Source organism: Neglectibacter sp. CSJ-5 (assembly GCF_032490475.1).
In the GTDB taxonomy this organism is placed as follows: Bacteria; Bacillota; Clostridia; order Oscillospirales; family Acutalibacteraceae; genus Hominenteromicrobium; species Hominenteromicrobium mulieris.
This window is the reverse complement of record NZ_JAVYJC010000004.1, coordinates 1-57,671: the sequence shown is the minus strand read 5'-3', so window position 1 is coordinate 57,671 and position 57,671 is coordinate 1. Positions and strand designations below refer to the sequence as shown.

The following is a 57,671-nucleotide window of genomic DNA, read 5'->3' as shown; positions in this document are numbered from 1 at the left end:
AGCACCGAACATAGCAAAGGAAAAGCATACCCCAGCATAGCTTTAGGGAAAGACCATTGCAAATACAATGCCATAATGGTATTCAAAACAAAAATGGTCGGTACAGACATTGAGAGATGGTGTAGCAGCTTTACTCGAAAGAGGCACTTTGCCGCAATGGGTAAGGATTTCAGTATTTCAATCTGTTTTCCCTCGATGGAAATGCTGACATAGGTTGTGCAGGATATTGTTGTCAAGATAGAAAAAGCATATATGAACAGCACATCATAATCAGCAAAAGGCACCTGAAAATATTCGGCCAACTGATAAATGTATGGCGTGATCTTATCCGACATTAAAACAACCAGCAGAACAAAGACCGCAGCAAAAAGCAATCCGCAGGCAGTATTGGTTAGATATACTGGAAGCGAAAAATAACGTGTGCGCTCTCTTTCTAAAAGAGCAGATACCGGGCTGTGCTGTTTCGTGGTTTGTTTGTTCCAATCGACGGGCTGACTTTTTGAGCCTTGTATCGCGTCATTGCTATACCAGTTACGAAATATTTTGATTAGACCATAGAGCAGAGTAACGCCTATCAGGAATACCCCACCGAAGTATATGCCTATCAACAGATAGTCCCCGTTAAGCAATCGGTGAATATACTGGCCTGCATAAAGTGTAAAAGTCGAGGTAGAAATAACATCCCCAAAATTTCCGGCAGCTATATCTGGGAATTTGCAGAACATGAAGATCATAAACGCAAACAAAATCAGGATAGCCGCCGCTGCCTTTAGTCGGGCAATACGAGCAGAGGAATTTTTCAAGATGCGGTAAATCTGTGTTCCGAACATTGTTCCCAAAAGGACGGGAATGACAGGAAAGAGAATTGTTATTCCAAGCACAATTAGATAAAACGGAAATCCCATACCTGCGGTTAGGCCAAACAGCACCATCATAGGAAGCAGCAGCGCCACAGTAAGAGCGACTTCTACCATAAACAGGACAGTCAATTTGGAGAGTATCAATGTACGCAGCGGAATTGGAAGTGCAAGCACACTGTCAATATTAGTATCACTAAGGAGCAGACCACTTCCCCAAAAAATACTAATCGCAATATTAAGGATCACGCAGATCAGAACCATAGGAACAACAAGTTCTGTCACTACTTCCTCCAACGACCACGCAATAGAATAAATGATTTTCAAGGAGTAAATCAGGTATGCAAGCAATCCCATTAGGATCATGGCTATAAGCATATACAAAGTGATCGTTTTTGTGCGGTTCTTTGTATCTGCATATCGAAGCTGATTGGCATGAGATAGCTGCAAAAGATTATTCCTTAGTAGGGGTAACAGAAATTTCATCGCCATTCATCTCCATAAATACTTCTTCCAAACCCTTTGTCCCAACGATTTCTGTCGTCCTGCCGGAATACAGTAATTGTCCATGCTTAATAACGGACACTTTATTGCACACCTTTTCTACCACATCAAGAATATGGCTTGAAAACAGAACGGAATTTCCACTTGCACAGAGTTCTTTCATCTGCTCTTTCAGGATCACAAATGCTTCCGGGTCTAATCCAACGAAAGGTTCATCCAATATCAGCAGTTTAGGCGTGTGCGAAAAGGCGGCAATCAGCGCAAGTTTCTGTTTCATGCCGTGGGAGTAAGAGGAAATCAAGTTATTCAAATGCGGCCCCATCTGAAAAGCTGAGGCCAATTTCTCGAAGTTTTGTTTCCGCATCTTGGACGGTACTTCGTAAATATCACAGATAAAGTTGAGATACTGCAATCCAGTCATATACTCGTCAAGCTGGGGATTATCTGGCACATACGCCATCTTCCGCTTACAAGCCATCGGTTCTTTGAGGACAGAAGTTCCATCCAAAAGGATTTCTCCCTCGTCGATGCCGATGATACCTAAACAGGCTTTCAATGTTGTGGTTTTGCCAGCTCCATTCTTTCCGATGAAGCCCATTATGTCGCCATCTTCCACGACAAAACTAAGGTTGCTTATAGCCTTTTTCGCACCGTAGCTTTTGGATAAGTTCTTGATTTGTAACATAGCATTCCTTGCCTTTATTTAGAAAAATTTCAAAATGACATTCAAAAAAATAACCGTTCCGCCACCAAAGTTCTTGTTGGGGCAATTCACTTCATCCCCAAATAGATCATGATGCCCGTTGCTACGAATGCAACAATAGCCATGATATAGTACATATACGGCTTTGCATTCTCTTTCTGGCTGACGGTAAAGCCAGAAATGAGGTTCAGCAGGACACAGGCCACGGGAACGCCGAACACTACAACATTGCGGGGCCAGAAAGAATTTGCTACTCCGGCAGAATCAAAATGGATGGGGATAGACTCCGGCAGGCGATTATAGAAAGCGAGAAAGACTACCAGCGTCAACGCACACAAAACGGTGCTGATAACAATATGCTTCGTTGCAGATTTCATAAGTATTACCTCCTTTAGTTGCTTTGTTTCCTCTTAAAAAAGAGGACAAGTGAATAGACCAACGGGACAACGCCAACCAGAAAAATGATTAGCGGAACGGTTACAAAAATAAGATTGTGCAGCGGATGCAGAATGCTGACAATACCAGCCAGTATCCATGTATAACTGCCCAGCCGATGCGTCTTGTACCAGCCTTCTTCATCATTGAATAGCCACGGAAACTTTAGTCCGACATAGGGATTGATGTGGTTTTTGGGAAAATAATTGCCACTGACAATAAACAAAATACCAATAAAAACATACCAATAAGTATCTTGCATGGTCTTGGCAGGAAACAGTACGGAATATACCTGCGGGATCAAATATACAACTCCCGCAATCGGCATAATCCATTTGCCCAAAGACACTAACGCCTTGGCTCCGTTTGTCGAAGCAATTTTGATATTAAGCGCAAGGTTCAGAACAATATTCAGCAAAACGGCAATCACATAGAGCAGAATAGAGTTTTCGTTACTGGCCCCGCCCATGTGGGACAGAGCGAATGCTACGATGGACAAAATAATGCAAATTGTACTTGTCAGAAACAAGGTTCGTTTATTTTTGGGGTTCATCTTTATCCTCCTGAAATTGCATAAGCCACATAACAACACTTTCAAATACCGATGTATTGATTTCATAATAGATGTATTTCTGATAGCGCGTTTCAAAAATCAAATCAGCCTTTTTTAGAGTAGAAAGGTGGTATGAAATAGTGGCATTAGTCAAGTCAAATTCTGCGGCAATTTCACCGGCTGACATCTTCCGTTTTTGTTTTAGTTTCAGCAATATCTCCCGTCGGACGGGATCGCTTAATGCTTTGAAAATATTAGGTAAACTCACAGTGCTTTCACCTTTGCCTCTGTTATTTTGAAAAATCTCTAAATGATATTTTCATTGTAGCACAATAGGAAAAAAAGTCAACATTCATTTTGAAAATTCTCTAAATGGCTTTTGGGGATCATAGATAGCCCTGTAAGCAAGGATGATGTATTAGGGCTTTTTTAGAATATAGCAGTGCCACAAACGATGTGCTGAATGCGAGAGCTGAAAAGCCTCTTATGTATTGCCATAATCAAATAGATATGAATTATAAAGTTTAATCTAACTGCATATAACAACATTCCACGGGCAGAGTATGAATTATACAATGTAAATGGGTGATGTTATATGGCTAAAGTTGAAGATTGCCCCGGCTTTGAAACCTTCGGCGCAGATGTCAAAGCTGCACGAGAGGCAAAGCGTCTGGCACGAAAAACATTGGCGGAAATGGTTGGGATTGAATGGCGGTATCTTGCCAACATTGAGAATCAAGGTGCAATTCCGAGCCTGCCTGTGATGATCCAATTGATTAAGATCTGCGGACTTCCCGTGGAACGGTATTTTAACCCGGAGATCATGCGGGAAGAAAGCGAACAGCGGCAACGGGTCAGCCACAAGCTGAAACTCTGCCCTGAAGAATACCTGCCGATTATCGAAGGTGCCATAGACGGGGCGCTCAAAATGGAACAGACTGCGAAGCAGAAGGAGGACGCATAATCGCGGCCTCCTTCTGGCATTTCTATATCAAGGTTCCCGGCACTTTTCCAAAAGTTCCCGACACCTCTGCTGGATTTCTCCGGTTTCTGTCACAGTCAGGTCACGGTCATTTCCGGTAATCTTATCTTCCAGAAAGTTGGCGTATGTACCCAACAAAGCGTTCCGTAAATCCTCCGGGGTTTTCTGTATATCAGCGCTGTACCAGTCATTCCGGTGGGGTTCCCATGCCATCAATGTATAACCGTGGCTGGTCTGAACCACCTCATACAGTGGATCATCATCCAGATATACCTGAAACACTTTCAAAATCTTTTCAAAGGTCAGCATTTCCCGCACCTCCCATTCAGCTGCAAATCAGTTCCCTGATTAAAATTTCCTCAATCTGTGCCGTTAATGTGTTCATCAGCCCCACCCAGCGCATAGGGTCACAGGCTTTCAGTTCCTCGGTGACGCCCGCTGCCTCCATCATGTGAGGCAACAAGGTGTCCACACGCTCCTGCGCTGTCCGGTCAATCTCTATCAGGTGCGGATACAGCTTCTCGCTCATCAGTAGTTGGTTGTAGAGAATGGGGCGATGTTCCTTTAGGTAGGATTTTCGCATTCTGCCGTACTTGCCAATAGAAGTTTCCGGCTGTTCAGAAAGTTTTAGGTTGGGTATATCATAATCTCCACAACGAATGTAAGTCAACTTACTCATATTCATTCTCCTTTGCTTCGTGATGATTAGACTGCTGCGCTGGCTGCCATGCTGCCTTTGCGCGGTTCTTCTTTCGGCAGCTGTCCGACAGTAGAAAAAACACCTTTTTTCATATCCTCAGCCCGGATCAGGGCTTTCTTAGCGTCCATTTCCGCTTTTTTCTGCGCCTTGATTTTGTCCTCATACCGTTTCTGTGCGCCGCTGGATTTTCGTTCCAAATAGTTCTGATGGAGCCTGTCCTTGCGTTCTTCTTTTTTTCGCAATTCTTCCTGTTCCTCCGGTGTTAAAGGAACCGGCTGTAAGGATGGTGGGATATAGCGCCCTAAAAAATTGAAGTAGATTTCAATTTCCTGCGTGGTGTCCTGACTACCTTTTCGGGCGCGTTCATGGACAAGGATTTTCTCTACAAACTCGTTGAGCATGGTGTTTGTCATAGTGTCAAAATTCTCGTACTTATCAATCAGGGCTATAAATTTCTCCGCTGATTTCTGGCTTTGCTCGTAGCCGGTAACAGCCTTTTCCAGCTCCGCAATTTCAATCTCAAGTGCGCCCTGCTCTTTGGCATACTGTGCATCAAGCGCCCTATATCGTGCATCCGGCAGCTTGCCGAGAGCATTGTCCTCATAGATTTTGCAAATCAGTTTTTCCAGTTCTCCGGCTCTCTTTTGGGCAGCAGCCAGACGCCTGCGCTTTTTCGATATATCGGCACTCTGTTGAGCAACCTGCGTCTCCTGAACAGTGTGAATAAATTCCGTCCGGTCATTTCTCGAATATTCAGCGATAGCCCGGAGCGTGTCGGAAACCAATGTCAGAACAGCACTCTCATTGATACGGTGTTGTGTAGGGCATAGTGTCCCACACGGAACTTTGGTATAATTGGAACAGGTATATTGAGAAATCCTCTTGCCATTGTTGGTGCGGTGGACATACATCTTGCCGCCGCAATCGGCACAATAGAGCAATCCTGTGAGGGGAGCCGCTTCGCCCCAGCCGTTTGGATAACGCCGTACATTGCTACGGATTTTCTGCACCAGATCAAAGGTCTGCTGGTCGATAATGGCTTCATGGGTATTCTCAAAGATCGTCCATTCGTCCTCAGAAACATAGTGGCTTTTCTTGTCCTTAAAGTGCTTGCGGGTCTTGAAATTGATGGTATGCCCTAAATACTCTCGTTTTTTCAAAATGTTCACGATGGTAGATGATCCCCATCCATAGGGGTCTTTGACCGGCTTTGAACGGTTCACACCCTCGTTGAAGCGGGCAAGGTGTACGACAGGAATTTCAATCCGGTCTGTGGATAATTTGCAGGCGATCTGGTAAGGCCCATATCCCTCCAGCGTGAGGGAGAATATACGGCGTACCACTTCGGCAGCTTCCTCATCTACCAGCCAATGCTCCCGTTTTTCGTCCCATAAGTAGCCGTAAATCACAGTGCCGGTCAGGTGCTTGCCACTCATGCCTTTTGACTTAAACACAGAGCGGATTTTCCGGCTGGTATCACGGGCGTAAAATTCATTCATAATGTTGCGGAACGGGGTAAAATCGTCATCACCTTTCAGACTGTCCACACCGTCGTTGATGGCAATCAGCCGAACTCCGCGCTGCCGCAAAACCTCCATGACCTGACCGACCTTTAGATAGTCGCGCCCCAACCGGCTCATGTCCTTGATGACGATTGCCTCTACACGCCCTGCCTCCACTTCCTCCATCATCGCCAAAAATCCGGGGCGGTCAAAACGAGTGCCTGAGATACCATCATCGGTAAAGTGCGTAGGGTTGGGCAGCCCGTTCCGGAGGGCAAAATCCTCTAACATCTGCTTTTGGTTGGATATGGAATTGCTCTCGCCCTGTAACTCATCGTCCCGGCTCAGGCGCTCGTACAGTGGGGTAATTTTTTCATTTCTCATGGCTGTACCTCCTGAAACAAAAATGCTCTAAGTGATTGTTTCACTAACCATGACAAAATCATGATTAAGAAGTCACTTAGAGCATATATCACCCGCCGCCATCTTGAATTTGCGGTACTGCTTGACGGCGAAGTGGTCCGGCTCCCGTTCCTCCAACTGAGAAAAGAGAAGGTCCACCGGGCTTTGATAGGTCTCGTCGTCCTCTCTGGCTTCACTGGCATTGATAAGGTCCAGAAGCGTGATGAAGTTCTTTTCTTCCTCCGTGGCCTCGTACCAGATGTAGCCGATCAGTGCGGAATAATAGAGGCGTTCCGCTTTGACCCAGAAATCTTCCGAAGATTTTTCGCCTTCGCCCTTCGTGTTCATAATCAGGGCGTTCACCAGCTTTAAGATATCCTTCTCTGACCGAATGTAGGCCAGCGGGTTGTATTTCATGGATTTTCGGAAGTTTATCAGGTTGAGGCACTTAATACGGTATTTCTTCCGTTCCAGGAAAGTGCCGATCTCCGGCAGCAAGGTCCCTTTCGGATCGGTGCAGACATAGGACGAATGAGCTTGCAGCAGCGACGGCTTACAGAAGAACCTCGTCTTGCCGCTGCCGGAACCGCCGATCACCAGAATGTTTTTGTTTCTGGCATACTTCGGCTGCTTTGGGCGGCTCGCCATCGTGATCCGCTCCGTCTGCGTCATGGGGATATTCTGGAAAAAGTCCTTGTCCATGTAGGGAGCGATATCTGCCGCCGTACCCCAGCGAGCAGAACCATACTCGATTCCGTGGCGGTATTTCTTTGCGTTCTTGCCTTTCAGGTAGACCGCCATACGAAGGACAACCGCACCGGCTATGCCGATCAGCAGGTCCGTGGGATGGAAACTGAGCCACGGGTAGGAAAGTGCTGCCGTGAAGCCGTCCCCGATAGAAAGCAGCTTGCCGGAGAGGTCAGCGCCGGGCGCAAGCCGGAAAGCCTGTGCCAGCTTATCGAAGGGATACACAAACAGAAGATACGGAAGGTTCAGCAAAAACATTTTTTTCATATTCATCTCTGCACGCTCCGATCTTTGACCTTTACTTTCTCCCGGTCAATGGTGCGGTGTTCCGCTTTCTCTGCCGCCTGTTCCTTCGCCTGGGTCAGCCGCTCCCGGATGGAGGGCTTTTCCTCACGGCTCATTTTCCGGCTGGCAAACTCCTGAAATGCCGCTGTGATGGCATCCGCGTCCCGGCTTTTGAAAAAGACCAGGTAACGGGGCTGCTCTGCAACGGTGTCCTTCTTCAAGGCAAAATCCACATGGTATTTCTTCGCCACACGGGAGAAAGCCTTGATATTCTTGTCACTGATCTCGATATTGGCAAGACCGGCGTTCTGGCTGGCAAGCTGTTTAAGGCTCTGCCTGCCGCGGTAGATTTTGGGCTTCTGGCTTTTCTGGATTTCCTCCAGGAACTTTTTGACGGCCTTTTCAAAGACCTGCTCACTTAGCTTGGCTCCGTCAACAATGAGCGTTACGGCGCCCCGCGTTACTTCCTCCTGCATTTAGCCTCGCCCCCTTTGCCCGTCCCCGTACATATCGTGCTGCACCAGGGAAGAATAATAGCTGTTGATGGTGGTCGGGGCGTTATACAGCGCCGCCAGAAGATATTTCTTGATATTGCGGACATAGGTGGTGTTGTCCTTCATGCAGTCCATGACATACTGAACATGAGAACTGTCCAGCTTCATAAACCGGGACTTTACCACCTCCGCCGGATAATCATCTCCGGCAATGCGGATCACTTTGCGGGCAGAACATACGGTATCCACGATCAGGTCAACGATCTCGTCAAGCTGCTCACGGTCGATATGGCTGTCCTGCACCAGATAGCTGTACTCGATGTTGTCCAAAATCACTTCACGATAACATTCTCTGGCTCCCATCCGATCCATTCCCATCCTTGCCCCTGCGGGGGTAGGGGGATTTGATTGGATAGGATTTGATATCTCCGTACTTGATAAATCAGTCTTTGTTTGATTAGTATTTAATTGTGCGTGGTTTTCCGTACACGGTTCCGCCGTATCCGGGATACCCATATCCGGGTTTTCCGTATATGGCTTTGCCGTACCCGGTAAAGGCGTACCTGGGCTTGACGGCGGCTCGCACTGAGGCATTTCGTAAATGACATACTCAGTATCCGTGATCTTGCCTTTTTCGTCCCGAAGCTGGGTGCGCCGGATATACCCGTGGTTTTCCAGCTCCTTCAATGCCGCACCAATGCTGTCCACACCTTCCCGGCAGATCGCCGCAAGACCTCTGGTGGTGTAATTCCACTCGTCAGGGAGCGACAACATCATGGACAGCAGCCCTTTGGATTTCAGGGTCAGCGTTCGATCTTTCAAGTGATGGTTCGACATGACCGTATAATCACGGGTCTTTTCAATACGAAAAACAGCCATCTTCGCACCTCCTTCCTGTGAAAATAAAAAGTGTTGATTTTGAGCGGTTTACCCGTCTGTATGCCTCCGTTACCTTCCGCATGGGAAAACATCCACGCCCTGTTCAGAACGCAAGCCACAGAGGAAGAAACAGAAGATATCCCACTGATTTTGATACATTTTGGGGGTGGCTACCTCTCACGGTCTTTATGGTCATAGTGGAGTTCGCCGGAAAGCACCTTCGCATGGTTACGGATTTTGATGTGCCCCTTTTCCTGATTTTCCAAAGCCTTGTTGTATCCGGCATCCGTCAGGAACAGGCGCATTTTCTCACCCTTCCAGCCAACAGGCGAGTCATGGGTAAGAACATCAAAGACGATCATGTGTCTGGTCGCCGGGTCGAAACGCTCCAAAGCCATAATGTCATGGCCGGATAACTTCTGCGCCCCGGATCGCTGCCTGGCCTCTGCCAGCATCTCCCCGATGGTGCGGGCTTTCTCCGGCAGACGGTATTCGGCCTGCACCTTGCGGATCAAATCCATGCACTCCTGATCCGACAGTGGGCGGAGCTTGTCCAGAAGGCTTTCCGCCGTTTCTTTTACTGCCTGGTTCGGCGCATAGCGCCATGTCATGTAAATCTCATTCAGAGCAGCGTTCTGATTGGTACTTTCAATCTGAAACACCATCCTCATTTCTGCTTCTGTCAGTTTCATTGCCAGCCTCCTTCAAAATGGGTATAAAAAAACGCCATAGGTTTTTTGAGCCTACGGCGTTTCTTGCGATATTCACAGTTCTAAACTTTCCAGCCACTCGTCAAAAGATTTCTTGGAAACGCGGATCGCATTGCCTATGCGGACGATCCTGAACTCCTCCTGCTTGACGAGCTGATATGCGGTTGTGCGGCCAATGTTGAGCATGGCCGCAATCTGTTCCACGGTATATGTGCGCGGTTCCGGCAGTGACTTTTTCTCTTTCTTGTCCATAGTAACCTCCATGTATTTGCCTTGTCATTTTGACTAAGGGAGTGAAGAATGGCAGTAGCAATCAGCTTTGGCGGGATATCCTCTTGCTAAGAATTTGCTAATAGGACCACCCAACGGACACATAAAACTGCGTCAGAATAGGTGTTTTGCACCATAAAGTTCGTTTACTACAAGTCATTCTGCGTAAGGGATGATATTGGAAGTTACATCCGAACCGTGTATCACATGGTAAGCCATACTCCTAAGGGTTAGTTGTGAGTTCGATTCTCGCAGGGGGTGCCAAAAGCACAGCCGAAAAGCCTAGTAAAATCGGGCTTTTCGGCTTTTTTTTATTTTAGTTCAAAGACAATGAAACTGAAAAATGCAGAAAACCTCATTAGCAAATTCTCCGTCAGCTAATGGAAATTAGGACTAATGTCGTCCGCCTTTCAGGTGGACTGCTTGCTAATAAAAATCAGCAGGGTTTTCGCAATTTTGCTAATGAAAATACCCTCTCTGCTCCGATGAAGAATACAGGAGAGTGTTGCAATCACTTATCCGTTTGAAGAACGGTCTGACAGCACAAGGCAGACACACCGATGGGGTTGATGATGTTCTCTGCAAGGTGATTTCAGCCAAGAAAAGAAAGCTCAAAATCAAATATATCTAAACACGAAAAAAGACCGCCTATCGATGTAAGCGGCCTTTGATTGTTTAGATGTATTCGACAAACGGTGAATTATCCGTCATTTATTCGTAGTCAATTCTCTCGATTTTGAAAATCACAGGTCTTGTACCGTCCGAACAGCAGGTAATCATTTCATTTTCGTTTTTCATCCAGCCCTTCATAATAGAACCACCCTGTAAACCGGTATATATGTATCGAGAAACGGCATCCCACGCTTCGGAACAAAACGGCATTTTCGGTCCTCCGGCTACAGCATCTGCATCTCCATCTGTTTTTGTCAGAGTATTCAGTCCCATATGCCAGAAGTCATCACGCTCATCATCACGATAGAAAATGAACTCATCGCCAACATTGTAGCAAGGACAGGCACCTGAATCCGGAGCGGCACAATATTTCTGCTGTAATTCCGGATACAACTTCTTGTCCAAAACAGTCACTTTTACTTTATGTTTCATTTTATATACCCCCAAAAAATCTTTTTTATATTATACACCCAAAATATGAATAATTCTACCGCCGTCTGTTGACCTCAAGATGAGGAAAATAGGCGGTATTTTCTATTTCTAAAAACACCCCCAAAAACGCCCTCCCGGTTCAAACAAGTGAAGGGGTTAATTCCGAACCACGAAAATGGAAGCCTTTCATTTGTATTTTGTGTATTTTGAAAACTGAATACAGATATCTCTATTGCTTATTTAAGTTAAATTTTATTTATACTAATATAAAAAGAACAAAAAATTCAACTGTGAATTAGCACTCGTAACGAGTATCCTATTAACTTAATGATGTTCCCAAAAAATCTTTGCGTTTGCTAATACCTTGCTAAAACGAATGGAAAAACGGCATAATATTAGCAGATTTCAAAAAAGAAATGATTAACACTATAATTTCGGAAAAGCCTAGTAAAATCAGGTTTTTCGGCTTTTTTCATTTCCTGCTGTGTTTGGCTGCTTGCTAATTGCTAATCACAGGTTTGGCATTTTGTGTTCAAGACCAATCACTTTTTCTGTATTTTCACAGTTAGCACTTTGCTAATACGCACTGCATTATCGACGTATTTTCATTCGGTTTTCAGTCCGTTTGCTAATTTGCGCTTCACTAATAAAATCAGGTGTTATTGCAAGCAGGACAGACTCCAAAGCTTTTTCGAGCAATACGGGATTGCTGGCAAGCAGGCTCGCAAGTGCTTTTGCGTCAAGCGCGGGTGTGGTGCCGAAAGCCCTTTGCGTGCGCCGTTTCGCGCTCTACCGTTTCGCCTGTGGGGATCCCGTTCTCATCTACAATATCTAAATATTCCGCCATACTATGTCTCCGTTTTTTCCGCTTTGATTTGTCTTTGTTTTCAGTATAGCACGCTGCATGGCTTTTTTTCACGCGTGTACAAAAGAAACTGCAAGACAAATTCGGTTCCGTATGCTATAATAAGACACACAAAAAATTCTCAAAGGAGGAAGCACGGCTGCGCAATTTTTTTCGTCGGCAGCCGTGCAGAAAAGACATGAACAATATCGAATGGTTTCGCGAAGCGAAATACGGCATGATGGTCCACTTCGGACTCTATTCCATGCTCGCCGGTGAGTACAGAGGGCGCCGTACGCCCTACGACTACGGTGAATGGATCCAGTCCGCCTTTGCCATCCCGAACCGCGAAATGGAACAGCTTGCGGGTGCGTTCAACCCTGTTTATTTTAATGCAGAGGAGTGGGTAAAGCTTGCAAAAGAATGCGGCATGACCTACTTTGTGGTTACCTCTAAGCACCACGAGGGCTTTGCGCTGTTTGATTCCGACTGCGATGCATACAACATCAAAAAAGCAACGCCGTTTGGCAGAGACCTCATCGCAGAGTTGGCGGAAGCCTGCTACAAGCACGGTTTAAAGCTGGGACTTTACTATTCGCAGGAGCTTGACTGGCATCACCCGCACGGCGGCGGCTACGACAAAACCACCGGCTGCGCAGGCACGGCGTGGTATAACAACTGGGATTTCCCCGGTGCAGACAACAAAGACTACTCCATCTGCTTTAACGAGAAGATCAAGCCGCAGGTGAAGGAGATCATGACAAAATACGGCGACATCTGCCTGATCTGGTTCGATACCCCGGGCGTGATGACAAAGGCGCAGAGTCAGGAGCTTTACGACCTTGTGAAGCAGTATCAGCCGGACTGCCTTGTGAACTCTCGCCTCGGCAACGGCGTGTATGATTACGTTTCTCTCGGCGATAACGAGATTCCGGCAGAGCGTCCGGCAGAAATCTCGAAAGAACGCGCAGGGGACATGCAGTCCATGAACGATCTGTTCGGCTTCAAGTATTCGCCGTATAACCTGTATGAGACCGCGGCCACGCTGAACGACACATGGGGCTTCAAATACTACGACCATAACTGGAAAACACCCGAGCAGATCCTTGCAAACAAGCAGAAGCTCAACGGTATGGGTGTAAACTACCTTTTGAACGTCGGTCCCGATGCGCTCGGCCGTATTCCGTCCTATTCCGTCGATATTCTTCGCCGCGTTCGCGAGCTGGAAACTCAACTGTTACGGTGAGTATCTGACGTATAAGACTTCTGCGAAAACAGCACGGAGCTGCTGGTCGGCGCAGGTGAGAGCGGCGTTTGTCTGCCGTTCATGTCGCACAAAGCACAACGGCATGTGTGCTGACACAGGCTGCAGGATAGAAAGCGTGCAGGAAGCAAACTGCTTTGAGGTTTGCATTCACAAATTCTGTTTGGTAGCAATCTGGCAAAAGTGCAACAATTTATCCCTTGCAAATTCAAATGCAAGAGATTTGCGTTGCACTTTTTCTCTACCTGCTGTCTACAAATTATTCTTCGCTCAAGTCCGCTTTGGGGCTTGGCTTTTTATTTGCAGCCTTATGAAACCGTGTGAGCAACAGAACGCCGATCAAAATAAGTGCCGGGAAAACCGCGGAAAACAGCATGCCGCTCTTTAAACCGAGTTGGTCCGCAGTGAGATTCGGGAAAGATGCGGCGATTTTTGCATTGCCGGAAACCGCGCCGCTCACTGCGCCCATCAATGCCGGACCCACAGAGCAGCCCACGTCGCCCAACACCGCCAAAATGCCGAACATCGCCGTACCGCCCTTCGGGTACGCAGCGGAGGTCAGCGAGAACGTGCCCGGCCACATGAGGCTTACGGAAAAGCCGCACAGCGCGCACGAAAGCAGAGAAAGCCACGGGTTTTCAAATAAAGCCGTACCGAGATAGCACAAAATACACAGTGCGGCGCAGAATACCATCGCGCCCGTTAAATGGATTTTCTCGCCCCACACGCCGTAGATTGTTCTGCCGATGCCCATAAACACCGCAAACAGGCACGGCCCTAAAAGATCGCCGATGACCTTCGTCACGCCGAGCGCACGCTCCGCAAACAGCGAGCTCCACTGGCTCATGGCAAGCTCGCTCGCGCCCGCGCAAAGCATCAAAAGCAGTGCCACGAGGAAAATTTTCGAGGTAAACAGCGTTTTGAGCGGTGTTTTCTCTTCCTCCGGCACGGTGGGCATCAGCGGCACCTTGAGGAAACGGAATAAATTATAAAGCGGCAGCAAAGACCACAAAATCGGGATGATAAACCACAAATTCTCGCCGATCAAGCGCAGCAAAAGCGTCGTGATGAGCACCACGCCCACCTGTCCCCAGCAGTAAAACGAATGTAAAAGGCTCATTGCGGCGGCCTTCGCGTCTCCCGGGCAGGAATCGACAATCGGACTGATGATAACTTCAATCAGGCCGCCGCCTACGCCGTTCACAATCGTCGCAAGGACAAGGCCCACATACGGCGCAGGCAGCACATTCGGCAGCGTGCCCTGCATCACAAGGCCTAAAAACGCCAGCGCGTGTGCGATGACCGCTGATTTTCGGTAGCCGATGCGGTCTACGTATTTAACGGAAAGCATATCCGTGATGACCTGCGTCACAAAGTTGCACAGAATAAGTGCCGAAATCAGCGAATACGAAATGCCGAATTTGTTTTGGAACAGCACGAAAAACAGGGGAGAGAGATTGTTCACAATGCCCTGCGTGATATACCCGCGGTAGCAGGCAAACACGGTGTTTTTAAAGTTTTGGGTCTTCTCCATTCAACTATACCGCCTTTAATAAAATGCTAACTTTCATTATAGAGGAAGGCCCGGCGAAATTCTACCGTGAATTTGACGGAAAACCACAAAAATTCAATACATCTGCCGAAAGGCATTCCAAAAAAATGCGGCGTAAAAGCCAAATCCATGTTGATTTTACCAAGGAAATATAGTACAATAAAACCAAACAGGGTTTTCTCTTTCAGAAAAAGCCCCAATTCAACCTGTTATTCTTTTGATTTATTCAATTAGAAGGAGTGTTTTAACATGAAGTTAGGCGTACTTACCAATGTTGTAGGAAACATGCCTCTTGAGGACGCACTGAAGTATTTCAAGTCCATGGGCATCCAGATGGTCGAAATCGGCTGCGGCGGCTATCCGGGCAAAGATCACTGCGATCCGGAAGTTCTGCTCCACGATGAAGCAAAGTATCAGGAGTTCTGCGATACCATCAAGAAGTATGATATGGAAGTCAGCGCATTCTCCTGCCACGGCAACCCGATTCACCCGAATAAGGAGCTGGCTGCGGCTTATGATAAGGACATGCGCAACGCAGTTCTGATGGCTGAAAAATACGGCCTGCATCAGATCAACTGCTTCTCCGGCTGCCCGGGCGATTGCGAGACCTCTCAGTATCCGAACTGGGTTGTATGCGCATGGCCGGACGATTTCGGTAAGATCCTCGAGTATCAGTGGAAGATTCTTGTCGATTACTGGAAGGATTTTGTAGCATTCGCAAGAGAGCACGGCGTCAACAAGATCGCTCTTGAAATGCACCAGGGCTTCTGTGTTTACAACACCGAGACGCTCCTCAAGCTCCGTGAGGCTGTAGGCCCGGAGATCGGCGCAAACTTTGACCCGTCCCACCTCATTTGGCAGGGCATGGATCCGGTTGCTGTTATCCGCGAGCTCGGCGGCGACGCAATCTTCCACGTACACGCAAAGGATACCCGTCTCGATAAGTACAACATGGCAAAGAACGGCGCGCTCGACACGAAGAGCTATGCAGACGAAGCACATCGCTCCTGGATCTTCCGCAGCGTCGGCTACGGCAACGATCTGCTCTATTGGAAGGACATCATCAGCGCTCTGCGCCTTGTCGGCTATGACTATGCCATCAGCATTGAACATGAGGATAGCCTCATGAGCCAGAACGAGGGCCTTATGAAGGCTGTTGAGACACTGAAGTCCGCTATCATCTTCGAGCCGAAGATGACCGAGACCCGTTGGATCTGATTTCTTTCTGACAACACGTAAATAAAACCACGGCGCTTCGGCAGGGCAACCTGTCGGAGCGCCGCTTTTATGTTTTAACGGTTTGCTTTTTGTCCGTATGATACGCGCACAGCTTTAAAAACGGGAACAGCAAAGCGGCATAAAACCCTGCACAAACCGCCGTTTGCAGCAAAACAAGGGGAATACCCGAAAGCAAAATGCTTTTCAATAAAAACTGTGTTGCATTCGCGGCAAGCAGTGCAAAAAACGCCGGCATCACTGCACTTTTCAATAGCCCGATATGCACATCGGCGACTTTTAATAATCTTCGTACACTCAGCATCGCGTTGAAGATGGACGAGAAAAACAAAATTGCAATGTACGCCTGCATACCGGCAAACCGCATAAAAAGCAAAATCAAAAGCACACGCAGAAACGAATCCGAAAAGTTGTATTTCATGGAGTTCAGCTGCTCGTCAAGTCCCTTTAAAAGACTGTCCACCACGACATCCAGATATAAAAGCGGTACGAGCGGCGCCAAAATTTTGAGGTATGCCCCGGCTTCCCGGCTCTTATAAAACGCCTCGCCCCAGTCACTGCCGAAAACGAAGAAGATCCCCGCGCAGAAAATGCCGAACTGCAGGGCTGCGTGCACCGCGCGCTGCGTGATGTGCCGCACGGCCCTGCGGTGCGAAAGCTCAAATTCCCGTGCCGTTTTCGGGATGAGCAAAGACGCGAACGACGTCAAAAACGAAGACGGAAAGTACAGCATCGGCATTGCCATGCCCTGCAATAAACCGTAGGCGGACATGGAAGCCGCACGACTGAGCCCGTAACGCCCGAGCTCGCGCGGGATGAGCAGATTTTCCGCCGTTGAAAGCAAGCTGCGCGCCGCGCTCGAAAGCGTGCACGGCACCGCAATGTGGAACATCCCGTGCAGAACGCCCGTCGCCTGCTCTTTTTCTTTCGGCGTGTTGCGCTTTAAGCTGCGGCGGTAAATGAGAAACCCCGCCAAAAACGAGACAGCTTCTCCGAATGTTGAAGCAATCATCGCCGCAAAGCACGCGGCTTCTATGCTCTGCGGCGCAAAATACCAGAACAGCACAACGGCGGAGAAAATCGTCAGCACCTGTTCCACCGCGTCACTCCATGAGGTGGAAAGCGATTCGTCCACTGCTAAAAAATATCCCTTCATGCACGTGCACTGCGACATAAACGGCAGCCCCAGCGCCAAAATGCGCAGTGACGGCGCCGCGCCGGCGTTGCCCAAAATATGCGCGGCGGCAAAATCCGAAAAGCACAGCAGCAAAACCGCAATGGTACAGCTCACCGTCAGGCAGAACAAAAAGCACTGCGTCACCACGCTGCGCACCGTGCAGCGGCGGTTCGCCGCAATGGCTGCCGTCACCATGCGCGTCACGGCCAAGCTGATGCCGGAAGTGGAAAGCGTGATGGCGAGCAGGAACACGGAGAAGATGAGCTGGTAAAGCCCCATGCCCTCCGCACCGATTTTGCCCGATAAATACGCACGGTAGCCGATGTTCGTAATGCGGAAAAACAGTGAAAATGCCGTTAAAGCGATGCCTTGCAGCAGAAATTTGCGTTTTGTCATGATTGTCGCAGGGCCTCCTATTGCAAGTTTTCCGGGCGCGTTGTATAATCAGCTTATATGAGAATGTATAGATAATTTTCTACATTTTATAAAAAGAGAACAGGAGTTAAAAAGTATGACAGATCAGGTAAACGCAGACTGGACCGAATTACAGGTCACCATTCCCGCGGCGGATACGGACCGCGCGGGCGACATTGCGCAGATGGTCGTGCCCTACGGCATTTATATTGAAGACTATTCGCATTTAGAAGAGGAAGCGATGGAAATCGCGCATATCGACCTCATTGACGAAGACCTTCTCAAAAAAGACCGCACCAAAAGCATCATCCATGTGTATATCAGCCCGGAGGAAAACCCGGCGGAAGCCATTTCTTTCCTCAAAGAGCGCTTTGAGGCCGTCGGCATTGAGAACACCATCACCGCCGCCAACTGCGCGGAGGAGGATTGGATCAACAACTGGAAAAAGTATTTTAAGCCCATCCCCGTCGGCAACCGCTTGCTTGTGCGCCCCATGTGGGAGGACGAGTACGAAGCAGGTGACCGCGTCGTGCTGCATCTGGAGCCGGGCCTCGCGTTCGGTACCGGCACGCATGAAACGACCCGCCTTTGCATGGAGCTGCTCGAAAAGTATGTAAAGCCGGGCGATACCATGCTCGATATGGGCTGCGGCAGCGGTATTTTGTCCGTCGCCGGTCTGCTGCTCGGCGCAGGCAGTGCCGTTGGCGTCGATATTGATGCTCTCGCCGTCAAGACCGCCGTCGCAAACGCAGAGATCAACCACGTCGGCGATAAGTTCACCGGCATCTGCGGCAATCTGGCAGATAAGGTTACCGGCACATTCGATGTCGTTGTCGCGAATATCGTCGCGGACGTCGTGATTTTGCTCACAAAAGATGCCCCGCGCTTCATGAAACCCGATACCGTCTATATCATGAGCGGCATCATCGATACAAGGGAAGACGACGTTTTGGCGTGCCTCGCGGATAAATTCGAGATCATCGACCGCAAAGAGGAAAAAGGCTGGGTCGCACTTGCAGCAAAGCTGAAGTAAACATAGCGAAGCGACAAACAAAGTCTTTGGTCAAGTTTTCTTCAGAAAACTTGCGGGTTATCAGGGCAGAGCCCTGATTCGTCGTCCGCAGACGACGAAATTCTTTTGCCTACATTAGGACTAGGAAGGTAGGCTAAACAGTCCGGTGGACTGTTTAGCCGCAGGAAACCCAGTCAATGGGGTTTCTGAACGACTCGTAGAAATGAGTCGTTAGAAAATATAAATAAGCACTAAAAAGATTCGGAGGGATTATCATGACAGCAGAATTCCACAAGGCAAACCGTCAGCGCCTGTACGCCGAAATGAAAGACGGCAGCGTAGCCGTGTTCTTCTCCGGCAGCGCACCGCGTCAGAGCGCCGATGCGTACTATACATTCTTCACAAACCGCAATTTCCTGTATTTAACGGGTATTAAATTCGCGGGGTTCGTGTTGGTCGCCACAAAAATCGGCGGCAATGTGCAGGAATCCATCTATATCCTCCCACCGGATCTCATGAAAGAGCGCTGGACGGGCCGCAGACCGAAAGCCGATGAAGTTATGGCGCAGTCCGGAATCACGGATATCCGCTTCGTTGAGAACTTTGAAAACGACATCCACCGTGTTTTGAACAGCGGCAACGTGCTGCGCGTCTACCTCGACCTCTACCGCCATACGCCGGACGAGGGCTTAGATGAAGCCCACCGCTTCGCGCAGACCATTAAGACCGGCTACCCGTTCCTCACGGTTGAAAATATCCTGCCTATCTTAAAGCGCCTGCGTACCCTGAAGGCTCCGTGCGAGATTGACGCCATGCGTCGTGCCATGACCGTTACGCGCGAAGGCATTCTGCGCATGATGCGCGCTTCGCACCCCGGCATGTATGAGTACGAGTATAAAGCCGAGTTCGACTACGCCCTCACCAGCGCCGGCGTGCTTGAGCCCGCGTTCCACTCCATCATTTCTGCCGGCGAAAACAACTTCTGCATCCATTACGACGGCTATATGGGACAGGCCAAAGACGGCGATATGATCTTGAATGACGTCGGTGCGCAGTGGGACGGCGAGTGCAACGATGTCTCCCGCGGCTGGCCGTGCAACGGCAAATACTCGAAAGAGCAGCGCATGCTGTATGAGTGTGCCCTCAATACGTCGAACTACATGTTCTCCATCATCAAGCCCGGTATGCTCATGGACGATGTGGATAAGACCGCACGCCGCTATTGCTGTGAGCAGCTGAAAAAGATCGGTCTGCTGTCCTCTTACGATGAGATTGGCAAATACATGTGGCACGGCGGTGCGCACCATGTCGGATACGACGTGCACGATGTTGTCGATGCACTCGGCAAGCCTATCGCGCCGAACATGGTCTTCTGCGTTGATATCGGCATTTACGCCGAAGATCTCGGCATCGGCTTCCGCGTGGAGGATAACTGCCTTGTCACGCCGACCGGCGCAGAGAACCTCTCTGCGTCCGTGCCGCGCACCATCGAAGACATCGAGGCCGTCATGGCAAAATAACGGGAGAAATTGCAATGAAGCTCATTTTGCCCGAGCAGATTACGGAAGCGCAGTATAAAGCGTATCTTGCGGATTGGGGTGCAGAGCGCATCGTGCCGAGCGAGCGCCGCAGGGGCTACGCCAAAATGCAGTTTGCACTCGCGTTGCCTATCGCACATGCCGTGGGTAGAAGGCGCTCATCACCTGCGCAGACGATTTTGAAAGAAAGAAGTGAAAAACATGACAAATTTTAGCAAGCTCGTTTTGAAAATGACGGAGTACGAGGGCGGCTGTGTCGAGCGCGTCAACCACTTTTTGAAGGTATTCGCGTTCGCAAAGACCATCGCGGAGGGCGAAGACGTGGACGATGCGACAAAAGAAATTTTGGAAGCCGCCGCCATTACGCATGATATCGGCATCCGTGTGTGCTTTGAAAAATACGGCAACTGCAACGGCCCTCACCAGGAGGTGGAAGGCCCGCCCATCGCACTCGAAATGCTGCCCGCGTGCGGTTATACCCATGGGCAGACAGAGCGCATCTGCTATCTCATCGGCCACCACCACACGTACACGAACATCAACGGCAACGATTATCAGATTTTGGTCGAAGCCGATTTCCTCGTAAACATTTTCGAGGGCGGCATGACCCATGAAGCCGCCGAAAAGGTGTACGAGAACATCTTCCGAACAAAGACCGGCAAGCAGCTTTTAAAAGACCTGTTCTTGTAAATTGCACATAAAATCAAAAATCAGAATATTGACATTTATGAGAAATAACCTTACAATTAACATTGCAAGGTTATTTTTTACTTGTCAAATTTTTAAGGAGTTGTGATATATGGCAAGAAATTTCATGTGCACCAAAACAGACCCGGTCGTCGAGACCAAAGCCGGTAAGCTGCGCGGTTTTCAGCTTGACGGCACATATGCGTTCCACGGCGTAAAATACGCCGATGCAAAGCGTTTTCACCAGCCGACCCCGGTAGAGCCGTGGGAGGGAATCAAAAATGCGCTGGCTTACGGCTACGTGTGCCCCATGCTGCAGCAGGATCAGCCCAGCAACGAGCTGATGGTGCCGCACCGCTATTGGCCGCTCGATGAGAATTGCCAGTACCTCAATATCTGGACGCAACATCTTGACCCGAACGCCAAAAAGCCCGTGCTCGTTTGGCTGCACGGCGGCGGATTCGCGGCGGGCTCCTCCATTGAGCACATCGCCTACGAGGGCGAAAACATGAGCAAATACGGCGATGTCGTCGTCATTTCACTCAACCACCGTCTCAATATCCTCGGCTATCTCGACCTTTCCCCGTTCGGCGAGGAATATAAGAATTCCGGCAACGCCGGTAACGCCGACATGGTCGCAGCTTTGCAGTGGATTCACGAAAATATCGCAAACTTCGGCGGCGACCCGGAAAACGTCACACTGTTCGGCCAGTCCGGCGGCGGTATGAAGGTCTGGACGCTGATGCAGACCCCTGCGGCGGACGGCCTGTTCCATAAGGGCATCGTGCAGAGCGGCTGCATCGATCACTTCGTCTCCGGCAATTCCACGGAGCAGAACGGCAAAGCCATCGTCACGGCGCTTCTGGCAGAATTGAAGCTCGATGATGTCAAAGCACTGGAGACCATCCCGTACGCACAGCTCGCGGCGGCGTACAACAAGGTCGCGCCGGAGGTCGCAAAGACGGGCGCATACGTCGGCGGCAACCCGCTCGCAAACGATTGGTACCTCGGTGATCCGCTCGAGGTCGGTTTCACGGAGCACGCAAAGACCATCCCGGTCATGGTTGGCACCGTGCTCGGCGAGTTCTCGTTCATGCCGGCATTAAGCGAAGAGGAAAAGGCCGATGCTGCGCTCATCGATTCTATGATCGAAAAACGCTACGGCGCAGAGGGCAAAAAGCTCAAGGAGATGTTCGCCGAGGTTTACCCGGATAAGGACGTCAGCGACGTGCTGTTCATGGATTCCATCTTCCGTGCGCCGTCTACCGATTTCATCTTGAAAAAAGCACAGCACCCGGAAAGCGGCACGTATTCGTATATGATGACCTACACCTTCCCGTATGACGGTGGGCATATCGCATGGCATTGCAGCGAGATCCCGTTTGTGTTCCATAACACGAGCCTCGTCGCCGCGTATAACGAGCCCGGCGTGACCGACTTGCTCGAAAAGCAGATGTGCGACGCGTGGCTCAACTTCGCGCGTGACGGCAAACCGTCCAGCGAAGACCTGCCGGAGTGGCCGGCTTGCACCGCAGGCGATGAAGCGACCATGATTTTCGACAAAAAGTGTGAGGTCAGACATAACTACGACCACGAGCTTGTTGCGCTGCATAAAAAATTGGCCCCCTCGCCGTGGAGCCATAACGATGACGAGGAAGAGCAGCAGATCCAGCACTAAGCGCTTCGCATTTGCCTGTGAAAGCGAACGAATAAAGACTTTGATTTAAACTTTCTTCGAGAAAACTTGAGGGGACTTGGGGCACTGCCTCAAGTCCCCTCTGCCTTTGAAAAAGCTTGAGCAAAATTTTTAGTGTCGCTACGCTATGTTCCCCGCAAGCTTCTTTTTTTGCGCAACAAAAAAGCCGAACACAACTTCTGTGCTCGGCTCATTTTGCATTAAATTAAATTACAGGTTAGCCTTCAGCCATGCAATGTCTTCAGCAAGGCAAGCTACGCGATCCTGCGGGTCGTTGTAGCTGGCTTCACGCTCAACAACGTAAATGACGTTGTCGCACTGTGCGTCGGCAGCTGCCTTAACAGCCTTCCAGTCCACAATGCCCTGGCCCTGCGGCACGTTCAGCTTGTCGTGCTCTTCCTTCATCTTGAGGAACTCCGGCGGGAAGATCGGCTTGCCGTCAGCGTCTTTCTCAAACTTGAAGCGCGGGGTGGTGTCGTGGCGGGACTGCGGCTTGTTTGCGCCGATAACGCCGCCGTTTTCCTTAATGTGGATACTTGCAATGCGGCCTGCGTGGCTGTTGATGAAGTCTACCGGGTTTACGCCTGCTGCGCTGCACCAGCCGCAGTCAAGCTGGAAAGCCGTAACTTCCGGGTCACATGCATCGATGAGCCAGTCATAAAGATACTTGCCCTCGTCTACATAGAACTCATCGGTGTGGTTGTGGTAGCCGATCTTGATGCCGTACTGCTTCGCAATGTTGCCGAGGCGATTGAGTTCTGCTGCAACTTCTTCAGCTTCTGCCTTGTTGCAGAAATTTGTCATCGGGCAGATGACGAGCTTTGCGCCCAGCTCTGCAAAGTAGGGGAGAACGCCTTCAATCTGATCCAGACCGACGTGAGCGGAATCGACCTTCAAATTGTTCTCTGCAAGAACCTTCTTCATTTCTTCAACCGGCACTTCCGTGAAGTCCGCGGTGAACTCTGCGCCTGCAAAACCAAGCTTTGCAATGGTCTTCAGCTTCTCAATCGGGCTAATCGGCTCGGAAATCAGGGAATAAACCTGAACATTGATATTTTCCATGGGAAAAACCACCTTTCTGAAAATTATAACGTTTGCGGAAACTCCGCCTTAAAAAATGTGCGGCGACACGAAATGCCGCCGCACACAAAATGTACTGATTAAAATTAGTCGAAGTAAACAGGCTTGCCGGTTCTGTTGGACTCATAGATCGCATCGAGGATTCTCGTGACGACATAAGCCTGATCAGCCGTAACAAACAGCTCGCCTTCGCCCTTCAGAGCCTTGACCCAGATCTCAGCTTCCTTGGACTTCGGTGCCGGACCCTGAGAGAAGCCCGGGATGTAACCTCTGACCTTGTCGCCAACCCAAGAAATGGTCGGGTACTCAGCAACAACGTGGTTCAGACGGACACGGCCTTCCTTCGTATCGAGGCCGCCCTCGGTACCAGCCAGCATCGTGTAAGCTGCGCCGTTTGCAGCGTAGTCTTCAGCCATGTTGATAGCCCAAGCAGCGCGCAGAACGATCGTAGCACCGTTCTTCATCTTGATGAAGCCAACAGCGGAGTCTTCAACGTCGTAGGTCTCGTTGTTCCAGGTGTCGAACTCACCGCGGTAGTTGACCTGACCCTGATGCTTAGCATCGAGCGTGTGGCCGAGCTTCTCGAAGGAAGTGCCGCAAACATAGTCAACATCGTAGTTGTTCATGAGGAACAGCGTGAGGTCAAGAGCATGCGTACCGATGTCGATCAGCGGACCGCCGCCCTGCTTTGCCTTATCCGTGAATACGCCCCAGGTCGGAACGCCACGGCGGCGGAGGTATGTAGCCTCTGCATAGTAAACATCGCCAAGAACGCCGGAATCGACAACCTTCTTAGCAACCTGGTTCTCCGGGAAGTGACGATACTGATAGCCGATCGTCAGCATCTTGCCGGTTCTGTCTCTTGCTTCAAGCATCTTCTTAGCGTCAGCCGGGGTAGCAGCCATCGGCTTCTCGCACAGAACGTGCTTGCCAGCCTCAAGAGCAGCAACGGTGATCTCGCAGTGTGCAACGTTCGGGGTCAGAACGTGAACAGCGTCGATCGTCGGGTCTGCCAGAAGCTCATGATAATCGGTGTAAACCTTAGCGTCCGGGGTGCCGTACTCTTTAGCAGCCTTTTCTGCTCTCTCAAGAATGAGGTCGCAGAATGCACACATATCTACGCCTTCCTGCTGGGCCATGCCCGGGAAGTGCTTGCCGTTTGCGATACCGCCGCAGCCGATAAAGCCAACTCTTACATTTGCCATTGGAATTCTCCTCCTAAATTTACGCCGAAGTCCATACGGACTCCTAACGATTTATTTCTGCTTGTATTTTAGACCATTCCAAAGCAAATGTAAAGCCCTTTTTGTGAAAAAAGCGGATTTGCACAAGCTTTTTCTATTTTGCTTGTATCATTTGCATAAAAACTTTTGCTTTGTTGCCTGCGCGTCCAAAAATCAGCCGTGCATTTCATAAAAAAGAGCAAAAAAAGAGGCACACCGCAAAAAATACGGTGTACCCTAAAGTATTCTTACAACATTCTGCTTATAAAAACACAGTTAAAACCGTGTAAAACACGTATGCCGATTTGATATAGCGCTACGCAAAGCAGAAAAATCAGTACTGTCTGCCCCAGTAGACCATGTGCTTTGCCGGCTTGCCGCAGCAAACGCAAACATCAGAGAGGTGCTCTTCCTTAAACGGAATGCAGCGGGACTTCACGCCACCGGTCGCGTCCTTCAGCTTGTCCTCGCACGCGCTGTCGCCGCACCACATGGCCTTGATGAAGCCGGGCTTGTTCTCCGCAATGTCGAGGAACTCCTCATACGTTGTCGCCGTGAAGGTCTTTTCTTTAAGGTTCTTCAGCGCACGCTCATAAAGACCGTCATGCACAGCCTGCAAGGCTTTTTCAATCTCGCCCTCAAGGTTATCGAGTGAAACGAAAATCTTCTCTCTCGTGTCGCGGCGGACGAGCACGCACTGGTTCTGCTCAATGTCCTTCGGACCGATCTCCAAACGCAGCGGCACGCCCTGCATCTCATACTGGCTGAACTTCCAACCGGGGGAGTTGTCGGTGTCGTCCAGCTTCACGCGGAACTTCGTCTTCAGGGATTCATACAGCGCGTTTGCCTTGTCGAGCACGCCGGGCTTATGCTGTGCAATCGGGATGATTGCCAGCTGGATCGGCGCGACCTTCGGCGGCAGTACAAGACCGTTGTCGTCGCCGTGTACCATGATGATGGCGCCGATCATGCGGGTGGAAACGCCCCAGGAGGTCTGGTGCGGGTGCTGCAGGGTATTGTCGCGTCCCGTGAACGTAATGCCGAAGTTCTTTGCCCAACCGTCGCCGAAGTAGTGGCTTGTGCCGCCCTGCAAAGCAACGCCGTTGTGCATCATCGGCTCAATGGTGTAGGTCGCTACAGCGCCCGCAAACTTTTCTTTCTCGGTCTTCTGGCCGGTCACAGCCGGAATGGCGAGCACGTTCTTGTAGAACTCCTCGTAGGTGTGCAGCATGCGCATGGTCTCTTCCATGGCCTCTTCTGCGGTTTCGTGCATGGTGTGGCCTTCCTGCCACAGGAACTCGGAGGAGCGCAGGAACGGACGCGTCGTTTTTTCCCAGCGCACAACGGAGCACCACTGGTTGTAGAGCTTCGGCAGGTCGCGATAAGAGTTGATGATCTTCTGATAATGCTCGCAGAAGAGAATCTCACTCGTCGGGCGTACGCACAGGCGCTCACTCAGCTTCTCGCTGCCGCCTTCCGTTACCCAGGCCACTTCAGGCGCAAAGCCCTTTACGTGGTCTTTTTCCTTCTGCAGGAGGGATTCCGGGATGAACAGCGGCATGTAAACGTTCTGGTGACCCGTCGCCTTAAAGCGATCGTCCAGTTCATGCTGAATGTTTTCCCAGATCGCGTAGCCGTACGGCTCGATGATCATGCAGCCTTTTACGCTGGAGTAATCCATCAGCTCGGCTTTTTTAACAATATCGGTGTACCATTTGGAAAAGTCAACGTCCATGGAAGTGATGTCGTTGACCATCTTCTTCTGATTCGCCAAGAAATTCAGTCCTTTCACGATTCGTGCGGCAAACGCTGTGCCGCCGGGCCCAAAGCGGGCATATTGTTTCTTATTATACAGGGAATTTTCCTGAAAAGCAAGAGCGGCAGCCATCTTTGTGCGGGCCGCCTAAGATTTTATTTAAAAAAACAGAAAAGAAGGTTCGTTTCTTCTTTCCTTGTACTATTCGGTGCAATTTGTACCAAAGATACTTATACATAAATAATAATTTACAGAAACAGAGCACCAACAAAACAGCTGTCCATCGGAATAAATTAAATCAGCGAAAAAAACACCGGGAACAGCCAGAAAGCCGCTCCCGGTGTTTTCATATCGTTTTGCACAAGGCGAAAAATTTCACGCAGAGCGCAAAAATTACTGACCCTGATGTTCTTCGATGAACTGAACGATTTCGCCAACCGTCTTGAGGTTTTCAACTTCCGTATCCGGAATTTCTACGTTGAAAGCATCTTCGATGGACATGACAAGATCAACAACAGCAAGGGAATCTGCGTCCAGATCCTCAACTAGGTTGGAATCCTCGGTGATCTCGGAGGGATCTACGCTGAGCTCCTCAGCAATAATATCGATAACTTTCTCCAGAACCATTTAATTTTCCTCCTATCGTGTAGTATTTGTCAAGTACTGCACCGTCTGCCGTATGGACAAAACGCCGCAGGCATGATACAATCGGGGTGTACTTCACATACATTGTATGGATGCACGGCTTATTTGTCAATAGCAATTCCGCATTCCGTGCTAAATTTTTCTGTTTTTAAAGGAGAGCCTTAAAATGCAGCTTCGCCGTTTTGCCGTCATCGGGCACCCCATCGGGCACACGATGTCGCCGTTTATCCATGATCGCCTCTTCTCCCTCACAGGCCATAAGCCGGAATATTCCGTGCTGGATGTACCGTCCCTTACACAGGCGCTGCCCGCATTGCGCACGCTCGACGGCTTCAATATCACCATCCCCCACAAAAGCGACATCATTCCCCTGCTCGACGGTATCGACGAAAAAGCGAAGCTTTTCGGATCCGTCAACACCGTGCGTGTCGAAGACGGCAAAATGACCGGCTACACAACGGACGGTGTCGGCTGCAAAAAGGCCCTTGCGCGCTATGGGCTCGATTTTAATGGCGAGCTTCTTCTGCTCGGCCGCGGCGGTGCGGCGCGTGCCATCGCATTTGAAGCCGTGCTCACGGCCGATGCACCGCATCTTGATATCGTCTGCCGCGAAAGCTCGCTCGAAAAAGCACAGGTGCTCAGCGATGAACTCGCGGAGCTCTGCCGCACGCGCAGCAAAACCGGCGTGTTCCGCGTGCTGTCTTATGACGAGCTCGCAAAGGAAACCGAGCACTACGATCTCGTGCTCAACACCACAAGCCTCGGTATGTACCCCAAAACCGGTGTCAGTGCTGTCGGGGAAGACGTGCTCTTCCGCTGCAAAGCCGCGTTCGACGCCGTCTATAACCCCGGCAAAACGAAATTTTTAAAGCTTGCCGCAAGCTGTGGACTCAAAACTGTCGGCGGCATGGGCATGCTCGTCTGTCAGGCGGTCGCCGCGCACGAGCTCTGGTACGGCGCGTCGTTTAAGGACAGCGATATCGAACAGCTCATCTGCGATGCGGAAGCGGAAACGGCACGGCTTTTCCGCGCATAACGAACCGAAAGAAACGGGGAACGGGAAATGGACAAAAAAGTAAAAGGTGAAATCATAAAATCGGGCAATATCGTTTTAAGCGGCTTCATGGGCAGCGGCAAGACCACGGTCGGCCGTCGCTTGGCCGCCGCGCTCGATATGCAGTTTGTCGATATGGACTTGTACATAGAAAAGAAGACCGGCATGACGGTCAAGGAGATTTTCGCAGAATACGGCGAGCTGCATTTTCGCGTGCTCGAGACCGAGACCGTAAAGGAGCTTGCGCAAAGTAATCATTTCGTCATCGCCACGGGCGGCGGCACGCTGATGCAGCCGCAGAACGTAGAGGGCTTCCATCAAGGCGGCGGTACCATCTATTATCTCGACGTACCGCTGGCCGCCTTGCAGGAGCGCCTCAAAAACGATAAACGCCGCCCGCTTCTGCAGACGCCGGACCGCCGCGCGGTGATTGAGCGCCTTTTAAACGAGCGCCGCCCGAAATACCTCGCAAGCGCGGACGTCGTCGTCGACGCCGGCGCGCCCACGGTTGTCGTTGTAGAGCGCATTTGCGCCCTGCGCGGCGAGCCCATTGAAAAAGCGAAGCGCAAAAAGCCGGGAAATACCTCCGAAAAGGAGCAGCCTCAAAAGAAGCGCTTCCGCAGAAGAAGACGCAAAAAAGGAACTTCTCCCGGAACACCGCAAGAAAACTCTTGACAAAGTGCCCGCGCGGCGGTATGATTTTAACACGGCGATGCAGGATAGATAAAGCAAACCTGCAAATCGCAAAGCAAGAGTCACATATAGGATGGTTCAAACTATGCAGTCCGTTTTATTCACAAGACGATTTACAAAGTATTTTAGCGCACGATTTTATACCGTGTGCTTTTCGTCGTATGTGAATATACCGGGCAACGCTTGAAAACGCGCGGAAAATTTCTGCGCGGAGGAATTTGAAGTATTCTGAGCAGTATAAAACCAAGCGGAGCCAATGGGCTTCGCTTTTTTTGTGCCGAGAGCGGCAGCGGGGCACGGCTCCTATAAAAGAAAGGTAAGGGAAAAAACATGATCATCGTACTCAAAGCCAACCGCAGTGAAGAACAGGTCAAAAACTTCATTTCGAATCTCACCGACCGTTATGACGTCAGTGTTAACACATGGGTCGGCACACATTCCACCGTGCTCGGCCTTATCGGCGATACCGCTGCGGTAGACAGCGAGTACATCGCCGCACAGGATATTGTAGAAAGCGTCAAGCGCGTGCAGGAGCCGTATAAAAAAGCAAACCGTAAGTTCCATCCGGAAGATACGGTCATCAAGCTTCCTACCGGTCAGGTGATCGGCGACGGTTCCCTTGCGCTCATCGCGGGTCCGTGCTCCGTCGAAAGCGAAGCGCAGATCTGCTGTGTCGCAGAGCGCGTCAAGGCCGCAGGCGCTACGTTCCTGCGCGGCGGCGCATTCAAGCCCCGCACCTCGCCGTATGCGTTCCAGGGCCTTAAGGCAGAGGGTCTCGAGCTCCTCAAAAAAGCCAAGGAAAGAACCGGCCTGCCCATCGTCACCGAGATTATGAGCATCGGCCACCTCGACCTCTTTGAGGACGTCGATGTCATTCAGGTCGGCGCAAGAAACATGCAGAACTTCGAGCTTTTAAAGGAGCTGGGTCACGTGCATAAGCCGATTCTTTTAAAGCGCGGCCTTGCCAACACCATCGAAGAACTTCTCATGAGCGCCGAGTATATCATGGCGGGCGGCAACGAGCAGGTCATCCTGTGCGAGCGCGGCATCCGCACGTATGAGACATTCACCCGCAATACGCTCGATATTTCCGCCGTACCGATCTTAAAGCGCCTTTCCCACCTGCCCGTCATCGTAGACCCCAGCCACGCCAGCGGCATCAACTGGCTTGTCGAGCCGCTTGCCATGGCAGCGGCAGCCGTCGGCGCAGACGGCCTCATCATTGAGGTGCATAATGACCCCAGCCGCGCCCTGTGCGACGGCGCACAGTCCCTCACGCCGGATCAGTTCGACGTGCTCGCAAAGAAAGTGCAGAAGGTCACCGAAACGGTGAAGAGCCTGTAAAAATTTACCCGAAAGGGAGAACGATATGCAAATCGCAATCATTGGTCTGGGTCTCATCGGCGGTTCGCTCGCAAAGGCCCTCAAAGAAAATACAGAGCACACCGTCATCGGCTTTGATCGTGACGAAAATACCCTGCTCGACGCACTTTCCCTAGGCGCCATCGATTCCGTCGGCAGCACGTCATTGCTCGAAAACGCGGACGTCGTGTACGTCTGTCTGTATCCCGCAGATGTCGTGCGTTTCGTCGAGGAAAACGCACCGCATTTTAAAGAAGGCTGCATTGTCACGGATGTGTGCGGCATCAAAAATCAGGTCTGCGGCAAATTAACGGAGATCGCCAAAAACTACCCGTTCGTTTACGTCGGCGGCCACCCCATGGCGGGCAAGGAGCGCAGCGGGTTCGACGCCAGCGAGGCAAGCCTCTTTTATAACGCTTCCTATATTCTCGTGCCCGGCGAAGCTCCGCAAAGCGCCACAGATACCCTTGTATCGCTCGCAAAAAGCATGGGCTTTGGCACTATCAAATACTGCACGCAGCAAAAGCACGACCGTATGATCGCCTATACGTCCCAGATTCCGCACGTTTTGGCGTGCGCTTATGTCATGAGCCCGCGCTGCGATGAGCACAGCGGTTTTTCCGCCGGCAGCTACCGCGACGTTTCGCGCGTGGCGCGCATCAATGCGGAGCTGTGGGCAGACCTTTTCCTTGCAAACCGTGAGGAATTAGCGGACGAGACGGAAGAACTCGTGCGCAATATAGAACGTATACGCGCTGCGGTGGCGAAAAACGATCGGGCAGAGCTCGTGGCGCTGCTTTCCTCCGCACGTGAAAAAAAGGAGAAATTCGGATAATGGTGATTGAGATTAAAACAGATAAACCGTATGAAGTTATTGTGGAAGACGGCGTTTTGGACCGCGCGGGCGAAAAAATCGCCCCGCTCGTCCGCCCCGGCAGCCGCGCCATGATTGTCAGCGAGACAAACGTCTTCCCGATATACGGCGAGCGTCTAAAAGCTTCGCTTGAAAAAGCGGGTATCCACACGGCGGAGTTCGTCTTTGAAGCCGGCGAGCCGCAAAAGCAGCTTTCCACCGTCATGCAGATTTACGAAGCGCTTGCGGAAAACGATTTCACGCGCAGCGACATCATTGTCACGCTCGGCGGCGGCGTAGCGGGCGATATGGGTGGCTTCGCGGCGGCAACGTTCCTGCGCGGCATTGATTTCGTGCAGGTGCCCACGTCCCTTTTGGCGCAGGTAGATGCCAGTGTCGGCGGCAAAACGGGTGTCGATTTGCCGTTCGGTAAAAACCTCGTCGGCGCGTTCCACCAGCCGCGCCTCGTCCTCGCCGATCCCAAAACGCTCTCCACGCTGCCCGATGCCTATTTCACGGACGGCATGGGCGAGGTCATCAAATACGGCTGCATCGCAGACGCCGCGCTGTTTGATAAATTGGAGCAGGGACAAGTCATCGATCATTTGGAGGAAACCATCTGCCGCTGCGTGCTGTGCAAAAAGCACTTTGTCGAGGAAGACACGAACGACAAAGGCCGGCGTATGATTTTAAACTTCGGCCACACATTCGGCCACGCGCTCGAAAAGCTTACGGGCTTCTCGTCGCTTTCGCACGGCCTTGCCGTCGGTATCGGTATGGTCATGGCGAGCGAAGTGGGGGAAAGTCTCGGCGTCACGGAAAAAGGCACCGCTGCGCGTATTCGCCGCGTGCTGGAAAGCTACGGCATGCCCACCGAGTCCGCGTTTGATTTCGCCAAAGTTGTGGAAGCAACCGCGCTCGATAAAAAAAGCTTTGGCAAAACGCTCAACCTGATCCTCTTAAAGCAGATCGGCGAAAGCGTTATTCACCCGGTGGACAGAAACTACCTCGTACTGCGCTATAAACTCGCCGCCGAGCAGAACCGCCGCAGAAAATTGAATTGATTTTTAGGAAGGCAGCATCATTCTCATCGTGCTGCCTTATGTCAAATATAGAGAGATAAATTTATGTAGAAACAAGGTGATACTATGGCAGAGGTGACCTACCGCCCCGCCCACGTTAAGGGCGAAGTGCGCATTCCCCCAAGCAAAAGTGCCGCGCACCGCGCATTGCTTTCGGCGGCGCTGTGCAAAACGCCGTGCCGTGTCGGGCCCATTGACCACAGCGCGGATATGGAAGCTACATTAAACGGCGTGTGCGCCATGGGCGGCACGGTGAAAGCGGAAGAAAACGGCGTGCTGTGCATCGCGCCGGGCACGGCACCCCAAAGCGTCACGGTCGATTGCGGTGAATCCGGTTCCACGCTGCGCTTCCTCATCCCCGTTTTCGCCGCCCTCGGCATCGAAGCGACGTTTGTCGGTCACGGCAGACTTCCCGAGCGCCCTATCGGCGTTTACACAGACCTTCTGCCGCAGCACGGCGTAACGGTCGAGACTGCCGGCGGTCTGCCGTTTCATATCACGGGCAAGCTTCAAAGCGGCGATTTCCGCGTGCCGGGCAACATCAGTTCTCAGTTTATAACCGGTTTATTATTCGCTTTGCCGCTGCTCAAAAATGATTCCACCGTCACGCTGACCACCCCGCTCGAATCCAAAGGCTATATCGATTTGACGATAGAGGTGCTCGCGGGCTTCGGTGTTAAAATTGAGGAGACCGAGACCGGCTGGCACATCTCCGGCGGGCAGACGTATCGCGCAGAGCACTATACCGTCGAGGGTGATTGGTCGCAGGCCGCGTTTTTTCTCTCGGAAGCCGCTGTCTCCGGCGGCCCTATCCGCCTGCTCGGCCTTTCCGAAACCTCTCTGCAAGGCGATAAAGCCTGCGTCCGTCTCTGGCGGCAGTTCGGGCTTTCTGTCACCGAAGAAAACGGCGTTTATGTTGCCGAAAACAAAAATACAGATAAGCCCTACCGCGGCCTGCACGGCATCGCGATTAACGCCGCGCAAATTCCCGATATGGTGCCTGCGCTCGCCGTCACGGCTGCGTTCGCGGAGGGCGAGACCGTCATTTCCCATGCGGAGCGATTGCACTTAAAGGAGTGTGACCGTCTGCTTGCCATGGAAGCGGCACTCAAAAACCTCGGTGCAGACATTAAAGCCGTACCGGACGGCCTTATCATTCACGGCAAGCCCGCGCTTACGGGCGGCAAAGCCGAGGGCATGAACGACCACCGCGTCGTCATGGCGCTCGCTGCCGCCGGTTGTGCGTGCATAGTCACCGTCACGGACGCGGAAAGCATCAAAAAATCCTACCCCGGATTTTTCCGGGATCATAAACATTTAGGAGGGATCGCCGATGGCATCGACCTGGGGTGAAAACATCAAGCTGTCCATTTTCGGCGGCAGCCATACGGAAGCAATCGGCGTGGTGCTCGATAATCTCCCGCCGAACGAAAAAATAGACATGGAAAAAACTCGCGTGCAGATGGCACGCCGTGCACCGGGCAAGGACAAGACCGCCACCACGCGCCTTGAGGCCGATGAGCCGCAGGTGCTCTCGGGTCTCTTCAACGGTGTCACAACAGGCGCGCCGCTCGCGGCTATCATCGCGAACACCAATACGCGTTCGAAGGATTATTCCGATTTAAAAATTCACCCGCGTCCCGGCCATGCCGATTACACCGCGTCTGTCCGCTACAACGGCGCAAACGACATTCGCGGCGGCGGGCATTTTTCGGGTCGTCTCACCGCATGCCTCGTGTTCGCAGGCGCCGTCTGCCGCCAGATATTAGAGCGCCGCGGCATCACGATCGGCGCGCACGCTTATGCGGTCGGCAGCGCAAAAGATACCCCGTTCGATCCCGTAAACGTCTCAAAAGACGACTTAAACGCCTTAAATACCCGCTTTTTTGCGGTCAATTCCCCCGAGGCCGAAGAAAAAATGCGCGCCGAGATCGAAGCCGCGCGATTAGACGCAGACAGCATCGGCGGCGTCATCGAGTGCGCCGCAGTCGGTGTCCCGGCAGGCATCGGCAGTCCTATGTTCGGCGGCATCGAAAACGTCTTTGCATCGATTTTATACGGCATCCCCGCCGTCAAAGGTGTGGAGTTCGGCGCGGGATTTGATGTTGCCTGTATGCGTGGCAGCGAAAATAACGACGCGTTTTACTACGACGAAAATGGTCTCGTCCGCACGAAAACGAACAACGCGGGCGGCATTTTGGGCGGCATCACAACGGGCATGCCGATTCTATTCCGCATCGCCGTCAAGCCCACGCCGTCCATCGGCCGTGAACAGCACACGGTCGATCTCACCACGAAAACAAACGCCGATTTAACCATCCACGGCCGCCACGACCCGTGTATCGTCCCGCGCGCCATCCCTGTGGCGGAAGCTGCGGCAGCCTTGGCGCTGATGGACTTGCTGCGTTAAAGAGAATAGAAAGGAGCGAGCAAAATGAGTGAAAATAAGTCCTTTGATGAACTGCTTTTGCCGGTTCGCAACGATATAGACCGCATCGATAAAGAGCTTTTAAAGCTTTTCACGGAGCGCATGCAGTGCGCGGAGCGCGTCGCGGAGATCAAGCGCAAGGCGGGCATTCCCGTCTTAAATGCCGCCCGCGAGCAGGTCATTTTAGACCGCGTTAAAAAAGAAGCCGGTGAGTACGGCGACAGCGCCGTCGCGCTTTACAGCGCCATCATGAGCATCAGCCGCGCCCGCCAGCACAATATGCTGAAAAGCGGCGGGGTATTGCGCGACCTCGAGCAAAATTCCCCAAAGACATTAAAAGCTGACCCGCGTGTCATTTGTCAGGGCGCGGCGGGCGCGTTTTCCCACAGCGCCGCCCTGCGCCTGTTTCCGGGGCAGAAGCCGATCTTTTTGCCCGGCTTCCGCGATGTTTTTGAAGCTGTCCATAACGGCGCGGGCGATTACGGCGTGGTGCCGGTCGAAAATTCCGATGCCGGCAGTGTCTCTGAGGTCTATGACCTCATCATGAAGCACCGCATGTTCATCGTCGGTGCGGCGGATATTCCCGTGCGCCACTGCCTGTGCCGCGCAAAGGGGACGGGTGCGGTCAAAAAGGTGCTCTCGAAGCACGAGGCCCTCGTGCAGTGCAGTGCGTATCTCGCGGCACACGGCATCGAAACCGAAGCCTATTCCAACACGGCGGCCGCCGCAAAGTTCATCGCCGAAACCCGTCCCGAGGGCGTCGGCGCAGTCTGCTCCGCGCAGGCGGCGGCGGAATACGGCCTCGAAGTCATCGCCGCCGATATCCAGAATACCGATAACAACTGCACGCGCTTCATCGTCATTTCGCGTGAAGCCGTTTTGCCCGAAGACGCGGAAAAAATCAGCCTGTGCTTCTCTCTGCCGCACACCCCGGGCTCGCTGTGCCATACGCTGGAGCGTTTCGCTCTGCTCGGCCTGAACCTCACAAAAATCGAATCCCGCCCCATCCCGGAGCGCAATTTCGAGTATGACTTCTACCTCGATTTCACCGGGAATGTTCACGATGTGCAGACACTTGCGCTCATCTGCGCCCTCTCCGACGAGATGCCCCGCTTCTCGTTCCTCGGAAACTACAAAGAAAGCTGAGTTAAAAATGGCAGTTACCTTTATCAAAGTCACGGAAGAAGAACAGATTGAAAAAATAGCCGAGATCGCCGCACCCATCTGGCACGAGACCTACGACTGCATCAACGGCGTTGCGTCCACAGATTACATGATCGAAAAATTCCAGTCCGTCCCGGCCATCCACCGCCAGATGGAAAGCGAGGGCTACGTCTATTATATGATGCTCGACGACGGCGTGCCCGCGGGCTTCATCGGCCTTGTGCCGCACAAAGAGGGCAAAATGTTCCTGAGCAAGCTCTACGTTTCCGCCGCTCATCGCAGCCGCGGCCTGCCGCGCGCCGCGTTCGATTTCATCGAAACGCTCTGTCAGGCGGAAAAGCTCCCCGCAATCTATCTCACCGTCAACAAAAAGAATTTTCACGCTATCGAAGTCTACAAATACTTCGGTTTTCATCAAACGGACGCCGTCGTCACCGACATCGGCAGCGGCTTCGTGATGAACGACTATATCATGCAGAAAGACCTGTGATCCGAAACAAAATGCAAACCGAGTCCGACTGAAAAAGCACGGCTCGGTTTGCATTTTTACGCTTTCGTGTTTTTGCGGCTGCTGCGGTACGCTTTCGGCGTGCAGCCATAGATTTTTTTGAAGCACCCGGTAAAATAGCTCGCGCCCGAGAATCCGCAGTCCAACGCGATCTGCGCCACGGGCGTTTCCGTTTTGCACAGGCGCTCCGCCGCCTTTTGCAGGCGAAACCGCTGAAGATATTCGACCGGCGTGCAGTGCAGATACGTGTGAAACAGCTTTTCGCACGCGCTTTTGCATACATGCCCCGCGCCCGCAATCTCTTCCAGCGTCAGCTTTTCCGCATAGCCGCTGTGTATGGCGTGCATCATGTTTTTTACGGCCGAAAGCCGGCTGCTTTCGGAAACCGTGTTTTCGGGCTTCGGTGCCAGCCGGTAGATCTCGTCCCACACCGCGTAGGAAAGGCTTTGCAGGCGCAGCAGATTGTGTTTGTCCGCTTCGTCGAAAAGCGCCCCGATCAGCGCCAAAGCGCCGCCGCTTTTTCCTTTTTCCGGCTTTAAGATGCAGCAGGGGAAAGCGGCGTTTTTTGTCACGGGCGTAATGTACGTCTCCTCCAAATACGTGTTGGCGCATAGCATCATGGGGTGCAGCAGCACGCATCGGTAGGTGCAACGGCTCTCTTCAAAAAAATGCAGCTGCCGCGTGTTGATAAAAATCCCCTCGCCCTCGTGCACCGTGCAGCGTGTGCCGTTCACATTGTACACCATGCTGCCTTCCGTTACATATAATAATTCGATTTCGTCGTGCCAGTGGCCGATGGCATCGCCCTCGCGCGCTGCGTCGAAGCACAAAGTGCGTCCGCCCGCAAAAAAGAAAAGCTCCGGCACCGTATACGGCACAAGCTCTGCGCCGTCGCCGTGTATTCTGAATTTCGGAATCATGCTGTCCTCCGCATTTTGTCAAGATATACGATATATTTGTATTTTTTAAACCGATTTTGCTATGAAACATCGTTAAAATACGTTATATTAGTATTCAGTATAGCAAAGCCGATGTGCTTTTGCAATTCTTATCCGAAGATTTAAAGACAAAAAATTAAGGGGAATCGATATGTTTTCTTTGTTGCTTGCGGTCATCTACGCCGCATTTATCAGTCTCGGTCTGCCGGATGCCCTGCTCGGCTCGGCGTGGCCGACGATGTACCGGGTCATGAATGTTCCGGTGTCCTATGCGGGCATTGTCAGCATGATTATTTCCTGCGGCACGGTCATCTCCAGCCTGATGAGCGACCGCGCCGTGCGCAGGCTCGGCACGCATCTCGTCACGGTCATCAGCGTCGGCCTGACGGCGCTGGGACTATTCGGCTTTTCTTCGGCCGGCGCGTTCTGGCAGCTTTGTGTTTGGGCGGTGCCGTACGGGCTCGGCGCGGGCAGTGTAGATGCCGCTCTGAATAATTACATCGCCCTGTATTACCGCTCCGGCCACATGAATTGGCTGCATTGCTTCTGGGGTCTCGGCGCCATGGCCGGGCCGTATATCATGGGTGCGTGCCTCACGGGCGGCTATTCCTTCGGCGCCGGCTACCGCGTGGTGTTCTTCATTCAGCTCGCGCTGACGATCGTGCTTGTTCTCTCGCGCCCGCTGTGGAAGAAAACGCCCGCAGGCGAGGCGGAGAAAACAGGCGGGAAATCCTTCCTGCGCCGTGTGCTGAAAATGACCGGCGCACCCGTCACCATGCTCGCGTTCTTCTTATATTGCGCTTTGGAGGGCACCACAGGGCTTTGGGCCAGCAGCTTCCTCGTCCTGCGGCACAATATTGCGGCGGAAAGCGCCGCCTCCATGGCTTCGCTGTTTTACATCGGCATCACGGCGGGGCGTTTCCTCAGCGGCTTTATCTCCGATAAGCTTGGCGACCGCCGCATGGTATCGATCGGCATCGTCTGCGTGCTGTTTGGTACGGTTTTATTGTTCGTGCCGGTCGAGTTCTCGGCGGTGGCGGGCCTTGTTTTCATCGGGCTCGGCTGTGCGCCCGTTTACCCTGGGCTTCTGCATCAAACGCCCGTGCGCTTCGGCGCCGAAAACGCGCAGGCGGTCATGGGTATGCAGATGGCGTGCGCCTATGTCGGCAGCATGACGATGCCCGCGTTTTTCGGCAAGCTCAGCGACCTGCTCGGTATGCAGATTTATCCCGTTATCCTCATGGCGTTTGCCGCGCTGCTCGCCTTTGCCGTGTGGAACGCAAACCGTCTGACGCTCGACCGCAAATAACACGGCGCCTTGACAAAAATCAAAAATCGACAATCTTGCGAACGGTGTGTGAAAATTTCCCTCGACCGTTCGCTTTTTCTTTCTTTTTCGGAAAATCTGTGCTATACTAAAAACAACATTTTACCTTGAGTGGGGTATACGCATGAGCGAGAGAAAAGAAGTCTATGTTTTAGGCCACCGCAATCCCGACACCGATTCCATTTGTTCGGCGATCGCCTACGCGGACGTTAAAAATAAAGAAAATGACGGAAATCACTATGTCGCCGCTCGCGCCGGGCAGATCAGCTCCGAGACAAGCTACGTCCTCCAGCGCTTCGGCATGCGCCAGCCGACCTACGTCAACAATATCGGCACCCGTGTGCGCGATATGGAGATCCGCAAAATTCCCGGCATCAACGAGGGCATTTCCATGAAAAAAGCATGGAGCATGATGGCGGAAATGAACGCCGTCACGCTGCCCATCGTCGATGCAAACAACGTGTTAGACGGCCTCATCACCATCAACGACATTGCCACGTCCTACATGGAAAATCAGGACAGCACCATGATTGCAAAAGCCAAAACGCCGTACTGCAACATTTTGGAAACGCTGGAAGCCAAAATGCTCGTCGGCGACCCCGATGCCGTTTTCGAGCACGGCAACGTCGTCATTGCCGTCGCAAACCCGGACGTCATGGAAAACTACATCGAAAAGGACGACATGGTCATCACCGGCAACCGTTACGAATCGCAGCTTTCCGCCATTGAGTCCGGCGCGGGCTGTATCCTCGTCTGCCTCGGCGCAGAGGTCTCCCGCAGCATCCAGAAGCTCGCGCGCGACAATAACTGCGCCGTGCTCACTACGCCGCTTGATACGTACACCGTTGCGCACCGCATCAGCCAGTGCATGCCGGTTAAGGCGTTCATGCGTACGAAAGATCTCGTCACGTTCACCCCGAGCGATTACACCGATGCCATTAAAGATACCATGCAGAACACCCGCATTCGCGATTTCCCGGTTATCGATAAAAACGGCAAGTACGTCGGCATGATCTCCCGCCGTAACTTGCTTGGCATCCGCAAGCGCTCCGTCATCTTAGTCGATCACAATGAGCGCAGTCAGGCGGTTGAAAACATCGAAAACGCAGAAATTTTGGAAATCATCGATCACCACCGCATCGGCTCCCTCGAGACGATGGCGCCTGTGTATTTCCGCAACGAGCCCGTCGGCTGCACGGCGACCATCATCTATTCCATTTATAAAGAAAAGGGCTTCGAGGTTCCGCCGCAGATTGCGGGTCTTCTGTGCAGCGCCATTTTGTCCGATACGCTCATGTTCCGTTCGCCTACCTGTACCATGCTGGATCGCGCCGCAGCGGAAGCGCTCAGTGCCATTGCGGGCATCGATTGCCAGAGCTTCGGTATCGAAATGTTTACCGCAGGCAGCAACCTCAAGGATAAGACTCCGGAAGAAATTTTCTATCAGGATTACAAGAAGTTCGAGTTCGGCGACGTCACGTTCGGTGTCGGCCAGATCAACAGCATGAGCGGCTCCGAGCTCGATGAGCTGGAGCGCCGCCTGCGCCCGTACCTCGAAAAGTCCTGCCGTGAGCATGGCCTCTCCATGATGTTCTTCATGCTGACGAATATCATCGAGGAGTCCACGCGCCTCATGTGCTACGGCGAGTCTGCCGATATGCTCGTTGAAGATGCCTTCGGCCGTGCGCCGAAAGCGGGCACCATCTGGCTTAAAGGTGTTGTCTCCCGCAAAAAGCAGCTCATCCCTGCCTTCATCGATGCCATCAGCAAAGAAGCCGGCGGCGGTGTGTGATTTTCTCTCGCGTGTCCTCTCCGATTTCGGCTATATGGCCGATTGGACCATCCCGCGGCACGATCGACTGCGTTTCGATATCATGATCGGCAAAATAAACGAATAATTCATGAGAAAAGGGTCGGCCCAAAGCGGTCGGCTCTTTTTGCATACAGAAAATTGCGAAAAATAAAAAATAGGACTGGATTTTTTTGAAAGACTGTGTTATAATGTTTGCTGTTGAACAGAATATGGGCCCGTAGCTCAGCTGGGAGAGCGCTGCGTTCGCAACGCAGAGGTCAAGGGTTCGAATCCCTCCGGGTCCACCATGATTGGGTGACAAAAAAGATGTCACCCAATTTTTCTCAGTATTTATGCGGGTTTTCGGGATTTTTAGGGCAAAATCCGGTAAACGTTTTTACCGTAGATGTCCAAACAGTAAACCGCGGTTGAATCCGCCACAGCGGGGCTTCCGCCTGATTTTTCAGGTTGGAAGCCTCGCTTTTTTGCGTTTTCCCACCTTTTTCCCGTTGTCGGAGCTGTAGAAGTTTCCGGCAGTTTCATAGATAGATTGACGAACCCACAAAATGGGCGAATTCTAAGCCCTCAAGATCCAAGGGGGTGGTGCGCCCTTTTTTAGAGCGTCCCGGCTGGCTGGTTGGGGCGCTCTCTTGTTTCCCCCTCTCCCAGACCCTCACCCCCGGATTACTTACCAGCTGGGAAAGAACAAGAGATGCTCTCCAGCAAGCTTACTCAAAATCAATCGACTTTCCAAGTTTTCAACAACCACCAAGAAAGGATGCGAAAAAACATGAACATCGGCATAGACCACGGCTACTACGCCATCAAAACCCGGCATTTTTCTTTCCCAGCCGGTATCTCGGAATATTCCCATGAGCCTTACACCTTGCAGAACACGCTGGAGTATGGCGGGAAGTTTTTCGTGTGCGGAACCGGCAGACAGCCCATCCTACGCAACAAGATGGAGAACGACAATTACTACCTGCTTACCCTTGCCGCCATTGCCAGGGAGATCAAACAGCGCGGCGGAAAAACAGAGTGTTCCGTAAACATTGCCGCCGGACTGCCTCTGGCCGGATTTGGCCGCGAGAAAAAGTCCTTTCGGGAATACCTGCTGCGTTCTCCCCAGCCGGTCGGTTACCAATTCGAAGGAATCCCCTACAAAGTAACCATCGAGGATGTGAAGCTGTTCCCACAGGGGTACTCCGCCATCGTTCTCCACCCCGAACTCATCCAGAACGAGCCGTCTGTCCTCCTGATGGACATCGGCGGCTGGACGGTGGATCTCATGCGGCTGGACAACGGCATTCCCAACGCTTCCACATGTCGCAGTCTGGAACTCGGCATGATCCGCTGCATGGATGAAACAAAAGAGCAAATCCGCCGGGACATTGGACTGTCCGTCACCGATGCGCAGGTAGAGCGTGTTCTGGCCGGAAAGCCCTGCAGCATGGACGAGGATGCACGGAGCATCATCCGGAAGCAGGGGCGAATCTACACGGAGCGCCTTCTTTCCGCAGCCATGGAATCGGGATTTGACCTCAAGGCCATCCCGGTCGTGATGCTGGGCGGCGGCGCGGCGGTGGTCAAAAGCAACGTGAGCCCCCAGGACGGCCTGTGTCGGGTTTTTGCCCTCCCGGACGACAAGGTAAACGCCGAAGGATTCGAGCGCATTTTGGGGCAGTTTGCGGGCCGTTTGGGCAACGGATGAGCAGGCCCTTATTCGGCTTCCGCCCCAACCTCCGGAACAAGGCGCACCGCAAAGCATGGGAAATTCTGCAGGCTGTGCCGGAAGGGCGGAAAAACGCCTTTCTGGTGCAGGCAATTCTGGAACATGAAGAAAAGGAAGCTTTGGAATCTACTCTGCGGCGGGTGCTGCGGGAAGAACTTCAATCTGTTCCTGCCCAGCCCGTACAGCAGCCGGAAGAAGCGATCCCACCGGAGATGATGGGCTTTCTCGGTTCCCTGCTTGGAGAAGACTGACTGCAAACGCGGCCTTTATTGGTTGTAACGTTTGTCGGCCCTGCTTTGGCTGAAAGGTTGTTGGTCCTGATGATAGCTTTGTCCGGGCCTTTCCGGTATGCTTGTGTTGCCCGAAAGAGAGCGAAAACGAAAGGAGCGGCGGCGTATGGAAACCAAGGGCCTCACCTGCAAAATCCCGCTGGATCTGCACAATCAGATCAGCGAGGAAATCCGGGAGACGGAAAGCACCATGAGCAAATTCATCGAAATGGTCATTCGAGAGCACTATCAGAAAGGAGAAGTCAACATGACGGAAAAAGGAAAAACACTGGCATTTCAGGTAAGCGGGGAATTGTTCCAGAGGATAAAGGAATACCTTGTCCTGTACGAGAAAACCTATCACCGCCGCCTGACACAAAAGGAATTCGTGATCAGCCTGATCGAGCAGGCGCTGGAGGAAGCCGAAGAAGAATTCGAGGCCGCCAGAGCCGCTGCGCATGAGAGTCAGCAGGAGCAGGCTGAAAGCGGCCCGGAAGCCGCAGAATGCCGCGATCCCGATGCGGATGGCAACGCGCAGAATAGCGAAGTTCCGTCCACAGAGGATGACGCCGAAGGAGAGCTCGCGTAGAAGCAACAGCAGCCCCGCAGGACTGAGGTTCAGCCTCAGCATCCTGCGGGGCTGTTTTCATATAATAGATCTTTTACCATTTGAAAGGAGGGATGCCGGTTGATTGTGTAGCAGCATGCATCGAAAACAGAAATAAGGAGCGTGATGCCCAAAGCTATAACGTATATCGACCTGTTCTCCGGCATCGGCGGGTTCCGGGAAGGGCTCAGCCGCGCCGGAGGTTTTACCTGTATGGGCCATTGTGAAATCGACAAATATGCCGATCAAAGCTATCGGGCGCTGTTCGATACAGAGGGAGAGTGGTTCTGTGAAGATATCCGAAAAGCCGATCCCAAAGAAATGCCGGACTTCGACCTGCTGTGCGGCGGATTTCCATGCCAGTCTTTTTCAATTTCTGGAAGGCGGGGCGGATTCAAAGACCCGAGAGGTACGCTGTTCTTTGAAATTGCCCGGCTGGCTGCAGAAAAAAGGCCTGCATATCTGCTGCTTGAAAATGTTCTCGGACTGCTTAACCATGACGGGGGCCGGACGTTTGCGGCCATCCTCCATACGCTGGACGGACTGGGGTATGGTTTGGAATGGCAGGTGCTTAACAGCAAGGATTTCCATGTCCCCCAGTCTCGCCGCAGGGTGTACCTTATCGGATATCTTGACGAGCGATGCCGGGGAAAAGTATTTCCTTTCACCGGAGCAGCAGAAACATCTCTTGTGCAAGTCCTTCCCGGAGCTCAGGGCGAGAGAGTCTACGCCCCGGAAGGCGTAAGCTGCACCCTTTCGGCGCAGCCGGGCGGCTTCGGCGGGAAAACCGGTCTGTATGCTGTCGGCCCATCCGCAGAGAGCGGCCTCGGAAACAAACATAAAGCGACATATGCCGGAGCCAATGTCCGGTTGGCTGATTTCAAGCAAAATTCACTTCCCATAAGCTGCGAGCCTGGCGTTCCATGCTTTGTGGATCTGAATGAAGATCCGAAATTCACGGCGTATTCCCGCTGTCTCACAGCAAAGCAGGACAGCGGCCTGCACAGGCACAAACGGGAAGCATCCGGCGTTTGGGACGGCCGGCGCATCCGCCGACTGACGCCGAGGGAATGCCTGCGGCTGCAGGGCTGGCGGGATGAGCGCATCGAAAAGGTGCTGCCCCTCCACGCCGACACGCAGCTGTACAAACAGGCGGGAAACGGCGTCACCGTCACGGTTGTGGAAGCGATCGGGAAACGGCTGGCCGCCGCCCACCGGGAGGTGACAGCCGCCGATTGACTTAAAAGACCAATACTTCGGTTGTGAGATCGAGATGACCGGCATAACCCGCCGGCAGGCAGCGGAAGCCGCAGCCGCTTTGTTCGGCGCCACTGCCCGCCAGACGCACGAGTCCCGCACCTACGACCCATGGGAAGTGATGGACCGCGAAGGCAAGGCATGGCGGTTTGTCTACGACGCCAGCATCCGCGGCTCTCGCAGGCTCGGCCTGCAGCAGGTCCCCACCGGCGACGGCGTCTACAAAGTGGAAATGAATTCCCCCAAGCTGGAGTACAGTGAACTCGGGAAGCTTCAGGAAGTTGTCCGCGCACTCCGCCGCGCCGGCGCGGTGGTCAATGAGAGCTGCGGAATGCATGTCCATGTGGACGCATCCCGGCATACGCCGCGGAGCCTGAAAAACGCCCTTTCCATCATGTATTCCAAAGAGGACATCCTGTTCAAGGCCCTCAATGTCAATGAACGCCGGGTAGAGCGCTGGTGTCAGAAAGTGCGGGAACCCATGCTCGAGAAAATCCGCAAGCTGCCCGCGAACACGACCATGGAGCGTTTAAAGCGGGAATGGTATGAGGGCTCAGACGAAAGCGATGAGCATTACAACTGGACCCGGTATTACGCCCTGAACCTCCATTCCGTGTTTTATCGCGGCACATTGGAATGGCGCTGCTTCGAGAGCACGCTTCATGCAGGCAAGGTACGGGCAAATATCACGCTGGCGCTGGCGATCTCCGCACAGGCGATCAACCAGAGCCGGACAGTGATGCGAAAAACCGAGATCAGCGAAAACCCGGCCTTTACCTTCCGCACCTTTCTTTTGCGGCTGGGCCTCATCGGGCCGGAGTACAAGAATGTGCGGGAACACCTGCTCTCGAATCTGCCGGGCGACCGAGCATGGCGGTATGACAAAACGCAGTACCCCAGCCTGCAGAACCGCCGCAATCAGGAACGATAGGAAGTGATCAAAATCGGAAATTTCAAAAAGCCAACCGAACAGCCGGATTTTCAGTGCGGGCAAAAAGAACGCCATGATGCGCGAAGCGGGCACAGCGGCACGCTGCTGTATTTTGCTTATGGTAGCAATATGAACCGGAACCAGATGGCGTTCCGCTGCCCTGATGCGGAAGTGGCAGGCAGCGTCCGGCTGGAAGGATACCGCCTTGCTTTCCGTGAAAACGGCGGCGGGGTCGGCGTTGCCACCGTCCTGCCGGAACCGGACAGCTTCGTGGACGGCGTCCTCTGGCGCATCTCCGAACGGGATGAACGGCGTCTGGACCATTACGAGGGTTTTCCATATCTGTACGGTAAGGCGCCTGTCACCGTGACCGGTCGAAACGGTCAGAAGCTGGAGGTTATGGCCTACTCCATGAACAGCCCGTATAAGGAAACGCCTGCCATGCCCTCCAAAGCCTATCTGGAAGGCATCCTCGATGGCTGCCGGCAAAACGGGATCAAAATCGCTTCTATTCTGGAAGCGATCTGGATCACCCAGCGGGAACTGCCTCAAAAAGCAGATCCCCATAGAAATCAACGCCGCCAAAAAAACGGCGAAGAACGATAATTTCAGCATCGGCCCCCGTGGGACAGAGATTTTCTCTCCATCCCGCGGGGGCCTTTTTTTATTTACAGTAAAGGAGAATCGTGTGAAAAATACTTTTTCACACACGATTTGTGCCTTTGCCGCAACGAACAAAGCGGCAATCGGCTTCGCCGACCGGCACAAAAAATAAGGAATGGTGATTATTATGAAAAAGACAAGGCGATTGCTGTCTCTGCTGCTGGCTGCGCTGATGCTGACCTGCTGCATCCCGCTGAGCGCATGGGCAGCTGAAGGAACTGCGGATCCTTCACAGTTGAACGCTCCCTACGCATGGCCGCTGCCCAGCAGCGGGGCCATAACCCAGGGGTATTCTTCGGACGAACACCAGGCACTGGATATCGCTATAGAAGAAGGAACCCCGGTCCTTGCCGCAGAAAGCGGGACGGTCGTCCACACACAGGTATGGGACGGCGTCACCATGGACGGCGACCAGAGCTACGGCAATATGGTCATGCTTTCCCACGCGGACGGGAACTCAACCCTGTATGCGCATTTGAGCGAGATTTCCGTTTCCCCCGGAGACGCGGTGGAAAAAGGCTCTGAGATCGGCAAATCCGGCACAACGGGCAATTCTACCGGCCCGCACCTGCATCTGGAAGTGCGGACGGCAGACGGGTGCGTCGATCCCATGAAGTTCCTACAGGGTTCGCAGGAACCCCTTTCTCCGGAGGAATCCGAAACAGTTTCCGGTGAATCCGCACCGGAAACGCAGGACGCGCCGCTGAAAAAGAAAACCGCTGAGGCAGAATATACACTTCTTCCGGAAAACGGCGTCTCCCTGCAGGCCGCGCATCAGACAAAAGGAACGTTGATTTCCACCGGCGACATCAATGTGTTCACCGACGCGCCGGCCACCGATACCTTCGGAGAAATCGGGACTCTCATGAACAAAATGATGGAATATCCGGACGGCAGCCGGGATACCGCCTATTGCATTGAGCTCGGCGTAGAGGTGAACTATCCGGAAGATTACGAAAACGTAGAGGATTTGCTTCCGGATTCCCAGCATTTGCGTCTGGTCGGCGATGCGCTGACTTTTGGATTCAAGGCTGAAGACGGAAGAATTGATTCCGCAGAGGAAAACGCCCGGTATGCCGCGACACAGATCCTGATCTGGGAGATTCTCGAAGGCGGTTTCGGATCCCCTCAGGCGGCAAAGGACGTCCTGACCTGTCTGGAGTACACGGCTGATCCGGCAGAAGCCAAATCGTTTTACCGATCTCTGGTTGAAGCCGTGGAGAGCAAGTATGTTCTTCCGAGCTTTGCCGCCGAGAATGCAGAAAGCGCCGTTCCCATCGAATTGAAATGGGATGGGACAAAGTATACCGCTGCAGTCACGGACTCGAACGGCGCGCTCTCCAGATACCGGTGGTCCGGCGACGGCCTGACTTTTGACCAGAGCGGGAACACGCTGACCATTTCCGCAGACGCCTCTCTGTCGGAAACCATCCGCCTGCGGGCAAACTGTGAAACCGAGGGCGGCCCCGGCGCGGTTATCTGCTGGCAAAACAAAGATCCCAGCCGCCAGAATATCGCGACGGGCTGGAATGCTTCCGATACAGTCAGCGCATACATCGCGGTATCCTGCGAGTCCGCCGGATATCTGAAAATCGTGAAAACCTCCGAAGACGGGCAGGTTTCGGGAATCCCCTTTCATATCTCCGGCAACGGCATAGATCGGGACGTTGTGACCGGTCCGGACGGCATAATCGAGGTGGACGGCCTCCAGGCGGGAACATACACCGTGACCGAGCAAACGCCGGACAAATACGTACAACCCGCGTCTCAGCAGGTTGAGGTTTTCCCCGGCCGGGTCTCGAGCGTGAGCTTTTCCAATATTCTGAAAAAGTTTACCGTAGAGGTGAAGAAAGTGGACGCTGCGACCGGAGAAGCCCAGGGCGAAGCCTCGTTGGACGGCGCGGTTTACGGCCTGTATAAAGGTGAAACCCTGCTGGATACCTACACTACGGAAAACGGAGGCAGGTTTACGACGAAAATGTATCCATGCGGCACGGATTTCAGTCTCCGCGAAATCACCCCCAGCGAAGGGTATCTGCTGGATAAAACTGTCTATCCCGTAGGCGCCGAACCGGGGAATTTCACGCTGGAGAACAACAGCATCCCGATAACCGTCACGGAAGACGTTGTTCTCGGCAGCATCGCCATCACCAAACACACAGACCGGCCTGCAGACGATGGGAACTCCGATCAGATTGAGCAGCCGGAAGAAGGCGCGGAATTCCAGGTCTATCTCGCAAGCGCCGGCAGCTATGAGAACGCCGGAGAATCCGAACGGGATATCCTTCGCACAGATTCCAACGGTTTCGCACGGTCCAAAGATCTCCCGCACGGCCTGTATGTGGTGCATCAGTCCAAGGGCGAGGACGGACAGAAATTCGTCCCGGACTTCACGGTGTTCATCTCCGAGCACGGCAAGACCTACTACTATATCCTAAACAACCCCTCTTTTACCTCCCTCATCCTAATTGAAAAGCGGGATATTGAAAGTGGAAAGATCATTCCGCTTGCAGGCGCCGCATTTAAAATCCGCAATACCGATACCGATGAATGGGTGGTGCAGCACGTCAATTATCCCACGCCAATGGACATCGACACCTTCGTAACAGACGCGACGGGAACGCTTATGCTGCCTGAATCCATGTCTTCCGGCAATTTTGAGCTGGTCGAGCAGCAGAGTCCGTGGGGATATGTGCTGAGCGACAGGCCGGTACCTTTTGTGGTAGACGGCACGCAGGACATCATTACAGTTTGTAAATACAACGCCGCACAGAAAGGCACCATCACGGTTTCCAAAAAAGGCGAAGTATTCAGCCATGCAGCGGAATCCGACGGGATGTATCAGCCCCAGTACGAAGTGCAGGGTCAGCCGGACGCTGTGTATGACATTATCGTACTGGAAGATATCGTCACCCCGGATGGCGCCGTTCACCTGAAAGCCGGCGAACTGGCCGGCACCCTGACCACAGGGCCTGACGGGACCGCCACCTCGGCGCCGTTGTATCTGGGGCCATATCAGGTGCTGGAACGCACTGCGCCGGACGGTCTGATAAAAGATCCGGAACCCAAGAATGTGGTTTTGTCCTATGCAGGGCAGGAAGTGAAGATCACCTCCGCGAGCGTGGAGTTTGTCAACGACCGGCAGAAAGTGGAAATCCGTCTCAAAAAGTTGCTTGAGCAGGATGAAGTCTTTTCCATCGGCATGCATGAGGAATGGAAATCCGTCACTTTCGGTCTGTTTGCCGCCGAGGCGCTGACCGCATCGGACGGCACCTCCATTCCAGCGGACGGGCTTATCGAAACGATCGGCGTCGATGAAAACGGAAACGCCGCGTTTACAACCGACGTGCCCTGCGGCGCTTCCCTGTATGTAAAGGAGATCGCCACCGACGATCACTACATTTTGAGCGACGAGAAATATCCAGTCGTGTTTGAATATGCCGGTCAGGATGTGGCTGTCGTTGAAATTGACGTCAACGACGGCGAAGCCATTGAAAACAAGCTGAAGCGCGGCAAAATATCCGGCTGGAAGGTGGATCAGGACGGCTTCGAGCTGGACGGGGCTGTAATCGGCCTGTTCCGGCCCGACGAAACCGAATTCACCGAAAAAACCGCCCTCATGGTTGCCGAGAGCAACGAAATCGGATATTTCGAATTCAACAATGTACCGGTAGGTAACTGGTCGGTTCGCGAGATCGCACCGCCCGCAGCTTTCGTATTGAGCGAGGAGCGCTTCCCGGTGGAGATTACCGAGGACGGGCAGACGATTGAGATCACCATCGAAAACCAGATCATCCGGGGCATTGTCGAAACCACAAAGGTGGACGCCGACTACCCGGACCACAAACTGTCCGGCGCTGTTTTTGAGATTTATGCCGACGTGGACAACAACGGAAAGTTCGATGCGGACGTTGATCGACTCGTGGGCGAAATGGCCGAAACCGAGCCGGGCCTCTACCAGCTGAAGGATCTTGCGTGCGGAAACTATCTTCTGCACGAAAAAGAAGGCCCGGAATTCTTTGAACAGGACGACGCGTACCACCCCTTCTCCATTGTTGAAAACGGCGTCGTCGTGCGGGTTGAAACCGAAGCCGGCGTTGGATTCCTCAACAGGGCGCAGACCGGCTCCCTGAAAGTGATAAAGACCGCCGACGACGGCAGCATCGAGGGCCGCACCTTCAAAATTACCGGCGCAGACTTCATGGGCAATCCCTATGCGCAGAAATTTCAGACGGATGAGAACGGCGAAATCCACGTTGAACTTCGGGTCGGCAAATACACCGTATCCGAAATGGCCGGCGAGGACGCTGAAAAATACATCCTGCCGGACGACCGGACTGTAGAAGTCCGAGCTGGAGAAACCGTAACGGTTGAGATGCACAACCGGCTTGTGCCGGAGACGCCCGACATGCCGCAGACCGGCGATCATTCGTCCGCGGCCGTGCCTTTGGGCTTAACCGCTTTGTCGACCGGATGCATCGTGACAATACTCATGATCAGAAAACACCGCAGCAAACGGTGTAAGTAATCGGGAGGAAATTTGTCTATGGAGCCAAAAGCCATTATTTTAGTCTGCTTATGCGCCGTCATTATAGGCGGTCTTGTTTTCCTGCACGTGCGAAACCGCAGGAACAAATAGCAGCACATAAGAGCGGGCGGGGTAAATACCCCGCTTTCATTTTACGTGGAATCGGAGGGATTCATTGAGAGAAATCGAACTTTTAACACGAGTGGCCAAACAGCACCGCACCTTTGTCTCCAACCTGACCCAGCAGCCGGATCTCAAGTGGACGGCTCTCGGGGATCTGTATCGTATGGAAGACAAGACGCGTTTTTCCCTAAAGGACTGGGAGGAAGCCGTCTCCTATCTGCTTGGATGCGCAGTGCACTTTCAGGACTACGAAGAAATCGGAAAAAGCCTCAAGCCTTTTTCCCTGCAGGTGAGGTGAGCAGATGAACCAACACTATACCGCCGAATCGGTGACGGAAGGGCATCCGGATAAGCTGTGCGACATCATCGCGGACCGTGTGCTGGATGAATGCCTCGCCCACGACGCCCTCTCCCGTGTGGCCTGCGAGGTGCTGGCCACCAAGGGACAGGTTATCGTCGCCGGGGAGATCACCAGTTTGTACGAGCCGGATATCCCTTCCATTGTGCAGTCGGTTTTTAGAAAGGCGGGATATGATCCTACCTCTTTTTCCATCCAATGCCTCCTCCACCGGCAAAGCTCGGACATCGCCGCAGGAGTGGGCTGTTCGTTAGAGCGCAGGAGAAATCTCTCCAAAGATCAGCCCGCCCTGCAACTCGGGGCCGGAGATCAGGGCGTCATGGTGGGATATGCCTGTTCGGAAACGCCGCAGATGATGCCTCTGCCGGTGGTGCTGGCGCACCGTCTTACCAGCGCCCTCTCTGCCGCCCGGAAAACCGGGATGATACGGGGCCTGCGCCCGGATGGAAAAGCGCAGGTCACTGTAGAATACGGCGAGGATGGAAAACCTCTGCGGCTAGACGCTGTCGTCCTTTCGGCCCAGCACAGCCCGGAAAAACCCGAGGATGAACTTAGCTGGGAACTCACCGACAAGGTGCTCGCCCCGGCGCTGCAGGCTTTACCTCCGGACAAGGACACAAAAATCCTTCTGACCCCTTCGGGGCGGTTCGTTTTGGGCGGCCCGGAAGCCGATACCGGCCTCACCGGTCGAAAGCTCATGGTGGACAGCTACGGCGTGTTCGCCCCGCACGGCGGAGGCGCATTTTCCGGTAAAGATCCCACCAAGGTGGACCGTTCCGGCGCATATATGGCGCGGTACATCGCCAAAAACCTTGTGGCGGCAGGGCTGTGCGAAAAGTGTCAGGTCGCGCTGGCCTATGCCATCGGCAAAGCCGAGCCGGTCATGGTGGAGGTGGATACCTTCGGCACCGGCACGGTTTGCGCCGACGATTGTCTGGCGGAGGCGGTGCGCTTCGTATTTGGATTAACGCCTGCAGAAATCATCTCCCAGCTTGACCTTTTAACGCCAAGATACACACAGACAGCCGCCTATGGACATTTCGGAAAGCCGGAATTTCCGTGGGAACGCACCGATCAGGCGAAAATCCTGCGGGCGGCTGTTATTTAACAGGAAAGGAGCAGCCCTATGCCCGGAGTAACGGAAGAACAAATCATCGCCGCCAGACAGATGACCGCCATTGAGTTTTTGCGGCGGTACCGGCCCGGAGAACTGGTCAAAACCGATAGCCGGGGAGAATTTGAACTCCGGGAACACGACAGCTTCAAGATCAATGAAGAAACCAGCTTCTGGCATTGGAAAAGCCGGGACGTCGGCGGCAAATCCGCCCTTGATTATCTTGTCAAGGTGGAAGGGGTAAAGTTTGTGGACGCGGTGCTGGCTCTCTGTGAAAAAAGCCCCAGCTACATCCCGCCTCCTTCCCAGCCGGAACAGAAAAAAGAATTCGCCCTGTCTCCGGCAGCGGCAAACAATCGCAGGGTGTTCGCCTACCTCATGAAACGGGGGATCAGCCGTGAGGTAATAGAAGCCTGCGTCCGGGCGGGGATTCTCTATGAAAGCGCAGACTACCACAACGCCGTGTTCGTGGGAAAGGACGAAACCGGTACTGCCCGGTACGCCTTCCTGCGGGGTACCTATACCAAGGGAAAGCCTTTCAAGGCGGAGGTATCCGGCAGCGAAAAGCAATATTGCTTCTGCCTTCCGCCCAAGGGAAAAACCAACCGGCTGGCTGTGTATGAAGCCGCCATCGAAACCCTCGCGCACCTGACGCTGGAAGGGTCTGCGGATAAATGGCGGCTGTCCCTTGGCGGGATCAGCGCACCGAAAGACGGAGAACCGTCACGTTCCTTTTCTTTCAAAAAGCCGCTTGCATTGGAATCTTTTCTGGGGCGTCACCCAGAAATTGAAGAACTCGAAATCTGCACAAACAACGACTTCGCCGGAAGATGGGCCGCTACGTGTTTGGAGAAAGCCTATCAGGGCAGATACCGCATTGTGAAAAACCTGCCGGAAAAAGAAGGCTGCGATTATGCCGACCTGACAAAAGAGCGATACGAGAAGCAGGCCGCCCGTCAGAGGGCGACCTGCTCCCGTTAGAAAGGAGATCAGAATATCGAAGAAAAAGAGAGCACACTGAAACTCTATTCCCCGCTGACCGGGGATTTTTACAAAAACGACGTGGACGAATACGGCTGGAACAACGGAGTGGCCGATTATCCTACGCTGTTTTCAGGCGTTGATATGGTCTACTACGAAGATCGCATTCGGGATGCCATCGACCAGCGCAACAGCGCGGACGGCGGGAACCTGATGCTCTATTTTGACGAGCGCCGAAACCACGAAGTCAAAGCGAAGGTACTCAGCGCCATCCCGTCGGTGGAAATACGAAACGGAGAACTCACGGGATGCACTACGGTTCGGCTGGAAGCGCCTCTCACTGAAACAGAAATGGAAGACTTGCAGGATTACCTGAAAGGACAGTTTTCCGACGGCTGGGGCGAGGGTTTCGAGCAACAGGAAATCCGAACCGGCGACGGCGTGCTGTACGTTCACTTTTGGGAAGAACCCTTCGAATTTGAGGTTGAAGCGGTACATCCCGCAGAGCCTCCCCAAGAGCAGCCCGTCTCCAGACGTCCGAAAATGGCGCTGGCGGGCATGGACAAAAATATTTTCTGCATTCTCAGCAAAGCCTCCGACCTGCTCAAAAGGAACGGGCAGGCGGAGCAGGCCGGACAGATGCGCCGCCGCGTCTTCCAATCCGGCGACTATTGCAGAGCGCTGGGCATTATCAGCGAATACGTGGAAACAGAATTGTCGGAGAAAAATCTGACAAAACAGAAAAAGCGCTCCGACAGGGAGCGATAACCAAACAATGAAAGGAAGATGCCTCTGAACGAAACGAAAGAGCTCGCACAAGTCATGGACGAATCTGTTTTACCGCTTACACACAGCGGCGGAGACGGCTGGACTATCCTGCACGGGGATACCCTGCAGATCATCCGTGCATTCAAGCCGCAGGTGTTTGATGCCCTTATCACCGACCCGCCCTATGCTTCGGGCGGCTGGAAGCCCTCGGAGAAAAACCGCACCACCAACCAAAAATACAGCAGCATGGATCCAAAAAACGCCCTGCCGGATTTCGACGGGGATAACCGGGACCAGAGAAGCTGGACAAGATGGATGGCCGAATGGTTGTCCGACGCGCGCAAAGCCTGCAAACCGGGAGCGCCCATCTGTCTGTTTATCGACTGGCGGCAGTATCCGTCCATCACCGACGCTCTGCAGTGGGCCGGATGGATCTGGCGCGGCTCGGTGGTTTGGGATAAGATGACCAGCCGCCCGCAAAAGGGACGTTTCCGCCAGCAGAGCGAATATGTCGTGTGGGGATCCAACGGCCCCATGCCGGTGAACCGCCCGGTGGGCTGCCTGCCGGGCGTATTCCGCTACGCCAATCCGCAGAACCGCATCCACGTCACGGAGAAACCTCTGCAGCTTATGCGGGATCTGGTCAAAATCTGCGTGCCGGGCGGGCGCATTCTCGATCCTTTTTGCGGAGCCGGAACCACCGTCCTCGCCGCCAGACTGGAAGGATACGAAGCCGTAGGCGTCGAAGTTACCGACGCCTATTACAAACTGGGTTCCGACCGGGTTCGTTTTGCTTTGGACTCCCATACCGAAACGGAAGAAATCACCAGATAATCCTGTGGTTGTCCACGTGGATGACCAACAGGAAACCAAGCGGCAGACTGGAAGTCCATGTGGACGTCCAGCCCTGCCGCTTACAATATTCATAGGAAGGAAAAGCATCATGGAAAAAGCATTTGCCTATATCTGCGCTGATGCCGAAGCTGCGCCTCATCTGCTCCGACGCTACTGCCGCAAGGTTTACGAACTCGGATACGTCCCCATCTGCCCGAAGCTGAGTGAAGCGCAGTACCTCCAGCCGGATGACGCCGACGAAAAGAGGGATTTTCACAGCATAGCCCGCCAGAAGCTGGACCGATGCCGCATGCTGGTGGTGTGCGGGAATGAGATCAGCCATAGTATGTCCGCAGAAATTGGAGCCGCTGAAAAGCGAAATCTCATCTGCACTACTCTCGACGGTCTGATTAAGATCAAGGAAGCCCACGGCGTTTAGTCTTTTGTAGTTACAATGTGTTGACAAAACTGTATTTTGGGGATATACTACACTTGAAAGGAGTGGATCGCCATGCAGGAACATATGAATGTTTCATCTATGCCTAAAACCAGTTCATTTCAAATGCGGATTAATCCAGAAGTCAAGAAACGCGCAGAGGAGATCTACGCAAACTGCGGCATGACATTGACCGACGCTGTTAATATTTTTATCCAGCAGTCGATCAACGTGGAAGGTCTGCCTTTTCTTGTGACGCAGAGCAGCAAAGAAGCTCTGCGGGAACAGGTCGTCACGCTTCTGATGGCTGAATTGAAAAAAGGTGAAGATTCCGTCCACATTGATGCGGATTGGGTTTCAGAGGAAGAAATGCTGGCTGAATTTGGAGAAACCCGATGAAGCTGAGATATACACCGGAAGCGCGGGCCGATGTCCGGAAAATGCAGGAATACATCCGTGAAACGCTGAAAAATCCCCTTGCAGCAAATCGGATAGCTGCAAGGATCCTGGAGAGTTGCTCCCGCTTAAAAGATCTGCCTCAAATGGGCGCAACACTTGCGGAAAAAGTAGGCCGTGAAACGGATTTGCGGTATCTGATATCCGGAAAGTATATCGTCTTTTATCGAGTCGAAGACGACGCCGTTTCGGTAATCCGTATTCTGGACGGCCGAACCAATTATATGCGGGCTCTATTTCATGAACAGGATTGAACCGAAATCCTATATCAAAAAGTCGAAGCAGAAATGCTCCGGCTTTTTTCTTTGCCAGCCGGTGACTGGTTTTGCAAGCATAGCGTTTGGATATCCAAACGCATCTCGGGGAGCTCCCCCTCCCCCCGATGAGCAGCACCGGCCGATTTTGTTCAAAAAGTAAGAGGTGAAATAACTGCGAGAAAAGCAATACGCCGCGTTCGCGGCAAACGCCAAAACACTGAACAGCCTACGCCGGAACGAGGTAAACTACGTCCCCGGCGTTTTTGAGGTGACGAAAGTCATCGTCCTGAACAAAGAGAATTTTGAAAAGCTCTCGGAGAATGTCTCTCCGGAATATCCCTTCCTCAAAGATAATCGGGAACTTATGAACGCCGATCCGGGCGGCCTGTTCCGCTGCCTCATGGTACGGGCCGAGGGGAAAACAGAAAATATGTTGATCGCACAGAGGAAAGACACCCTGTACCTTGGCTACGGCAGGGATTATCGCAATGTAGATCTGCGGGGTGTACCTGAGGAACGCATTGCCTTGGAAGAACCGAAAATTTATCAGGAGCACGCTGCTTTTTACCATCGGCCTGTCCATATTGACGATCTGAATGGGAAGAATCTACTGCGGCCTGTACCGGAGCGAAAGAACAGTTTTCAGGTGGAACAAGTCGTCGTTCTTTCCGATGAGCAGTTCCAGCAGTTTGAGCAAAGCGGGTTCATGGATGACCAGAGCTTTCCGTTTGATTGCAGCGACAAGATGCGTTTCGATCCGGTCAGCCTCTGCTGGCACTGCACGCTGGTTAAGGGGCAGAACAGCACGGACGGTATCCTTATGGGATCGGACGGAGGCGATCAAGCCAAACACGCCGCGTTTATCCCTGACTGCGGCAGATTGAAGCTGCAGGGCGTTCCTGTCCATTATGAACCCCCGGCAAAAGCGCCGAGCCAGAAGAGAAAACGCAAAAGGAATGCGCCCGAACGTTAGGAGGAGTCCATATGAGAAAACGAAACCACATTATCCCTCTCCACCTGAATAAAAAGGAGCTGGCGCATCTGGAGGCGCAGGTGAAAACGAGCGGCCTGCCGCGCGAGGAATTTCTGCGTTCCCTCATCATGGGCGCAGAACTGCGTGCAAGGCCCTGCGACCACCACGCAGATCTGCTCCACAAGGTGGCCGGGCTCTGCAACAACGCAAACCAGCTCGCCAGGGTAGCCAACACCTATGGGGAGGCCGGTCCGCAGAGCATTGAGGAAATGACGAAGCTTGTCCGTAAGGTTTGGGAAGAAGTAAAGGAGAACTGGTAGCCAACCTGCGGTTGGATGCAATTCGCGCACATAGCCAGGACATGAACCCGTCCAAGGTGCCCGCGCTTAAAACGCAGAAAGGAGAAAAGCGCCATAGCATATACCAGTGTTATCCCCGTCCACCGCCTGGATAATGCCATCAATTATACGCTCGATAAGAACAAGACCTCCCGTTCGCAAAATGCAGACTCCCTGCAAGGTGCGGTGGACTATGCTCTCAACCGGGATAAGACGGAGCAGGATCTGCTCGAATCGGCTCTTGGTTGCACCTGTGAAGACGCCTTTGAAGATATGTGCCGAGTCAAAGAAATGTGGCATAAGGAGCAAGGTGTGCAGGGATTCCACCTGGTGCAGAGCTTCGCCGCCAGTGAAGTGACGCCGGAGCTGGCGCATCAAATCGGGCTGGAATTTGCAGATCGGCTTCTACATGGGAATTTTCAGGCGGTGATCAGCACGCATTTGAACACCAAATGCATACACAATCACATTGTGTGTGCGCCCATAAGGGGCAGAGTAAATCCGCTTAGCAAGCGGCAGGTGTGAGGTTTCAGGCCTGTGGTCAACGGCTAACCTGGCGGGGAAACCCAAAGGGGACAGCAGCATGACCGTAAA

57 protein-coding genes, 1 tRNA gene and 1 pseudogene (1 of these 59 running past the window's edge) are annotated in these 57,671 nt (G+C 52.7%); 38 read left to right on the top strand and 21 right to left on the bottom strand.

What is annotated here, in order from left to right:
- The 5 genes from R2K26_RS09050 to R2K26_RS09030 all read right to left on the bottom strand — a co-directional run.
- Positions 1-1,349, bottom strand: partial view of a hypothetical protein gene (locus R2K26_RS09050; RefSeq protein ID WP_316519762.1) — the 5' portion only. It extends 271 nt beyond the left edge of the window; only the first 1,349 of its 1,620 coding nucleotides appear in the window; its start codon is at positions 1,347-1,349; its stop codon lies off the left edge, out of view.
- A complete protein-coding gene (locus tag R2K26_RS09045) occupies positions 1,312-2,046 on the bottom strand; it encodes an ABC transporter ATP-binding protein (RefSeq protein WP_297879031.1) in 735 nt (244 codons plus the stop codon). The genes R2K26_RS09050 and R2K26_RS09045 overlap by 38 nt, the downstream gene beginning before the upstream one ends.
- Before the next feature lie 86 nt (positions 2,047-2,132).
- Complete coding sequence (locus R2K26_RS09040) at positions 2,133-2,441, bottom strand: DUF1648 domain-containing protein (RefSeq protein ID WP_297879030.1); 309 nt, start codon at positions 2,439-2,441, stop codon at positions 2,133-2,135.
- Between the two features lie 14 nt (positions 2,442-2,455).
- Positions 2,456-3,052: an SdpI family protein gene (locus tag R2K26_RS09035; protein WP_316519759.1), complete on the bottom strand. Its 597-nt coding sequence runs from the start codon at positions 3,050-3,052 to the stop codon at positions 2,456-2,458.
- Positions 3,036-3,320 (bottom strand): autorepressor SdpR family transcription factor, encoded by a 285-nt coding sequence (locus R2K26_RS09030; RefSeq protein ID WP_040342330.1) that lies wholly within the window; start codon positions 3,318-3,320, stop codon positions 3,036-3,038. Before R2K26_RS09030 ends, R2K26_RS09035 begins: the two co-directional genes overlap by 17 nt.
- A 327-nt stretch (positions 3,321-3,647) precedes the next feature.
- Between R2K26_RS09030 and R2K26_RS09025 the strand changes: the two genes are divergently transcribed.
- Positions 3,648-4,016, top strand: coding sequence for a helix-turn-helix transcriptional regulator (locus R2K26_RS09025; protein WP_002596316.1), 369 nt, complete (start codon positions 3,648-3,650; stop codon positions 4,014-4,016).
- 27 nt (positions 4,017-4,043) lie between these two features.
- Here R2K26_RS09025 and R2K26_RS09020 read toward each other — a convergent pair whose 3' ends face one another.
- The 9 genes and pseudogenes from R2K26_RS09020 to R2K26_RS08980 form a co-directional block, all read right to left on the bottom strand.
- Positions 4,044-4,343 carry a hypothetical protein gene (locus R2K26_RS09020; protein ID WP_316519749.1) on the bottom strand — a complete coding sequence of 100 codons (300 nt, stop codon included), beginning with the start codon at positions 4,341-4,343 and terminating at the stop codon, positions 4,044-4,046.
- Between the two features lie 16 nt (positions 4,344-4,359).
- On the bottom strand, positions 4,360-4,713 hold the full coding sequence (locus R2K26_RS09015) for a TnpV protein (RefSeq protein ID WP_316519747.1): 354 nt from the start codon (positions 4,711-4,713) through the stop codon (positions 4,360-4,362).
- Between the two features lie 26 nt (positions 4,714-4,739).
- Positions 4,740-6,620, bottom strand: coding sequence for a recombinase family protein (locus R2K26_RS09010; RefSeq protein WP_316519745.1), 1,881 nt, complete (start codon positions 6,618-6,620; stop codon positions 4,740-4,742).
- A 90-nt stretch (positions 6,621-6,710) separates the two neighbouring features.
- Positions 6,711-7,658, bottom strand: a pseudogene (locus tag R2K26_RS09005) (type IV secretory system conjugative DNA transfer family protein); the annotation flags it as partial.
- Positions 7,655-8,146, bottom strand: a complete 492-nt coding sequence (locus R2K26_RS09000) for a PcfB family protein (protein ID WP_316519740.1) — start codon at positions 8,144-8,146, stop codon at positions 7,655-7,657. The pseudogene R2K26_RS09005 and the gene R2K26_RS09000, both read right to left, overlap by 4 nt.
- A complete protein-coding gene (locus tag R2K26_RS08995; protein ID WP_316519738.1) occupies positions 8,147-9,043 on the bottom strand; it encodes a DUF6017 domain-containing protein in 897 nt (298 codons plus the stop codon). It abuts the gene before it with no gap.
- 170 nt (positions 9,044-9,213) lie between these two features.
- Positions 9,214-9,735 carry a DUF5720 family protein gene (locus R2K26_RS08990; RefSeq protein WP_316519736.1) on the bottom strand — a complete coding sequence of 174 codons (522 nt, stop codon included), beginning with the start codon at positions 9,733-9,735 and terminating at the stop codon, positions 9,214-9,216.
- A 72-nt stretch (positions 9,736-9,807) separates the two neighbouring features.
- Positions 9,808-10,005, bottom strand: a complete 198-nt coding sequence (locus tag R2K26_RS08985) for a helix-turn-helix domain-containing protein (protein ID WP_114000934.1) — start codon at positions 10,003-10,005, stop codon at positions 9,808-9,810.
- Between the two features lie 729 nt (positions 10,006-10,734).
- Positions 10,735-11,127 carry a TIGR04076 family protein gene (locus tag R2K26_RS08980; RefSeq protein ID WP_316519725.1) on the bottom strand — a complete coding sequence of 131 codons (393 nt, stop codon included), beginning with the start codon at positions 11,125-11,127 and terminating at the stop codon, positions 10,735-10,737.
- Between the two features lie 1,043 nt (positions 11,128-12,170).
- Here R2K26_RS08980 and R2K26_RS08970 point away from each other — a divergent pair.
- Complete coding sequence (locus R2K26_RS08970; protein WP_176820891.1) at positions 12,171-13,217, top strand: alpha-L-fucosidase; 1,047 nt, start codon at positions 12,171-12,173, stop codon at positions 13,215-13,217.
- 277 nt (positions 13,218-13,494) lie between these two features.
- On the opposite strand, the gene R2K26_RS08965 is transcribed toward R2K26_RS08970, so the two are convergent.
- Positions 13,495-14,769, bottom strand: a complete 1,275-nt coding sequence (locus tag R2K26_RS08965; RefSeq protein ID WP_316519723.1) for an MFS transporter — start codon at positions 14,767-14,769, stop codon at positions 13,495-13,497.
- Between the two features lie 267 nt (positions 14,770-15,036).
- Here R2K26_RS08965 and R2K26_RS08960 point away from each other — a divergent pair, with 267 nt between their 5' ends.
- Positions 15,037-16,005, top strand: coding sequence for a sugar phosphate isomerase/epimerase (locus R2K26_RS08960; RefSeq protein WP_308450113.1), 969 nt, complete (start codon positions 15,037-15,039; stop codon positions 16,003-16,005).
- 67 nt (positions 16,006-16,072) lie between these two features.
- Here the strand turns inward: R2K26_RS08960 and R2K26_RS08955 are convergent, their stop codons facing one another.
- On the bottom strand, positions 16,073-17,596 hold the full coding sequence (locus R2K26_RS08955) for an oligosaccharide flippase family protein (RefSeq protein WP_316519720.1): 1,524 nt from the start codon (positions 17,594-17,596) through the stop codon (positions 16,073-16,075).
- 115 nt (positions 17,597-17,711) lie between these two features.
- Between R2K26_RS08955 and prmA the strand changes: the two genes are divergently transcribed.
- The 5 genes from prmA (at position 17,712) to R2K26_RS08930 (ending at position 22,529) form a co-directional block, all read left to right on the top strand.
- Positions 17,712-18,647 (top strand): 50S ribosomal protein L11 methyltransferase, encoded by a 936-nt coding sequence (gene prmA, locus R2K26_RS08950; protein ID WP_316519717.1) that lies wholly within the window; start codon positions 17,712-17,714, stop codon positions 18,645-18,647.
- A gap of 254 nt (positions 18,648-18,901) precedes the next feature.
- Positions 18,902-20,146 (top strand): aminopeptidase P N-terminal domain-containing protein, encoded by a 1,245-nt coding sequence (locus tag R2K26_RS08945; RefSeq protein WP_316519716.1) that lies wholly within the window; start codon positions 18,902-18,904, stop codon positions 20,144-20,146.
- A gap of 14 nt (positions 20,147-20,160) precedes the next feature.
- A complete protein-coding gene (locus R2K26_RS08940; RefSeq protein WP_316519714.1) occupies positions 20,161-20,379 on the top strand; it encodes a hypothetical protein in 219 nt (72 codons plus the stop codon).
- On the top strand, positions 20,366-20,854 hold the full coding sequence (locus tag R2K26_RS08935; RefSeq protein ID WP_316519713.1) for an HD domain-containing protein: 489 nt from the start codon (positions 20,366-20,368) through the stop codon (positions 20,852-20,854). Before R2K26_RS08940 ends, R2K26_RS08935 begins: the two co-directional genes overlap by 14 nt.
- A 109-nt stretch (positions 20,855-20,963) precedes the next feature.
- Entirely contained in the window at positions 20,964-22,529 is a 1,566-nt protein-coding gene (locus tag R2K26_RS08930; RefSeq protein ID WP_316519712.1) for a carboxylesterase family protein, read from the top strand.
- A gap of 228 nt (positions 22,530-22,757) precedes the next feature.
- Here R2K26_RS08930 and R2K26_RS08925 read toward each other — a convergent pair whose 3' ends face one another.
- From R2K26_RS08925 to acpP, 4 genes are all read right to left on the bottom strand, one after another.
- A complete protein-coding gene (locus R2K26_RS08925) occupies positions 22,758-23,609 on the bottom strand; it encodes a sugar phosphate isomerase/epimerase (protein WP_316519710.1) in 852 nt (283 codons plus the stop codon).
- A 104-nt stretch (positions 23,610-23,713) separates the two neighbouring features.
- Entirely contained in the window at positions 23,714-24,832 is a 1,119-nt protein-coding gene (locus R2K26_RS08920; protein WP_316519708.1) for a Gfo/Idh/MocA family oxidoreductase, read from the bottom strand.
- Positions 24,833-25,184: 352 nt separating this feature from the next.
- Complete coding sequence (gene proS / locus R2K26_RS08915) at positions 25,185-26,624, bottom strand: proline--tRNA ligase (RefSeq protein WP_308448502.1); 1,440 nt, start codon at positions 26,622-26,624, stop codon at positions 25,185-25,187.
- Positions 26,625-26,999: 375 nt separating this feature from the next.
- Entirely contained in the window at positions 27,000-27,233 is a 234-nt protein-coding gene (acpP, locus tag R2K26_RS08910; RefSeq protein ID WP_176819988.1) for an acyl carrier protein, read from the bottom strand.
- 184 nt (positions 27,234-27,417) lie between these two features.
- Between acpP and aroE the strand changes: the two genes are divergently transcribed.
- From aroE to R2K26_RS08865, 9 genes are all read left to right on the top strand, one after another.
- On the top strand, positions 27,418-28,287 hold the full coding sequence (aroE, locus tag R2K26_RS08905) for a shikimate dehydrogenase (protein ID WP_316519704.1): 870 nt from the start codon (positions 27,418-27,420) through the stop codon (positions 28,285-28,287).
- Between the two features lie 27 nt (positions 28,288-28,314).
- The gene (locus R2K26_RS08900) at positions 28,315-28,980 is read left to right on the top strand and encodes a shikimate kinase (protein ID WP_316519702.1); all 666 of its coding nucleotides are present in this window, start codon (positions 28,315-28,317) and stop codon (positions 28,978-28,980) included.
- A 348-nt stretch (positions 28,981-29,328) separates the two neighbouring features.
- Entirely contained in the window at positions 29,329-30,342 is a 1,014-nt protein-coding gene (gene aroF, locus R2K26_RS08895; protein ID WP_176819991.1) for a 3-deoxy-7-phosphoheptulonate synthase, read from the top strand.
- A gap of 25 nt (positions 30,343-30,367) precedes the next feature.
- Entirely contained in the window at positions 30,368-31,195 is an 828-nt protein-coding gene (locus R2K26_RS08890) for a prephenate dehydrogenase (RefSeq protein WP_176819992.1), read from the top strand.
- Positions 31,195-32,277 carry a 3-dehydroquinate synthase gene (gene aroB / locus R2K26_RS08885; protein WP_316519699.1) on the top strand — a complete coding sequence of 361 codons (1,083 nt, stop codon included), beginning with the start codon at positions 31,195-31,197 and terminating at the stop codon, positions 32,275-32,277. Before R2K26_RS08890 ends, aroB begins: the two co-directional genes overlap by 1 nt.
- Before the next feature lie 84 nt (positions 32,278-32,361).
- Positions 32,362-33,648, top strand: a complete 1,287-nt coding sequence (aroA, locus tag R2K26_RS08880; RefSeq protein WP_316519697.1) for a 3-phosphoshikimate 1-carboxyvinyltransferase — start codon at positions 32,362-32,364, stop codon at positions 33,646-33,648.
- Positions 33,629-34,705, top strand: coding sequence for a chorismate synthase (gene aroC / locus R2K26_RS08875; RefSeq protein WP_316519695.1), 1,077 nt, complete (start codon positions 33,629-33,631; stop codon positions 34,703-34,705). The genes aroA and aroC overlap by 20 nt, the downstream gene beginning before the upstream one ends.
- 24 nt (positions 34,706-34,729) lie before the next feature.
- Positions 34,730-35,869, top strand: coding sequence for a prephenate dehydratase domain-containing protein (locus tag R2K26_RS08870; RefSeq protein WP_316519693.1), 1,140 nt, complete (start codon positions 34,730-34,732; stop codon positions 35,867-35,869).
- Between the two features lie 7 nt (positions 35,870-35,876).
- On the top strand, positions 35,877-36,377 hold the full coding sequence (locus R2K26_RS08865; protein ID WP_308448509.1) for a GNAT family N-acetyltransferase: 501 nt from the start codon (positions 35,877-35,879) through the stop codon (positions 36,375-36,377).
- A gap of 56 nt (positions 36,378-36,433) precedes the next feature.
- Here R2K26_RS08865 and R2K26_RS08860 read toward each other — a convergent pair whose 3' ends face one another.
- Complete coding sequence (locus tag R2K26_RS08860; RefSeq protein WP_316519690.1) at positions 36,434-37,315, bottom strand: AraC family transcriptional regulator; 882 nt, start codon at positions 37,313-37,315, stop codon at positions 36,434-36,436.
- A gap of 169 nt (positions 37,316-37,484) precedes the next feature.
- Between R2K26_RS08860 and R2K26_RS08855 the strand changes: the two genes are divergently transcribed.
- The 21 genes from R2K26_RS08855 (at position 37,485) to R2K26_RS08755 (ending at position 57,602) form a co-directional block, all read left to right on the top strand.
- Positions 37,485-38,642 carry an MFS transporter gene (locus R2K26_RS08855; protein WP_316519688.1) on the top strand — a complete coding sequence of 386 codons (1,158 nt, stop codon included), beginning with the start codon at positions 37,485-37,487 and terminating at the stop codon, positions 38,640-38,642.
- A gap of 142 nt (positions 38,643-38,784) precedes the next feature.
- Positions 38,785-40,452, top strand: coding sequence for a putative manganese-dependent inorganic diphosphatase (locus R2K26_RS08850; protein ID WP_316519686.1), 1,668 nt, complete (start codon positions 38,785-38,787; stop codon positions 40,450-40,452).
- Positions 40,453-40,684: 232 nt separating this feature from the next.
- Positions 40,685-40,760 (top strand) — tRNA-Ala (locus R2K26_RS08845).
- A gap of 482 nt (positions 40,761-41,242) precedes the next feature.
- Entirely contained in the window at positions 41,243-42,163 is a 921-nt protein-coding gene (locus R2K26_RS08840) for a ParM/StbA family protein (RefSeq protein ID WP_316519684.1), read from the top strand.
- Positions 42,160-42,435, top strand: coding sequence for a plasmid segregation centromere-binding protein ParR (locus R2K26_RS08835; protein WP_316519682.1), 276 nt, complete (start codon positions 42,160-42,162; stop codon positions 42,433-42,435). Before R2K26_RS08840 ends, R2K26_RS08835 begins: the two co-directional genes overlap by 4 nt.
- Positions 42,436-42,580: 145 nt before the next feature.
- Positions 42,581-43,042 (top strand): translation initiation factor 2, encoded by a 462-nt coding sequence (locus tag R2K26_RS08830; RefSeq protein WP_316519679.1) that lies wholly within the window; start codon positions 42,581-42,583, stop codon positions 43,040-43,042.
- 144 nt (positions 43,043-43,186) lie between these two features.
- Positions 43,187-44,299, top strand: coding sequence for a DNA (cytosine-5-)-methyltransferase (gene dcm / locus R2K26_RS08825; protein WP_316519677.1), 1,113 nt, complete (start codon positions 43,187-43,189; stop codon positions 44,297-44,299).
- A complete protein-coding gene (locus R2K26_RS08820) occupies positions 44,295-45,248 on the top strand; it encodes an amidoligase family protein (RefSeq protein WP_316520853.1) in 954 nt (317 codons plus the stop codon). The genes dcm and R2K26_RS08820 overlap by 5 nt, the downstream gene beginning before the upstream one ends.
- A gap of 3 nt (positions 45,249-45,251) precedes the next feature.
- Positions 45,252-45,854 (top strand): gamma-glutamylcyclotransferase family protein, encoded by a 603-nt coding sequence (locus tag R2K26_RS08815; protein WP_316519675.1) that lies wholly within the window; start codon positions 45,252-45,254, stop codon positions 45,852-45,854.
- A gap of 184 nt (positions 45,855-46,038) precedes the next feature.
- Positions 46,039-50,439, top strand: coding sequence for a SpaA isopeptide-forming pilin-related protein (locus R2K26_RS08810; RefSeq protein WP_316519673.1), 4,401 nt, complete (start codon positions 46,039-46,041; stop codon positions 50,437-50,439).
- A 175-nt stretch (positions 50,440-50,614) separates the two neighbouring features.
- Complete coding sequence (locus tag R2K26_RS08805; RefSeq protein ID WP_316519671.1) at positions 50,615-50,860, top strand: hypothetical protein; 246 nt, start codon at positions 50,615-50,617, stop codon at positions 50,858-50,860.
- Between the two features lie 4 nt (positions 50,861-50,864).
- Complete coding sequence (metK, locus tag R2K26_RS08800) at positions 50,865-52,028, top strand: methionine adenosyltransferase (RefSeq protein WP_316519668.1); 1,164 nt, start codon at positions 50,865-50,867, stop codon at positions 52,026-52,028.
- An 18-nt stretch (positions 52,029-52,046) separates the two neighbouring features.
- Positions 52,047-53,015, top strand: coding sequence for a DUF3991 domain-containing protein (locus R2K26_RS08795; RefSeq protein ID WP_316519666.1), 969 nt, complete (start codon positions 52,047-52,049; stop codon positions 53,013-53,015).
- A gap of 108 nt (positions 53,016-53,123) precedes the next feature.
- Entirely contained in the window at positions 53,124-53,783 is a 660-nt protein-coding gene (locus tag R2K26_RS08790; protein WP_316519664.1) for a hypothetical protein, read from the top strand.
- A 54-nt stretch (positions 53,784-53,837) separates the two neighbouring features.
- The gene (locus tag R2K26_RS08785; RefSeq protein ID WP_316519662.1) at positions 53,838-54,617 is read left to right on the top strand and encodes a site-specific DNA-methyltransferase; all 780 of its coding nucleotides are present in this window, start codon (positions 53,838-53,840) and stop codon (positions 54,615-54,617) included.
- A gap of 109 nt (positions 54,618-54,726) precedes the next feature.
- Positions 54,727-55,056 carry a hypothetical protein gene (locus R2K26_RS08780; protein WP_316519661.1) on the top strand — a complete coding sequence of 110 codons (330 nt, stop codon included), beginning with the start codon at positions 54,727-54,729 and terminating at the stop codon, positions 55,054-55,056.
- A gap of 72 nt (positions 55,057-55,128) precedes the next feature.
- Positions 55,129-55,452 carry a type II toxin-antitoxin system RelB/DinJ family antitoxin gene (locus tag R2K26_RS08775; protein WP_316519659.1) on the top strand — a complete coding sequence of 108 codons (324 nt, stop codon included), beginning with the start codon at positions 55,129-55,131 and terminating at the stop codon, positions 55,450-55,452.
- Positions 55,449-55,763, top strand: coding sequence for a type II toxin-antitoxin system RelE/ParE family toxin (locus tag R2K26_RS08770; protein ID WP_316519657.1), 315 nt, complete (start codon positions 55,449-55,451; stop codon positions 55,761-55,763). The genes R2K26_RS08775 and R2K26_RS08770 overlap by 4 nt, the downstream gene beginning before the upstream one ends.
- Positions 55,764-56,034: 271 nt before the next feature.
- A complete protein-coding gene (locus R2K26_RS08765; RefSeq protein ID WP_316519655.1) occupies positions 56,035-56,739 on the top strand; it encodes a hypothetical protein in 705 nt (234 codons plus the stop codon).
- Positions 56,740-56,750: 11 nt separating this feature from the next.
- Positions 56,751-57,059, top strand: a complete 309-nt coding sequence (locus R2K26_RS08760) for a plasmid mobilization protein (RefSeq protein ID WP_316519653.1) — start codon at positions 56,751-56,753, stop codon at positions 57,057-57,059.
- Positions 57,060-57,263: 204 nt separating this feature from the next.
- A complete protein-coding gene (locus tag R2K26_RS08755) occupies positions 57,264-57,602 on the top strand; it encodes a relaxase/mobilization nuclease domain-containing protein (protein WP_396897238.1) in 339 nt (112 codons plus the stop codon).
- Positions 57,603-57,671 lie beyond the last annotated feature (69 nt).

Excerpts from the sequence above, each read along its gene's own strand:
- R2K26_RS09045 (WP_297879031.1), bottom strand. The coding sequence starts at position 2,046 with ATGTTACAAATCAAGAACTTATCCAAAAGCTACGGTGCGAAAAAGGCT.
- R2K26_RS09040 (WP_297879030.1), bottom strand. The coding sequence starts at position 2,441 with ATGAAATCTGCAACGAAGCATATTGTTATCAGCACCGTTTTGTGTGCG.
- R2K26_RS09035 (WP_316519759.1), bottom strand. The coding sequence starts at position 3,052 with ATGAACCCCAAAAATAAACGAACCTTGTTTCTGACAAGTACAATTTGC.
- R2K26_RS09025 (WP_002596316.1), top strand. The coding sequence starts at position 3,648 with ATGGCTAAAGTTGAAGATTGCCCCGGCTTTGAAACCTTCGGCGCAGAT.
- R2K26_RS09020 (WP_316519749.1), bottom strand. The coding sequence starts at position 4,343 with ATGCTGACCTTTGAAAAGATTTTGAAAGTGTTTCAGGTATATCTGGAT.
- R2K26_RS09015 (WP_316519747.1), bottom strand. The coding sequence starts at position 4,713 with ATGAGTAAGTTGACTTACATTCGTTGTGGAGATTATGATATACCCAAC.
- R2K26_RS09010 (WP_316519745.1), bottom strand. The coding sequence starts at position 6,620 with ATGAGAAATGAAAAAATTACCCCACTGTACGAGCGCCTGAGCCGGGAC.
- R2K26_RS09000 (WP_316519740.1), bottom strand. The coding sequence starts at position 8,146 with ATGCAGGAGGAAGTAACGCGGGGCGCCGTAACGCTCATTGTTGACGGA.
- R2K26_RS08995 (WP_316519738.1), bottom strand. The coding sequence starts at position 9,043 with ATGGCTGTTTTTCGTATTGAAAAGACCCGTGATTATACGGTCATGTCG.
- R2K26_RS08990 (WP_316519736.1), bottom strand. The coding sequence starts at position 9,735 with ATGAAACTGACAGAAGCAGAAATGAGGATGGTGTTTCAGATTGAAAGT.
- R2K26_RS08985 (WP_114000934.1), bottom strand. The coding sequence starts at position 10,005 with ATGGACAAGAAAGAGAAAAAGTCACTGCCGGAACCGCGCACATATACC.
- R2K26_RS08980 (WP_316519725.1), bottom strand. The coding sequence starts at position 11,127 with ATGAAACATAAAGTAAAAGTGACTGTTTTGGACAAGAAGTTGTATCCG.
- R2K26_RS08970 (WP_176820891.1), top strand. The coding sequence starts at position 12,171 with ATGAACAATATCGAATGGTTTCGCGAAGCGAAATACGGCATGATGGTC.
- R2K26_RS08965 (WP_316519723.1), bottom strand. The coding sequence starts at position 14,769 with ATGGAGAAGACCCAAAACTTTAAAAACACCGTGTTTGCCTGCTACCGC.
- R2K26_RS08960 (WP_308450113.1), top strand. The coding sequence starts at position 15,037 with ATGAAGTTAGGCGTACTTACCAATGTTGTAGGAAACATGCCTCTTGAG.
- R2K26_RS08955 (WP_316519720.1), bottom strand. The coding sequence starts at position 17,596 with ATGACAAAACGCAAATTTCTGCTGCAAGGCATCGCTTTAACGGCATTT.
- prmA (WP_316519717.1), top strand. The coding sequence starts at position 17,712 with ATGACAGATCAGGTAAACGCAGACTGGACCGAATTACAGGTCACCATT.
- R2K26_RS08945 (WP_316519716.1), top strand. The coding sequence starts at position 18,902 with ATGACAGCAGAATTCCACAAGGCAAACCGTCAGCGCCTGTACGCCGAA.
- R2K26_RS08940 (WP_316519714.1), top strand. The coding sequence starts at position 20,161 with ATGAAGCTCATTTTGCCCGAGCAGATTACGGAAGCGCAGTATAAAGCG.
- R2K26_RS08935 (WP_316519713.1), top strand. The coding sequence starts at position 20,366 with ATGACAAATTTTAGCAAGCTCGTTTTGAAAATGACGGAGTACGAGGGC.
- R2K26_RS08930 (WP_316519712.1), top strand. The coding sequence starts at position 20,964 with ATGGCAAGAAATTTCATGTGCACCAAAACAGACCCGGTCGTCGAGACC.
- R2K26_RS08925 (WP_316519710.1), bottom strand. The coding sequence starts at position 23,609 with ATGGAAAATATCAATGTTCAGGTTTATTCCCTGATTTCCGAGCCGATT.
- R2K26_RS08920 (WP_316519708.1), bottom strand. The coding sequence starts at position 24,832 with ATGGCAAATGTAAGAGTTGGCTTTATCGGCTGCGGCGGTATCGCAAAC.
- acpP (WP_176819988.1), bottom strand. The coding sequence starts at position 27,233 with ATGGTTCTGGAGAAAGTTATCGATATTATTGCTGAGGAGCTCAGCGTA.
- aroE (WP_316519704.1), top strand. The coding sequence starts at position 27,418 with ATGCAGCTTCGCCGTTTTGCCGTCATCGGGCACCCCATCGGGCACACG.
- R2K26_RS08900 (WP_316519702.1), top strand. The coding sequence starts at position 28,315 with ATGGACAAAAAAGTAAAAGGTGAAATCATAAAATCGGGCAATATCGTT.
- aroF (WP_176819991.1), top strand. The coding sequence starts at position 29,329 with ATGATCATCGTACTCAAAGCCAACCGCAGTGAAGAACAGGTCAAAAAC.
- R2K26_RS08890 (WP_176819992.1), top strand. The coding sequence starts at position 30,368 with ATGCAAATCGCAATCATTGGTCTGGGTCTCATCGGCGGTTCGCTCGCA.
- aroB (WP_316519699.1), top strand. The coding sequence starts at position 31,195 with ATGGTGATTGAGATTAAAACAGATAAACCGTATGAAGTTATTGTGGAA.
- aroA (WP_316519697.1), top strand. The coding sequence starts at position 32,362 with ATGGCAGAGGTGACCTACCGCCCCGCCCACGTTAAGGGCGAAGTGCGC.
- aroC (WP_316519695.1), top strand. The coding sequence starts at position 33,629 with ATGGCATCGACCTGGGGTGAAAACATCAAGCTGTCCATTTTCGGCGGC.
- R2K26_RS08870 (WP_316519693.1), top strand. The coding sequence starts at position 34,730 with ATGAGTGAAAATAAGTCCTTTGATGAACTGCTTTTGCCGGTTCGCAAC.
- R2K26_RS08865 (WP_308448509.1), top strand. The coding sequence starts at position 35,877 with ATGGCAGTTACCTTTATCAAAGTCACGGAAGAAGAACAGATTGAAAAA.
- R2K26_RS08860 (WP_316519690.1), bottom strand. The coding sequence starts at position 37,315 with ATGATTCCGAAATTCAGAATACACGGCGACGGCGCAGAGCTTGTGCCG.
- R2K26_RS08855 (WP_316519688.1), top strand. The coding sequence starts at position 37,485 with ATGTTTTCTTTGTTGCTTGCGGTCATCTACGCCGCATTTATCAGTCTC.
- R2K26_RS08850 (WP_316519686.1), top strand. The coding sequence starts at position 38,785 with ATGAGCGAGAGAAAAGAAGTCTATGTTTTAGGCCACCGCAATCCCGAC.
- R2K26_RS08840 (WP_316519684.1), top strand. The coding sequence starts at position 41,243 with ATGAACATCGGCATAGACCACGGCTACTACGCCATCAAAACCCGGCAT.
- R2K26_RS08835 (WP_316519682.1), top strand. The coding sequence starts at position 42,160 with ATGAGCAGGCCCTTATTCGGCTTCCGCCCCAACCTCCGGAACAAGGCG.
- R2K26_RS08830 (WP_316519679.1), top strand. The coding sequence starts at position 42,581 with ATGGAAACCAAGGGCCTCACCTGCAAAATCCCGCTGGATCTGCACAAT.
- dcm (WP_316519677.1), top strand. The coding sequence starts at position 43,187 with ATGCCCAAAGCTATAACGTATATCGACCTGTTCTCCGGCATCGGCGGG.
- R2K26_RS08810 (WP_316519673.1), top strand. The coding sequence starts at position 46,039 with ATGAAAAAGACAAGGCGATTGCTGTCTCTGCTGCTGGCTGCGCTGATG.
- metK (WP_316519668.1), top strand. The coding sequence starts at position 50,865 with ATGAACCAACACTATACCGCCGAATCGGTGACGGAAGGGCATCCGGAT.
- R2K26_RS08795 (WP_316519666.1), top strand. The coding sequence starts at position 52,047 with ATGCCCGGAGTAACGGAAGAACAAATCATCGCCGCCAGACAGATGACC.
- R2K26_RS08785 (WP_316519662.1), top strand. The coding sequence starts at position 53,838 with ATGGACGAATCTGTTTTACCGCTTACACACAGCGGCGGAGACGGCTGG.
- R2K26_RS08780 (WP_316519661.1), top strand. The coding sequence starts at position 54,727 with ATGGAAAAAGCATTTGCCTATATCTGCGCTGATGCCGAAGCTGCGCCT.
- R2K26_RS08775 (WP_316519659.1), top strand. The coding sequence starts at position 55,129 with ATGCAGGAACATATGAATGTTTCATCTATGCCTAAAACCAGTTCATTT.
- R2K26_RS08770 (WP_316519657.1), top strand. The coding sequence starts at position 55,449 with ATGAAGCTGAGATATACACCGGAAGCGCGGGCCGATGTCCGGAAAATG.
- R2K26_RS08760 (WP_316519653.1), top strand. The coding sequence starts at position 56,751 with ATGAGAAAACGAAACCACATTATCCCTCTCCACCTGAATAAAAAGGAG.